A 56296-nucleotide genomic window follows, 5' to 3' on the forward strand; every position below is an offset into this window, starting at 1 on the left:
ATCCGCCATGGCGGATCGTGGGCCCCCACTCACCAGCATCCACACCCCGCCGCTTCGCGGCCGCCCCTGACTCCGGGGCTTGCCTTCCAGAAGCCCAGCGGTAGCCATTTGACCGGTGATCAGTCGCCAGGTCGCCAAGGCTACGTACGGTCCTTCCCCAGCCAGTGAGCCCGCATGAGCGATAGCCCGCACCTCCCCGAAGCCTGCGACCTGCTCATCGAAGCCGGTCATGTCGTTCCGATCGAGCCGCATGCGGTGGTGCTGGAAGACCATGCCGTGGCCATCCGTGGCAGCGAGATCGTGGCCATCCTGCCGCGCGCCGAAGCGCGTGCGCGGTTCCGCGCCACCCAGGTTGTCAGCCGCCCAGAGGCGGCGCTGATGCCGGGCTTGGTCAACGCACATACGCACAACCCGATGACCCTGCTGCGCGGCGTCGCTGACGACCTGCCGCTGATGACCTGGCTGCAGCAGCACATCTGGCCGGTGGAAGCGGCGGTGATCGGTCCCGAATTCGTGGCCGACGGCACCACCCTTGCCATCGCCGAGATGCTGCGTGGCGGCACCACCTGCGCCAACGAGAACTATTTCTTCGGCGACGTGCAGGCCGCCGTCTACAAGAAGCACGGTTTCCGCGCGCTGGTCGGCGCGGTCATCATCGATTTCCCCACCGCCTGGGCCAAGACCGACGACGAGTACTTCGCCAAGGCCGGTGAACTGCATGACCAGTGGCGCACCGACCCGCTGATCGGCACCGCATTCGCGCCGCATGCGCCGTACACGGTCAACGATGCCAATTTCGAGCGGGTGCGGATGCTGTCCGACCAGCTGGACATGCTGGTGCATCTGCATACCCATGAAACCGCGCAGGAAATCACCGATTCGATCAAGCTGCACGGCCAGCGTCCGCTGGCGCGGCTGGATCGCCTCGGCCTGGTCAACGACCGCCTGATCGCGGTGCACATGACCCAGCTGACCGAGGCCGAGATCCACCTGTGTGCCGAGCGTGGCGTCAGCGTGGTGCATTGCCCGGAATCGAACCTGAAGCTGGCCTCTGGTTTCTGCCCCGCCTGCGCCCTGCAGCGCGCAGGCGTGAACCTGGCCATTGGCACCGACGGCTGCGCCAGCAACAACGACCTGGACATGTTCAGCGAGAACCGCACCGCGGCGATCCTGGCCAAGGCCGTGGCCGACGATGCCACCGCGCTGGACGCGGCGACCACGTTGCGCGCCTCCACCCTGGGTGGCGCCCGCGCATTGGGCTTCGGCGAGCGCATCGGCTCGATCGAGGTCGGCAAGCAGGCCGACCTGGTCTGCGTTGATCTGTCCGCGCTGGAGACCCAGCCGCTGCACAACGTGCTGTCGCAGCTGGTGTACGCCACCGGCCGTCAGCAGGTCAGCGACGTCTGGATCGCCGGCAAGCCCAAGCTGGTGCAGCGCGAGCTGGTCGGCATGGACCTGCCGGGCATCATCGCCAACGCGCGCCAGTGGCGCGAGCGCATCCGTCATATCCGCGCCTGAGTGCAGGCGCCGCAAGGACAACCGTCATGACTGCCCCCCACGCTTCTTCCAATTTCGATCAGGCCGAGCTGGACAAGTTTGCTGCGCTGGCCAACCGCTGGTGGGACGCCGACGGCCCGCAGAAGCCGCTGCACGCACTGAATCCGGTGCGCCTGCAGTACGTTGCCGACCGCGCGCCGCTGCGAGGTGCGCGTGTGCTCGACATCGGTTGCGGTGGCGGGCTGCTGAGTGAAGCGCTGGCCCAAGCCGGTGCCGAAGTGACCGCCATCGACCTGGCGCCGGAGCTGGTCAAGGTTGCGCGTCTGCATGCCCTGGAAAGCGGCGTCAGCGTCGACTACCGGGTGCAGGCCGCCGAGGACCTGGCCGCCGAACAACCGGGCAGCTTCGATGTGGTGACCTGCATGGAAATGCTCGAGCACGTGCCCGATCCGGGCGCGATCATCGAGGCCTGCAAGCGTCTGCTGAAGCCGGGTGGCCATCTGTTCCTGTCCACCATCAACCGCACCGCAGCCGCATTCGCCGTGGCCATCGTCGGTGCCGAGTACGTGGCACGGCTGCTGCCCAAGGGCACCCACCACTACCAGGAATTCATCAAGCCGGCCGAGCTGGCGCGCTGGCTGCGCGAGGCCGACCTGCAGCTGGCCGATGTCAGCGGCATGGCCTATGAGCCGTGGCGCAACCGCGCCCGCCTGAGCAGCCGCACCGACATCAACTACCTGGCCCACGCGGTCAAGGCGCCGTGACCGCTGCCGTGTTCCCGCGTGCGGTGCTGTTCGACCTGGACGGTACGCTGCTGGACAGTGCCCCGGATTTCGTCGCCACCCTTGATGCGATGCTGGCTGAGCGCGGTCGCGCACCGATCGATCCGGCGCAGTTGCGGCCGGTGGTGTCCAAGGGCTCACGGGCGATGGTGTCGGTCGCGTTTCCAGAGCTGGAAGCGGCCGAGCGCGATGCATTGATTCCCGAGTTCCTGCAGCGCTACGAAGCTTCGATCGGCCAGCACGCCGTGCTGTTCGACGGCGTCGCCGGCATGCTCGGTGCGCTGGACGAAGCGGGCACCGTGTGGGGCATCGTCACCAACAAGCCCGAATACCTGGCGCGGCTGATCGTGCCGCAGTACGGCTGGCAGCAGCGCTGCGCGGTGCTGGTCGGTGGTGACACCCTGGCCGAGCGCAAGCCGCATCCGTTGCCGCTGCTGCACGCCGCGCAGCGGATCGGCATCGCAGCGGAAGACTGCGTGTACGTCGGCGACGATGAGCGCGACATCATCGCCGCGCGTGCTGCCGGCATGCCGTCGGTGGCGGCGCTGTGGGGCTACCGCCTGCACAGCGATGACCCGTTGGCCTGGCAGGCCGATGTGCTGGTCGAGAACGCCGGACTTCTGCAACTGGCCAGTCTCTGGCCGAACCGGCCGGCGACCCCGGCCCAGCCGTAAGGAACAATGTAGTGAGCAGTACCGCGCTGGATAGTTTCCTCGACAAGTGGCGCAGCCGTTGGCCGGAATGGTCGGTGGCCGAGCCGTTCGTGGCCGAACCACAGCGCCGCGTGGCGCTGGCATGGTTCGCGCTGCTGCAGGAATTCGACGACATGCTCAATACCGCTGGCGACCCGCTGCCGGCGGACGCCAAGCTGGCGTGGTGGGGCGAGGAACTGCGCAGCTGGGCCGCGCAGCGTTCGCGGCATCCGCTGGGACGCGTGCTGGAGCCGGTGCGGGCACCATGGGTGCAGCTGGCCGAGGCGCTGCCGGATCTGGTCGAGGCGCGCACCGTAGCGCTGGACGCTGCCGGCGCCGAACGCGCACTGGGCAACTATGCCGACGCGGTGGCTGCGGTCGAGGCCGTGATGTTTGCCGACAAGCCGCGCAAGGGGGCTGGCCATGCCGTGCTGCTGCAGACATTGGCGCAGCGCCTGCAGGACGCTGGCGTGGCCGGGGTGCCGCGCAGCCTGATGGACGAAGATGCCGGCAACGCTGCACAGCGTTGGGCGCAGCAGTTGCTGAAAGGCTGGGGCACCCGCGTGCCCGGTCCACGTGCCCGCCGGGTGTGGTCGAGCCTGGCGCGTGCACGCCTGGCGGCGCAGGCCGCCGGCAAACCGATTGAAGCCACGCCCGTGCGCACGTTGCTGCGCGTGTGGTGGGCCGCGCGCGGCTGAGCCATCGGCCGCTGCGCCCGCCGGGCACGGCCCGGCGCTACCGTGCATGTGATCGGGGTAGCGCCGGGCCATGCCCGGCGGGGAACCTTGCGTGCGTTACTTGCGCTCCAGCACCAGCAGCGGATCGATGCGGGTGTCGAACCAGTTCATGCCCCAGTGCAGGTGCGGCCCGGTGGCACGGCCGGTGGCGCCGACGGCGGCGATCACCTGGCCCTGTTCGACGCGATCACCGACCTTCACGTCGATGCGCGACAGGTGCAGGAAGTTCGAACTGACCCCGAAGCCGTGGTCGAGCAGCAGGGTGCCACCGGTCAGGTACAGGTCCGGCCCAGCGAACGTCACCACACCGGCCGCCGGTGCCTTCACCGGGGTGCCGGTGGGTACGGCGATGTCCATGCCGGAGTGGCCGGCACCGGGCTGGCCGTTGTACACGCGGGCGTTGCCGAAGCGGCCGCTGATGCGGCCCTGCACCGGCCAGATGAAGGTCTGGGTGAAATCGGTGCGGTTGTCGTCGCGCGCACGCGCAGCGGTGACCTGCGCCTGTTCGCGCTTGATCCGCTCGGCAATGGCTGGGGGCGGATTGACCGTCTTCGGCGGTACGCCGTTCACCCGCTCGGTCGGCCAGTCGCGTGGGGTCACGGCGATGGCGGCCGTCTCGCTGCTGCCATCCGGTCGGCGGATCTGCACCTGCAGCGGGCCCTTCTCATCGCGACCGATGCCGAACACCACGCTGCCGTAGCTGCTCACGCGCAGGTCGCGGCCTGCATAGCGCACGCTGCTGCCGGCGGGAACCTTGCCGATCACCAGCGCGCCCTGCGACGCGCTGGCCGGGAACACCACGCGGCTGTCGATCAGGTCGCCGATGCCGTCCTGTGCCTGGGCTGCGGGTGCGGAGAGCAGGGGCGCTGCCAGCAGCAGCGCCGCGAACATGAGTGCCGGACGCATCAGCGGTCGTAGGTCATGCGCTGGCCGGCGGGCTCGCCCACCAGCGTGCTGCCGTCCCACACCAGCTGGCCGTTGACCCAGGTGGAGGCCACGCGCGAACGGAACGTGGTGCCCTCGAACGGCGACCAACCGCACTTGGACAGCACGTCCTCGCGCTTGACCGTGAACGGCACATCCTCCACCAGCACCAGGTCGGCAAAGTAGCCTTCGCGCAGGAAGCCACGCTCTTCCACATCGAACAACTGGGCCGGGGCATGGGCGAATTTCTGCACGACCTGCTCGCGGGTCAGCTTGCCTTCGTGCACGCGTTCCAGTGCGGCGACCAGGGCGTACTGCACCAGCGGCAGGCCGGACGGCGCCTGCGCATAGGGCTTCTGCTTCTCTTCCCAGGTATGCGGGGCGTGGTCGGTGGCCAGCACGTCCAGCACGTCGTCAGCCAACGCGGCGGTGATCGCCTCGCGATCGGCCACGTCCTTGATCGCCGGATTGCACTTGATCAGGTTGCCCTTGGTCGCATAATCCGGGCGGGCGAAGTGCAGGAAGTGCACGCAGGTCTCGGCGGTGATCTGCTTGCGGCTGCCGTCGGCGCGGATCAGCGGGCCCTTCTCGAACAGGGCCAGTTCGTCGGCGGTGGAGATGTGCAGCACGTGCAGGCGGGTGCCATGCTTGCGCGCCAGCGACATGGCCAGCCGCGTCGACTTGATGCAGGCCTCGCGCGAACGGATGTCCGGGTGCATCTCCGGGGTCAGTGCGTCGCCGTACTTCTCCTGGAACGCTTTCAGGTTGGCATCGATCATCGGCGTGTCTTCGCAGTGCGTGATGATCGGGGTGGGGCACTCGCGGAAGATCGCGTCCAGGGTTTCGGGGTTGTCGACCAGCATGTTGCCGGTGGACGCGCCCATGAACACCTTCACACCCGGCGCCTTCTTCGGATCGAGCGCACGGATGGCGTCGAGGTTGTCGTTGCTGGCGCCGTGGTAGAAACCGTAGTTGGCCCAGGCACGGCCGCGCGCCAGCTCGTACTTGGCTTCCAGGATGGTCGAATCCAGGGTCGGCGGGTTGGTGTTGGGCATGTCCATGAAGCTGGTCAGGCCACCGGCCACGGCCGCAGCCGATTCGCTGGCGATGTCACCCTTGTGGGTCAGGCCGGGTTCGCGGAAATGCACTTGGTCGTCGATCATCCCGGGCAGCAGCCAGCGCCCGGCCGCATCCACCACCTGTTCGCCGTCACGCGGAGTCAGACCCTTGCCGATCTGCGCGATGCGGTCGTTCTCGATGCGCAGGTCGCCTTCGAAGGTCCGGCCTTCGTTGACCAGGCGGGCATTGGTGATGAGCGTGGAGGACATGTCAGTGTTTTCCTGTGCAACGGCAAGAGGGGGCGTTGGGAGATTCGGGCACTGGATCGAAGCCGCCGGGATGGAACGGATGGCAGCGGCCCAGCCGTCGCGCCGCCAGCCAGCTGCCGCGCAGCGGGCCGTGCCGGGAGATGGCATCCATGGCGTATTCAGAGCAGCTCGGTACGAAACGGCAGCGCGGCCCCAGCAGGGGGCTGATGAAGCGCTTGTAGAAGCGCAGCAGGGCGATGAGCAGGCGCGAGATCACGCAGTCATCTTAAGCCAGTTGGCATGAAGGCCGCATTTGTGCAGGATGGGCCGTTGGTCGCATGTCGTAGATGGCCTGCGACCGCTAGCGGCACCCTTCCAGGTGCCGGACAGGTTCCGTACCGCGCAAGGCGGTCCGTGTTGGTCGGACCGCGCCTTGGGCCCGTTGACTCCTGGACTGAATGGAGCGGGCCCCCGAGGTTGCTGCTGCGGGTCGGGTAGGCTATAAAGGCCCGCTTTCCCGGGCCCCGGGGAATCCAAGGAAGAGCGTTTCGTGGCTGCTAAAAAAACTGCAAAGAAGGCCGTCAAGGCCGCCAAGAAAACCGCCAAGCCTGTTGTGAAGAAGTTGGCGGCCAAGCCCGTTGCCAAGAAGCCGGCCAGCAAGCCGGCGACCAAGGCGGCATCCTCACAGCCGGCGGCCAGGAAGGCCACCGCAAAGAAAGCGCCGGTGAAATCCGGCAAGCCGGCAGTGGCGAAACCCGCTGCGCCGGTCAAGGCCAAACCTGCCGCTGCCAGCAAGAAGGCGCCGGCGGTGAAGAAGGTTGCCAGCAAGGCTGCGCCGGTGAAGAAGGCCGCTGCCAAGCCGGCACCGAAGAAAGCAGCAGCCAAGCCGGCGCCGAAGGCGGTGGTGAAGAAGGTTGCCGCCGCGCCTGCTGCCAAGCCGGCAGCAAAGAAGGTGGCGCCTGCCAAGCCGGCACCGGCCAAGAAGGTTGCCAAGAATGTCGCCCCGCCGGCTGCCAAGCCGACGCCGGCCCCTGTAGTGAAGTCCGCACCGAAGCCAGCTGCGAAGCCGGCCCCGGCCAAGTCTGTCCCGGCCAAGACCGCGGCAGTGGCAGCAGCCAAACCGGCCCCCAAGCCGGCCCCGGCCGCCGCTTCTGCAGCATCGACCGCCCCGCAATCCAAGAATCCCGTGCCCGTTTCGAAATCGCCTGCTAAAACCGCCGTGAAATCCGATTCCGCTCCGAAGACCGTGACCCGCCCAGTGGGCAAGGTCGCCGTGGCCGTTGCCGCCCGTTCGACGGCACCTGCGCCGCGCAGCAAGTACAAGGTCGTCGAATACAAGACCGACGAGGCCACTGGCCGCCCGATCCTGCCGGCAGGCTACAAGCCGGCCTCGGACGAGGAGTACATGAGCCCGCTGCAGCAGGAGTACTTCCGTCAGCGCCTGCAGAACTGGCGCGCCGACCTGGTGGAAGAGTCCAAGCAGACCATCGAGAACCTGCGTGAGGAAGTGCGTGACATCGGCGATGAAGCCGAGCGCGCGACCCGCGAAACCGAGAACTCGCTGGAGCTGCGCACCCGTGACCGTTACCGCAAGCTGATCGGCAAGATCGACAGCACCCTCAAGCGCCTGGAAGCAGGCGATTACGGGTACTGCGTGGACACCGGTGAAGAGATCGGTCTGGAGCGCCTTGAAGCGCGCTTGACCGCCGAGCGCACCATCGACGCCCAGGAGCGCTGGGAGCACCTGCAGAAGCAGCAGGGCGACTGATTCCGGTTCGTTGTGATGTCATGCAGAAAAGCCCGGCTTCGGCCGGGTTTTTTGTTGGGTTCGAGTTGGCTGCGTAGAGCGGCGCCTTCCGGGTATCGGGGGGGTCCTGCCCGGACCCACCCGCAGGCTCTCGACGGTTTCCGGCGTGCGCGGTTGCTGTAAAACCGAGCCCATGCTCGGCTCAGGCCGAAGCCGGAGGGTGGGGAGGACAAAAGCAATAGCAAGAGCAGCCAAGCACGGCTTGGCTCTACCAGAGGCAGCAATGCGTGCGCTCGCGGCTGTCGGGGCCGCCTTGTAGCGAGCCGAGTACCGCAGGGGAATCAGGGGCGAAGAGGCGCCGCTGTTTGAGCGCAGCGAGTTCGGCGCCGTCCCCTGATTCACCGAGGAGCGCAGGGCACCGGTGCGCAGCACCGGCTCGCGGATGGCGGCGCGTTTCTTTGGTTACTTTCTTTGCGCGCGCAAAGAAAGTGACACCCCGCCGCGGTCGCGGAAAGAGCCCGCCGGGCATGGCCCGGCGCTACCGGCGCGTGTGCGCACGGAAATCCGCTCTACTGCAGATCGCGCAGATTCAATTTCCGCAGCGTCGGGTTCTTCCACGCGGTGATCCCGGCCACGCTCAGCACCGCGAATCCGCCCAGTACCACCGCCGGTACCAGCCCCAGTACCTTGGCCATGGTGCCGGCATAGAACGCGCCCAGTTCGTTGGACGAACTGATGAAGATGCCGTTGATCGACGATACCCGGCCGCGCATCTCTTCCGGCGTGGCCAGCTGCAGGATGGTGGAGCGGATCACCACCGACACGCCGTCGAAGGCGCCGTAGAACAGCAGGATCAACGCCGACAGCCAGAAGTGCTGGGACAGGCCGAAGCCGATCACGCACAGGCCGAAGCCGGCGACCGCGAACAGCAGCACCCGACCGGCATTACGGTGCAGGGGGTGGCGCGCCAGCCACAGGCCCACGCACACCGAACCCAGTGCCGGCGCCGCGCGCAGGATGCCCAGGCCCTCCGGGCCGTGATGCAGGATCTCGTGCAGGAACGCCGGCAGCATCGCCACCACACCGCCCAGCAGTACCGAGAACATGTCCAGCGCCATGGCGCCGACCATGATCCGGTTGCCGACCACGAAGCGCGCGCCTTCGGCAATGCTCTTGAAGATCGGGGCGGCCGGGCCGGCATGCACCGGCTCTTCCACCTTCAGCGTGGCCAGGCAGCCCATCGCCACCAGCGCGAAGGCCGTGGCCACCGCATAGGACAGGCCCTTGCCACCGAAGCCGACCAGCACGCCACCCAGTGCCGGGCCGGCGATCATGCCAGCCTGGAACACCACGGCGCCAAGGCCGGCGCCACGGGCGAAGTGCTCGCGTGCCAGCACGCGGGCGAACAACGCGTTGTAGATCGGCGACAGGAAGGCGCGGACCATGCCGGTCAGCGCGATGGCCGCATAGATCGGCCACACGCCCTCAACCGGCAGCCAGCCCTTGGCCACGCTGGTCAGCACCAGCGCGGTGGCGACCAGGCCGGAACAGGCGACCATGCCCAGCTTGCGGCGCGGCAGATGATCCACCAGGTACCCGGCGAACGGGGCCACGCAGAAGAACGGCAGCACCTCGGCCAGGCCGATCAGGCCCAGCGAGAACGGATTGCGGGTGACTTCGTAGATGTGCCAACCGACGGTGACCGCGACCACCTGGTAGGACAGCATCGCGAAGATGCGATACGCCAGCAGCCTGGCGAAACCGGGCCGGGACAACAGGCCCAGCGCGGTGCCTTCGGCCGTGGCGGGCTCGCTCACGACGGATCGCGCTGCAGCTGGGCCTGCGCGGTCTCGCGGATGAACGCCAGCATCGCCGCCACGCCGTTGCTGCGGGTCGGCGACAGGTGGCGGGCCAGGCCGATATCCTGGATATAGCTGGGCTCGGTGGCCAGGATCTCCTGCGCGCTGCGCCCGGAGTACACGCGCAGCGCCAGGAAGATCAGGCCGGAAACGATGGCCGAATCGCTGATGGCGTGGAAGCGCAGCGACTGCGCGTTGCCTTCCGGCACGATCCAAACCATCGACTGGCAACCGAGCAGGCGGTGCTCTTCGGTCTTCCACGCGTCCGGGAAGGCGGGAAGCTTGCGGCCGAGGTCGATCAGGTACTGGTAGCGCTCGGACCAGTCGCCGAAGAAACCGAATTCCTCGGCGATGGCCGTCTGCGCCTCGGCGGCGGTGGGTTCAAGCGGGAACGGGGAGTCGATCACAACAGTCTCTACAGTAGGGAGCGTGGCCGGCGGACCGGCCACGGGGCAGGGCAGGTCAGCCGCGCTTGCGCGACCAGCGCACGCCCTGCGGGGTGTCTTCCAGCACGATGCCTTCGGCGGCCAGCTGGTCGCGGATGGCGTCGGAACGGGCGAAGTCGCGCGCCTGCTTGGCCGCCGCGCGTTCGTCGATCAAGCCCTGGATGCGCGCGTCGTCGTCGCTGTCGCCGGCGGCGTTGCCGAACCATTGCGCCGGATCGGCCTGCAGCAGGCCCAGGGCGAGGCCGGCGCCAAGCAGTTCACTCTTCAGGCGTGCGCGTTCGGCAGGATCGGTGGCGCGGCGCGCTTCACCGGCGATACGGGCCACTTCGGCCAGCGCCTGCGGCGTATTGAGATCGTCATCCAACGCCGCTTCGATCTCTGCCGGGATCACCGCGGTGGCGGCAACGTCGGCCAGCTCGCGCAGGGTGCCGTACAGGCGGTCGAGGGTGCGGCCGGACTGTTCGATCAGCGCATCGGACCAGTCCAGCGGCTGCCGGTAGTGGGCCGACAGCAACGCCAGGCGCAGCGCCTCGGGGGCATGCCTGCGCACCAGGTCGTGGACGCGCTCGATGTTGCCGATCGACTTGCTCATCTTCGCGCCGCCGAAGTTGAGCATGCCGTTGTGCAGCCAGAAGCGCGCGAACACCTTGCCGCCGTGCGCGCACTCACTCTGTGCGATCTCGTTTTCGTGGTGCGGGAACTGCAGGTCGACGCCGCCGGCATGGATGTCGATGGTCTCGCCCAGGTGCGCGGCGGCCATCGCCGAGCATTCGATGTGCCAGCCCGGACGGCCGCGGCCCCAGGGCGATTCCCAGCCCGGCAGATCGTCGCTGGACGGCTTCCACAGCACGAAGTCGCCGGGCGCGCGCTTGTAGGGAGCGACCTCGACCCGGGCACCGGCCAGCATCTCTTCCGGGTCGCGGCGCGACAGCTTGCCGTAGCCCTCGAAACTGCCGACGGCGAACAGCACGTGGCCCTCGGCGGCGTAGGCATGCCCGCTGCCGACCAGCTGCTCGATCATGGTGATGATCTGCGCCATGTGCGCGGTCACTTCCGGCTCGATGTCCGGCGGCACCACGCCCAGCGCGGCCATGTCTTCACGGTAGGCAGCAGCGAAACGGTCGGTGATGGTGCTGATCGGCACGCCCTGCTCGCGCGCGGCGGTGTTGATCTTGTCGTCCACGTCGGTGATGTTGCGGGCGTAGCGCAGCGCACCGAAGCGCCGCCGCAGCAGGTCGGCCAGCACCCCGAACACCACCGGCCCGCGGGCGTTGCCGATGTGCACGTAGTTGTAGACCGTCGGGCCGCACACATACAGGGTCGGACAGGCCGGATCGAGCGGGGTGAACGGTTCGAGCTGGCGAGTCAGGTTGTTGTGCAGGCGCAGGGTCATGGGTCTGTGACTGGGGGACAAGCCTGTGATTTTAGAACGTGTCGGGGTCCTTTGGGGGGCCGTTGCCACCGGTGGACGCCAGCGCCGGCCGGGGTGGGGTGGGCAGGAACGGCGCGGACGGGTAATGTTCAGCCCCTTGCGGTCACCACTGCCTACACTATTGCCGTGTCCCTGCGCCCTTCGCCAATGAAAACCACCGCGTTGCTGACCCTGGCCTGCCTGTCGGCGCTGCCCGCCGTGGTCCTGGCCCAGGAGGCCGAGCCCCGCAACCGGGTGGTGATCGTGGAGAACGTGAAGTTCGACTACGCGCAGGTGCTCAACGTGGAGCCCGTGTTCCAGACCCTGCGTGCCACCCGCACCGAAGAGCACTGCGAGCCGGTCTCGACCCGGACCCTGGCCCCGGTCAACGTCACCGGCGAGGAGCCGGTGGAGGACAAGGGCCGCATCGGCCGCCTCTGGGATTCGGTTCGCTCGATGTTCAAGCGCAGCGACGAGGAGGTGCTGGAGGAACTGCCGGCCGAAACCCCCGCCCCGGCGCCGGCCAACACGGGCCCGATGCTGACCCGGGACTGTCGTATCGTGCCCGTCGGACGCGAGTTCCGCCGTCCCATCGCCTATGACGTGGACTATGTCTACAAGGGCACCAAGTACCGTTCACGGCTGCCGGAGGACCCGGGCAACCGGCTCAAGATCCGGGTTTCTATCACCCCCTGGGTGGGCCCGGAGCAGGCTGCCGCCGGCACCCCCTGATTCTGCGACGCCGGCCACTTGCGCCGGCCCCGGCCGCATGTAAAGATTGCCGACCAATGAAGCTCACCGACTTCCAGCACGACAGCAGCGCCGCCCGCCAGGCCACTGGCATGACGTCGCGTGCCCGTCGACCGGAACCCCACATTCTCGCTGGGTAATCCGGAGCTTTCTGCTGTTCGTCCGAAAAAAACCCAGCCCGCCGGCTGGGTTTTTTCGTTTCCGCGTTCTGAAAGCTTCATCTGCAACCTTTTCGTACCACCCTGGTTCCCGGTTTTCCCTTCCACCTTCCACCGCGTCGACCCTCGGCGCCGCTCATGCAAGGAATGATGATGTCCCCCAAGCACTTCCTGAACACCCAGGACTGGAGCCGCAGCGAACTTGACGCGCTGCTGACCCAGGCTGCGCTGTTCAAGCGCAACAAGCTCGGCGACCAGCTCAAGGGCAAGTCGATCGCGCTGGTGTTCTTCAATCCGTCCATGCGCACCCGCACCAGTTTCGAGCTGGGCGCGTTCCAGCTCGGTGCCCACGCAGTGGTGCTGCAGCCGGGCAAGGATGCATGGCCGATCGAGTTCAACCTCGGCACGGTGATGGACGGCGATACCGAAGAGCACATCGCTGAAGTAGCCAAGGTGCTCGGCCGCTACTGCGACATCATTGCCGTGCGCGCGTTCCCGAAGTTCGTCGACTGGGCCTACGACCGCCAGGACGTCGTGCTCGAGAGTTTCGCCAGATACTCGCCGGTGCCGGTGATCAACATGGAGACCATCACCCATCCGTGCCAGGAGCTGGCGCACGTGATGGCCCTGCAGGAGCATTTCGGCACCCAGGACCTGCGCGGCAAGAAGTACGTGCTGACCTGGACCTACCACCCCAAGCCGCTGAACACCGCAGTGGCCAACTCGGCGCTGACCATCGCCACCCGCATGGGCATGGACGTGACGCTGCTGTGCCCGACCGCCGACTACATCCTCGACGAGCGCTACATGGGCTGGGCCGAGCAGAACGTGGCAGAGAGTGGTGGTTCGCTGAAGATCAGCCATGACATCGACAGTGCCTATGCCGGTGCCGACGTGGTCTACGCCAAGAGCTGGGGCGCGCTGCCGTTCTTCGGCAACTGGGAGCCGGAGAAGCCGATCCGCGACCAGTTCAAGCACTTCATCGTCGACGAGCGGAAGATGGCCCTGACCAACAACGGCGTGTTCAGCCACTGCCTGCCGCTGCGCCGCAACGTCAAGGCGACCGACGGCGTGATGGATTCGCCGCAGTGCATCGCCATCAACGAAGCCGAGAATCGCCTGCATGTGCAGAAGGCGATCATGGCTGCTGTTGCCGGCCGCTGATTTCCGTACGTCGTTCACGCATTCCAGACACTCCGCCGGGCATGGCCCGGCGCTACCAGGACATATCCCCCCATGAGCAACAAAGACGTCGTTCTCGCCTTCTCCGGCGGCCTTGATACCAGCTTCTGCGTGCCGTACCTGCAGGAGCGCGGCTACAACGTGCACACCGTGTTCGCCGATACCGGCGGCGTGGATGACGAAGAGCGCGATTTCATCGAGAAGCGTGCCGCCGAGCTGGGTGTCACCAGCCACCAGACCGTCGATGGCGGTCCGGCCATCTGGTCCGGCTTCGTCAAGCCGTTCGTGTGGGCCGGCGAGGGCTACCAGGGCCAGTACCCGCTGCTGGTGTCGGACCGTTACCTGATCGTCGATGCCGCGCTCAAGCGCGCTGCCGAACTGGGCACCAACATCATCGCCCACGGCTGCACCGGCATGGGCAACGACCAGGTGCGCTTCGACCTGGCCGTGAAGGCCCTGGGTGACTACCAGATCATCGCGCCGATCCGCGAGATCCAGAAGGAACACACCCAGACCCGCGCCTACGAGCAGAAGTACCTGGAAGAGCGTGGCTTCGGCGTGCGCGCCAAGCAGCAGGCCTACACCATCAACGAGAACCTGCTGGGCCTGACCATGTCCGGCGGCGAGATCGATCGTTGGGAAGCACCGGGCGAGGGCGCCCGTGGCTGGTGCGCACCGCGCGCCGAGTGGCCGGAACAGGCGCTGACCGTCACCCTGAAGTTCGTCGAAGGCGAAGCCGTCGAGCTCAACGGCAAGGCACTGCCGGGCGAGCAGATCCTGGCCCAGCTCAACAAGCTGTTTGCCCCCTACGGCGTCGGCCGTGGCGTGTACACCGGCGACACCGTGATCGGCCTGAAGGGCCGCATCGTGTTCGAGGCACCGGGCCTGGTCTCGCTGCTGGCCGCGCACCGCGCGCTGGAAGATGCGGTGCTGACCAAGCAGCAGAACCGCTTCAAGCCGGACGTAGCGCGCAAGTGGGTGGAGCTGGTCTACGAAGGCTTCTACCACGACCCGCTGAAGACCGACATCGAAGCCTTCCTGAAGTCCTCGCAGGCCAAGGTCAATGGCGAAGTGGTGCTGGAAACCCGTGGCGGCCGCGTCGACGCCGTTGCGGTGAAGTCGTCGCACCTGCTCAACACCAAGGGCGCTACCTATGCGCAGTCGGCCGACTGGGGCGTGGAAGAGGCCGAAGGCTTCATCAAGCTGTTCGGCATGAGCTCGACGCTTTACGCGCAAGTCAATCGCTGAGCGGTTGACCACGCATTCCACCTCAACCCTGCGCCGTTGGCGCGCCCCCTTCAACAAGAAGGGGGCTCTCCACCAGACGCATTCCGGTAGCGCCGGGCCATGCCCGGCGGAATTCCACAGGAACTGTTGATTCATGCTTGAACAGACGATCTCGCATCTGCAGGCACTGGTGTCCTTCGACACCCGCAACCCGCCGCGTGCGATCACCACCGGTGGCATCTTCGATTACCTGCGCGACAACCTGCCCGGGTTCAATGTGGAGGTGATCGACCATGGCGCCGGCGCGGTCAGCCTGTATGCCGTGCGCGGCACGCCGAAGTACCTGTTCAACGTGCATCTGGACACCGTGCCGGACTCGCCGCACTGGAGTGCCGACCCGCACGTGATGCGCCGCTTGGACGACCGCGTGGTCGGCCTCGGCGTGTGCGACATCAAGGGCGCGGCCGCGGCGCTGGTGGCGGCCGCCAATGCCAGTGATGGCGACGCGGCCTTCCTGTTCTCCAGCGATGAAGAAGCCAACGATCCGCGCTGCATCGCGGCGTTCCTCGCCCGGGGCATTGCGTACGAAGCGGTGCTGGTGGCCGAACCGACCATGAGCGAGGCGGTGCTCGCCCATCGTGGCATCAGCTCGGTACTGATGCAGTTCGCCGGCCGTGCCGGCCATGCGTCGGGCAAGCAGGATGCAGCCGCCAGTGCGCTGCACCAGGCGATGCGCTGGGGCAACCGCGCGCTGGACCATGTGCAATCGCTGGCCTCGGCTCGCTTCGGTGGATTGACCGGCCTGCGCTTCAACATCGGGCGCGTGGAAGGCGGCATCAAGGCCAACATGATCGCGCCGGCGGCGGAAGTGCGCTTCGGTTTCCGGCCGCTGCCGTCGATGGATATCGATGCGCTGCTGGCGACCTTCGCCGGCTTCGCCGAACCGGAAGCGGCGCTGTTCACCGAGACCTTCCGTGGCCCCAGCCTGCCGGCAGGGGATATCGCCGAAGCCGAACACCGCCGCCTGCTGGCGCGCGACGTGGCCGACGCGCTGGACCTGCCGATCGGCAACGCGGTGGACTTCTGGACCGAGGCGTCGCTGTTCTCGGCCGGTGGCTACACCACGATGGTGTTCGGTCCGGGCGACATCGCCCAGGCCCACACCGCCGATGAGTTCGTGACGCTGGAGCAGCTGCAGCGCTACACCGACGCCGTACACCGGATCATCGCCGCCGGCGCCTGATCGACCCACAACGCCGCTGCGCTTCTGCGCAGCGGAACTGCAACGCGGCGACCGCCGCCTGTGACGAAACCGAAATGTCTCCTGCCCTCCAGCCCCACCGCCAGACCCGCCAGACCATCGTGCGCCTGCTCTCGAGCATGGCCAGCGCGAAGGAGATCAGCCAGTACCTCAAGCGCTTTTCGCAGCTGGACGCCAAGCGCTTCGCCGTGGTCAAGGTCGGCGGCGCGGTGCTGCGCGACGATCTGGACGCGCTGACCTCCTCGCTGTCGTTCCTGCAGGAAGTCGGCCTGACCCCGATCGTGCTGCACGGCGCCGGCCCGCAGCTGGATGCGGAACTGTCGGCCGCCGGCATTGAAAAGCAGACGGTCAACGGCCTGCGGGTGACCTCGCCGGAAGCGCTGGCGATCGTGCGCCGGGTGTTCCAGCAATCCAACCTGCGCCTGGTCGAAGCGCTGCAGCAGAACGGCGCGCGCGCCACCTCCATCACCGGCGGCGTGTTCGAGGCGGAGTACCTGGGCCTGGATACCTACGGCCTGGTCGGCGAGGTGAAGAAGGTCAACCTGGCGCCGATCGAGGCCAGCCTGCGTGCCGGCTCGATCCCGGTCATCACCAGCCTGGGCGAGACCGCCGGTGGGCAGATCCTCAACGTCAATGCCGACTTCGCCGCCAACGAACTGGTGCAGGAGCTGCAGCCGTACAAGATCATCTTCCTGACCGGTACCGGTGGCCTGCTGGACGAGCAGGGCAGCGTGATCGATTCGATCAACCTGTCCACCGAGTACGACCACCTGATCGCACAACCGTGGATCCATGGTGGCATGAAGGTGAAGATCGAACAGATCAAGTCCCTGCTGGACCGGTTGCCGCTGGAATCGTCGGTGTCGATCACCCGGCCGGCCGACCTGGCCAAGGAACTGTTCACCCACAAGGGCTCGGGAACGCTGGTGCGCAAGGGCGAGAAGGTGCTGCGTGCAACCGCCTGGAGCGAGCTGGACCTGCCGCGCCTGAAGGGCCTGATCGAATCCAGTTTCGGCCGCACCCTGGTGCCGGACTATTTCGAGAGGACCACGCTGCTGCGCGCGTACGTCAGCGAGAACTACCGCACGGCGGTGATCCTCACCGATGAGGCCGAGGGCGTGTACCTGGACAAGTTCGCCGTGCTCGATGACGCGCAGGGCGAAGGCCTTGGCCGCGCGGTCTGGAACGTGATGCGCGAGGAAACCCCGCAGCTGTTCTGGCGCTCGCGCAACGGCAACCCGATCAACCACTTCTACTACGCCGAGTCCGATGGCTGCTACAAGCAGGGCCATTGGAAGGTGTTCTGGTACGGTGCCGATGGCATCGACCGGATCAGGACCTATGTCGACCACTGCGCGGTGCGTGCGCCGAGCCTGGAGGGCTGAGCGCGATGAACCACGCAGACTGGACCCGGGTACCCACGTTGACCGGCACGCATGCGCGGCTGGAACCGCTGCAGATGAGCCACATCGACGGCCTGCGCGGCGCGTTGGGCGAAGGCGCGCTGTCCAGGCTCTGGTACACCCAGGTGCCCGATGCGAAGGCCATGACCGGCTATGTGCAGGCCGCGCTGCAGGCACAGGCCGAAGGCAAGGTGCTGCCGTTCGTGGTGTTCGATGCCAACGACCAGATCGTCGGCACCACCCGTTACTACGATCTGCAGCCGGACGTACCGCGGCTGAGCATCGGCTACACCTGGTATGGCGAGTCGGTGCAGCGCACCGGGGTCAACTCCGAAACCAAGCTGATGCTGCTCAGCCATGCCTTCGAGCGGCTGGAATGCCTGAGCGTGGTGTTTGAAACCAGCTGGTTCAACTTCACCTCGCGCACCGCGATCGCACGTCTGGGCGCCAAGCAGGATGGCGTGCTGCGCAATCACCGCCGGCATCCCGACGGCACGCCGCGCGACACCGTCATCTTCTCCATCATCGATGCGGAATGGCAGGGCGTGAAACGCCACCTGCAGCACCGCCTCGATTCGCACGCATGAGCACGCACGCATGAGCACTTCCTCCTCGTTCACCGTCGGCATCGTCGGCGCCCGCGGCCATACCGGCGCCGAGCTGATCCGCCTGGTGGCAGCGCATCCGAACCTGCAGCTGGGTTTCGTGTCCTCGCGCGAACTGGCCGGGCAGCGCGTGTCCGACCACTACCCGCAATGGCAGGGCGAACTGCAGTTCGAGAATCTCGACGCCGACGCCGTTGCCACCAAGGGCGTGGACGCGGTGGTCCTGGCCCTGCCCAACGGCCTGGCCGCGCCGTTCGTGGCGGCGCTGGAAACGGCGAAGCCGGACACGGTGATCGTCGACCTGTCGGCCGACTACCGTTTCGACAACACCTGGTACTACGGCCTGCCTGAGCTTACCCGCAGCCGTTACCGCGGACAGAAGCACATCAGCAACCCCGGCTGCTATGCCACCGCGATGCAGCTGGCGATCCATCCGCTGCTGGATCTGCTGGCTGGTCCGCCGCAGTGCTTCGGCGTGTCCGGCTACTCGGGTGCGGGCACCTCGCCGTCGGACAAGAACAACGTTGAACTGCTGGCCGACAACCTGATGCCGTACGCGCTGACCAACCACGTGCATGAGCGCGAGGTTTCCGTGCAGCTGGGCGTGGCGGTCGAATTCATGCCGCACGTCGCGCCGCATTTCCGTGGCATCACCCTCACCGCCAACCTGTGGTTGAACCGCGTGCAGACCCGCGAGCAGATCGTCGAGCGCTTCCAGCAGGCCTACGCCGGTGAAGCACTCATCGAGGTCGTGGACGAGGCGCCGTGGGTGAGCCGCATCGCTGGCCGCCACGGTGCCCAGGTCGGCGGCTTCACGCTCGCCCCGGGCGGCAAGCGGGTGGTGGTGGTGGCGACCCTGGACAACCTGCTCAAGGGCGCGGCCACCCAGGCCATGCAGAACCTCAATCTTGCGCTGGGCATCGACGAACTGACGTCGATCCCGCACTGAAACCGTACAGGAGCTCCCCATGGCAGACCTTCTTTGGCAGAAGCCCGGCGTCGCTGTCGATGCCCAGATCCAGACCTTCCTCGCCGGCGACGACGTGATCCTCGATCGCGAGTTCTTCCTGCATGACATTGCTGCCAGCGCCGCGCATGCGCAGGGCCTGCAGCACATCGGCATCCTCAGCGCCGACGAACTGGCCGGGTTGCTGCGTGAACTTGAGGTGCTGGCACAGGACTTCCGCGAAGGCCACTTCGTGCTGGATACGCAGTATGAGGATGGCCATTCGGCGATCGAGGCACGGTTGACCGAGCGCCTTGGCGATGCCGGCCGCAAGATCCACACCGGCCGCAGCCGCAACGACCAGATCCTGGTCGCCACCCGGTTGTGGTTGAAGGAAAAGCTGCAGCGCGTGGCGCAGGTCAGCGCCGAGGTGGCAAAGGTTGCACTTGACCGTGCGCAGGCCGAGCAGCATCTGCCGATTCCCGGTTACACGCACATCCAGCGTGCCGTGGTGTCCTCGGCCGGCATGTGGTGGGCCGGTTGGGCCGAAGCCTTCATCGACAACGCCGTGCGTGCCCGCGATACCCATGCCTTGGTCGATACCAATCCGCTTGGCACCGCCGCCGGTTACGGCGTGAACCTGCCGCTGGATCGCGAGCACACCACCGCCGCGCTCGGCTTTGCGCGCATGCAGATTTCGCCGATCTACGCGCAGCTGTCGCGTGGCAAGTTCGAACTGGCTGCGCTGGAAGCGCTGGGCGGCGCGACCCTGGACCTGCGCCGCATTGCCTGGGACCTGTCGCTGTTCACCAGCGCCGAATTCGGTTTCGTCGCGTTGCCGGCGCAGTACACCACCGGCAGTTCGATCATGCCCAACAAGCGCAATCCGGACGTGATCGAGCTGATGCGGGCGACCCATGCCAGCGTCGCCGCTGCACGCACCGAAATCGAGCAGCTGCTGTCGCTGCCGTCGGGCTACCACCGCGACCTGCAGTCGTCCAAGGGCGCCATCTTCCACGGCTTCGGGCGCGGCCTGGCCGCGCTGGAGCTGCTGCCGGCGCTGCTGGCCAACCTGGAATGGCGCGATGACAAGCTGCGTGCAGCGATCGATTCGGGCATGTACGCCACCGATGTCGCAGTGGAAGCTGCGGTAGCGGGCGTACCGTTCCGCGAGGCCTACAAGGCTGCTGCTGCCGGTGCCGACAGTGCAGGGCAGGGGCGCACGCCGGAAGGAAGCCTGGCGGCGCGCGTATCGCCGGGTTCGGCGTCGGACCTGCGCCTGGATGAACTGCGTGCGCGCTGGCAGGCGCTGTCCTGATGGCCGGCACCGTCTACCTGGTGCTGGCGATGCGCCTGCCGGGCTTCACCGATGCCGTGGTGCAGCCGCACCGCGACTTCCTCGATGCGTTGCAGGCCGAGGGCCGGCTGCAGCTGACCGGCGGCTTTGCCGACGGCAGTGGTGGCGCCTATGTGCTGTGCAACCTCGACAGCCTCGCGCAGGCGCAGGCCATCGTCGCCACCGATCCGCTGGTGACGATGCAGGCGTCCGCGTTGAGCGTCCACGAATGGAATACCCGCTGAGGCGCCCCTGATGACCGTCCACGCCGCCCACGTTGCATCGCCGTTCCCCGAACAAGCGCTGCCGTCGTGGCGGCGCGCCGTGCTCAAGGTCGGCAGCAGCCTGCTGGCCGCCGACGGTGGTGGCCTGTCGCCGCGCCACGCGCTGGGCCTGGCCCAGTTCGTTTCGGCCAACGTGCTGGCCGGGCGCGAGGTCGTCATCGTCTCCTCCGGCGCGGTCGCTGCCGGCCGCGCGATCCTGCCCCGGGCTGATGAACCCGGTGCGGCGATGGCGGCGCGGCAGGCGTTGGCGGCGCTGGGCCAGGCGCAGCTGATCGGTCTGTGGCAGCGCTTCTTCGAGCGCCCGGTGGCGCAGGTGCTGCTGACCCATGACGATCTGCGCAACCGCCGCCGCTATCTCAATGCGCGGGCAACCCTCAACGAGCTGCTGCGGCTGGGTGCGCTGCCGGTGGTCAACGAGAACGACACCGTTTCGGTGGATGAGCTCAAGCTCGGTGACAACGACAACCTGGCCGCGACGGTGGCAGCGCTGGTCGATGCCGATGCACTGTTCATCGCCACCGACATCGACGGTCTCTACAGTGCAGATCCGCGCACGCATGCCGATTCCCGGCCACTGCATGAAGTGGCCGAGTTGAACGATGCCGTGCTGGCGATGGCTGGCGGCGCCGGTTCGGTCGCCGGTACCGGCGGCATGCGCACCAAGCTTGAGGCCGCAGCCAAGGCCGGCCGTGTCGGCATCGAAACCTACCTGTTCAACGGCCGCAGCGGCGAGGTGGTGCGCGCGCTGGCGCAGGATCGCCTGTTCGGCACCCGTATCCATGCAGCACGCAGCCGCGAGGCGGCCCGCAAGCACTGGCTGCGCCATGCTCCGCTCGCCGAAGGCGCGATCCTGATCGATGCCGGCGCCGCCCAGGCAATGCGCGAGAAGGGGGCATCGCTGCTGCCCGGTGGCATCACCGGTGCCGACGGCGCGTTCCGGCGCGGTGACATGGTGCAGGTATGCTGGAACAGCGACGCCGGCCGGGTGTGCGTGGCCCGTGGCGTCAGCCAGTACGCCGCCGATGACGTGCGCCGCATTGCCGGCCGCCACACCCGCGACATCCAGACCGTGCTCGGCTACAACTACGGCGGTACCGTCGTTCATCGCGACGATCTGGTGCTGCCATGAATCCATTGCAGGATATGCCGATGAGTGAGATCGAATCGCAGGCGCGTGCCTGCCGCGACGCGGCCCAGGTGGTTGCCGGCCTGGACAGCGATGCACGCAGGACACTGCTGCAGGCGATGGCGCAGGCGCTGGAGGTCAATGCCGGACAGATTCTTGCAGGCAATGCACGCGACCTGGCCGCCGCCCGCGACAAAGGCGTGGGCAGCGCGATGCTCGACCGCCTGGCACTTGACCCGGCGCGCCTGCTGGCGATGGCCGACGCCGTGCGCGAGGTGGCCGGCCTGCCGGACCCGGTCGGGCAGGTGACCCGCGACGAGGTGCGTCCGAACGGCATCCGCGTCCAGAAGGTGCGCGTCCCGCTGGGAGTGATCGCGATGATCTACGAAGCACGCCCGAACGTGACCGCCGAAGCCGCCGCGCTGTGCCTGAAGGCGGGCAACGGCGTGATCCTGCGTGGCGGCTCGGAGGCGATCCATTCCAATACCGCCATCGCCCAGGCGTTGGCGGGGGCATTGAAGGCCAACGGCGTGCCCCCTGCCGCTGTGACGGTGCTGACCGACCTGCGCCGCGAAGCCATGCTGGAACTGCTGCAGCTGCACGAACTGATCGACCTGGCCATTCCGCGTGGTGGCGAAGGCCTGATCCGCTTCGTCGCCGAGCACGCGCGCGTGCCGGTCATCAAGCACTACAAGGGCGTCTGCCACCTGTTCGTCGATGCCAGTGCCGATGCAGCCAAAGCGCTCGATCTGCTGGTGGATGGCAAGTGCAGTCGCCCGTCCGCGTGCAATTCACTGGAAACCCTGCTGGTGCACCGGGACATTGCCGCAGCGTTCCTGCCGCGCGCTGCACAGGCGCTGGCCGAACGTGGCGTGCAGCTGCGCGCAGACGAGCGCGCGCAGCCATTGCTGCCGGGGAGCACCGCGGCCAGCGAAGACGACTATGCCGCCGAATTCCTTGATCTGGTACTGGCGGTCCGCGTGGTCGACGATCTTGATGCAGCGATCGCGCACATCCGTCGCTATACCTCCGACCACACCGAAGTGATCGCCACTGAAGACGCAGCCAGTGCCGAGCGTTTCGTCGGCGCATTGCGCTCGGCGGTGGTGATGGTCAACGCGTCTTCGCGTTTTTCCGATGGTGGCCAGCTTGGCCTCGGCAGCGAGATCGGCATCTCCACCACGCGCCTGCACGCCTATGGCCCGATGGGGCTGGAAGCGCTGACGGTCGAACGTTTCGTGGTGCGCGGCGAAGGCCAGGTCCGAAGGTAGGTTCATGGCCGGGCTGCGCCCGGCACCCGCAGAGGCTGCGGCAACAGCCGAAGCAACAGCCGAAGCAACAGCAACCGCAAATGCAACGGCAACAGCGGGGTTCCTGCGGGAGGCCGGGGTGGGTCCGGTTGCGGGGCACGCTGCAAGTACGTCCATGTAAGCTCGGTCGCGCCATCCATGGCGCTCACGCCCCCNCAACCGGACCCACCCCGCCTTCGACAGATATCCGCAATCTGTCGGGATGGCATGGCTTGCTCTTGGTGGGTGGCGACCTTGGTCGACACGTAGATNCACGCCATGCGTGGATGCTNTTCGNTCAATTGTCGAAATATTCGATTTCGATTTCGATTTCGATTTCGATTGAGATGGACCTACCGTCACCGGGAANCTGTCGANGGTGGGGCGGTGTCGGATTGCGGGGTGTCCGCGGCATGGATGCCGCGGCCAAGCCTACAGGGACGTACTTGCGGCGTCCCCGCAATCCGACACCGCACCGCCAAACCACGGATCCACCCCAGAGCCGGCTGTTGCTGTTGCTGTTGCAGTTGCCAGGTTGCCGGCCAGCGGCCGGCACCACAGCAGGTGCCGGGTGCAACCCGGCCGAACCCCCGCCGGGGTAAACTAGCCGGATGGCTTCCCGTCCCGCGCACGACCTGCTCCGCCGCGTCTTTGGTTACGACGATTTCCGTGGTCCGCAGCAGGACATCGTGGAGCATGTGGCTGCCGGTCACGATGCCCTGGTGCTGATGCCTACCGGTGGCGGCAAGTCGCTGTGCTACCAGGTGCCCGCCCTGCTGCGTGACGGTTGCGGCATCGTCATCTCGCCGCTGATCGCGCTGATGCAGGACCAGGTCGAAGCCCTGCGCCAGCTCGGCGTGCGCGCCGAATTCCTGAACTCGACCCTGGACGCCGAAACGGCCGGCCGGGTCGAACGCGAACTGCTCGCCGGTGAGCTCGACATGCTCTATGTCGCTCCCGAGCGCCTGCTGACCGGCCGCTTCCTGTCGCTGCTGTCGCGCAGCCGGATCGCCCTGTTCGCCATCGACGAAGCCCATTGCGTGTCGCAATGGGGCCACGACTTCCGCCCCGAATACCGGCAGCTGACCGTCCTGCACGAGCGCTGGCCGGAGATTCCGCGGATCGCTTTGACCGCCACCGCCGACCCGCCAACCCAGCGCGAGATCGCCGAGCGCCTGGACCTGGCCGAAGCACGTCACTTCGTCAGCTCCTTCGATCGCCCCAACATCCGCTACACCGTGGTGCAGAAGGACAACGCCCGCAAGCAGCTGAGCGATTTCCTGCGCAGCCATCGCAGCGAGGCCGGCATCGTCTACTGCATGTCACGGCGCAAGGTGGAGGAAACCGCTGAGTTCCTGTGCACGCAGGGGTTCAACGCCCTGCCCTACCACGCCGGCCTGCCCGCGGAAGTGCGTGCCAACAACCAGCGCCGTTTCCTGCGCGAGGACGGCATCGTCATGTGCGCGACCATCGCCTTCGGCATGGGCATCGACAAGCCGGACGTACGCTTCGTCGCCCATACCGACCTGCCCAAGTCGATGGAAGGCTACTACCAGGAAACCGGCCGCGCCGGTCGCGATGGCGAGGCCGCCGAGGCCTGGCTCTGCTACGGCCTGGGCGATGTGGTGCTGCTCAAGCAGATGATCGAGCAGTCCGAGGCCAGCGAGGAGCGCAAGCAGCTGGAGCGGTCCAAGCTCGACCACCTGCTGGGGTACTGCGAATCGATGCAGTGCCGCCGGCAGGTGCTGCTGGCCGGTTTCGGCGAGACCTATCCCAAGCCTTGCGGCAACTGCGACAACTGCCTGACACCGCCGGCGGCCTGGGATGCCACCATCCCTGCACAGAAGGCGTTGAGTTGTGTTTACCGCAGCGGCCAGCGCTTCGGCGTCGGCCACCTGATCGACGTCCTGCGCGGCAGCGAGAACGAGAAGGTCAAGCAGCAAGGCCACGACAAGCTGAGCACCTACGCCATCGGCCGCGACCTGGATGCACGCACCTGGCGCAGCGTGTTCCGCCAGCTGGTGGCCGCCAGCCTGCTGGAAGTGGACAGCGAGGGCCACGGTGGCCTGCGCCTGACCGATGCCAGCCGCGATGTGCTGACCGGTCGCCGCCAGATCAGCATGCGCCGCGATGCGGTCAGTGCCAGCGCCGGGCGCGAACGCAGCGCGCAGCGCACCGGCCTGTCGGTGCTGCCGCAGGACCTGGCCCTGTTCAACGCGCTGCGCGGCCTGCGCGCCGAGCTGGCGCGCGAGCAGAACGTGCCGGCCTTCGTGATCTTCCACGACAGCACCCTGCGCAACATCGCCGAACAGCGCCCGACCTCGCTGGACGAGCTGGCCCGGGTCGGTGGCATCGGCGGCACCAAGCTCAGCCGCTATGGCCCGAGGTTGGTCGAGATCGTGCGCGAAGAGGGATGACCCGGTAGCGCCGGGCCATGCCCGGCGGCCCGCATATCGACCGCGCTTCACGCTCGCCGGGCATGGCCCGGCGCTACCAGGCTGCGCGATTGCGCACCCTCGCCCGGCTCAAACCTTGAACCACCCGTTCAGCCGGATGTGCATGTCCGCCCACTTGCCGCTAGATTAGCGCCATGTCCGTCGCCTCGACCCTGCTCCGTGTCGTGCTCATGCTCAGCCTGTTGCTCAACGGGCTGAACGCGGCCATGGCCAGCGGACACGAGGACATGGGCCGCATGGCCCATGCGATGGCCTCGGCGATGACCGATGAAGGCGACGCCGACTGCCACCACCACGCCGGCATGACGGCCGACGAGGCGCCGCAGGCCAAGGCCCCCGCCGACGACGCACACTGCCAGATCAAGGACTGCGTGCGCAGCTGTGCCCAGCACCCGCTGCTGGCCGTGCAAGCGCTGCCGTTCCTGGCGGGGCCCGGTCTTTCCCTGGCCCCGCAGCCGATGCCTGCCAATGGCCGCCCGGCACCGCCGCTGCCGCCGATCTCACGCCCTCCCATCGGCTGATCCAACACGCCTCGTGCGCGCTGCGCACTGAAGCCAGCCCTGCGCTGGCGTCTTTCCGTGTTTGGAGTCACCACCATGAGCACCCGTATTCCTCCCGGCCCGGGCGCTGTGCCCATGCCGTCGCGCCGTCTGTTCGTGCAAGGCATCGCTGCTGGCGGCGTGGTTGCCGGCATCGCCGCGGCCGGCATCCCGCAGCGCGCGCTCGCCGCCGCTTCTGCTGCACCCCGCCTGGCCAGCGCTCCGGCAGTCATCAGCGATACCCGCGTCGAACTGGCGATCGGCGAGTCGCTGGCCAACTTCACCGGCCGTAGCCGCCCGGCGATCACCGTCAACGGATCGCTGCCGGCACCGATCCTGCGCTGGCGCGAAGGCCAGACCGTGGACCTGTTCGTGCGCAACACGCTCGGCCGGCACCCTACTTCGATCCACTGGCACGGCATCCTGCTGCCGGCCAGCATGGATGGCGTGCCCGGCCTGAGCTTCAACGGCATCGGCCCCGGCGAGACCTACCACTACCACTTCGACCTCAAGCAGTCCGGCACCTACTGGTATCACAGCCATTCGCTGTTCCAGGAACAGGCCGGGCTGTACGGCGCGCTGATCATCGACCCGGCCGAACCGGCGCCGTACCGGCATGACCGCGAGCACGTGATCATGCTGTCCGACTGGACCGACATGGATCCCGGCGCGTTGTTCCGGCGCATGAAGAAGCTCGCCGAGCACGACAACTACTACAAGCGCACCCTGCCGGACTTCCTGCGCGACGCCCGTCGCGATGGCTGGTCGGCCGCGCTGTCCGACCGCGGCATGTGGGGCCGGATGCGGATGACGCCCAGCGACATCTCCGACATCAACGCGCACACCTACACCTACCTGATGAACGGGACCGCGCCGGCCGGCAACTGGACCGGGCTGTTCCGCAGTGGCGAAAAGGTGCTGCTGCGTTTCATCAACGGTGCGTCGATGACCTACTTCGACGTGCGCATTCCCGGCCTGAAGATGACCGTGGTCGCCGCCGACGGCCAGTACATCCATCCGGTCAGCATCGACGAGTTCCGCATCGCCCCGGCCGAAACCTACGACGTACTGGTGGAACCCAGCGGCCAGGACGCCTTCACCCTCTTCTGCCAGGACATGGGCCGCACTGGTTATGCCGCCGGCACCCTCGCCGTGCGGCATGGGCTGCAGGCACCGATTCCCGCGCGCGATCCGCGCCCGTTGCTGACGATGGGCGACATGGGTCGCGACATGGGCGGCGGCGGCCACGGCGGCCACGACATGGCAGCAATGAAGGGGATGGAAGGCGGCTGCGGTGCCAGCATGGGCCACGGCGCACATGGCGGCGGCGATACCGCCAGCAAAGCGCCAAAGCATCCGGCCAGCGAGCGCAACAATCCGCTGGTGGACATGCAGAGTTCGGCCACCGAGCCGAAGCTGGACGACCCCGGCATCGGCCTGCGCGACAACGGCCGCCAGGTGCTGACCTATGGTGCGATGCGCAGCCTGTTCGAAGACCCCGATGGCCGCGAGCCCGGCCGCGAGATCGAGCTGCACCTGACCGGCCACATGGAAAAGTTCTCCTGGTCGTTCGACGGCATTCCCTTCGCCGGCGCCGAACCGCTGCGCCTGAACTACGGCGAGCGCATGCGCATCGTGCTGGTCAACGACACCATGATGCAGCATCCGATCCACCTGCATGGCGTGTGGAGCGACCTGGAAAACGCACAGGGTGAATTCCAGCTGCGCAAGCACACCATCGACATGCCGCCCGGTACACGCCGCACCTATCGCGTACGCGCCGATGCACTCGGCCGATGGGCCTACCACTGCCATCTGCTGTACCACATGGAAGCAGGCATGATGCGCGAAGTGAGGATCGAAGAATGAGCCGTTCCCTGCTTGCCCCAAGCCTGTTGACCCTCGGCCTGTTGGCCGCACTGCCGGCATTCGCGCAGTCCCGTGCCGGCCATGACATGACCGCACACGCGCCTCCTGCCGATGCCACGCCAGCGGCCGACGTGGATCATTCGGCGATGGACCATTCGAAGATGGATCACGGTGCGATGGACCATTCGACGATGGACCATGGCGCGATGGATCACGCGACAATGGGCCACGGCACACCCGCGCCGACGCAGCCGCGCGAGCCGATACCTGTCCCCACCGATGCTGATCGTGCGGCCGCGTTCCCCCCCATCGCGCATGGTGCGATGGAGCACGCCCCGGAGATCCACAGCCTGCTGCTGATCGATCGCCTGGAGCACTGGGATGGAAAGAACGGCAACGGCCAAGCCTGGGAGGCCAGCGGCTGGATCGGCGGCAACATCAACCGCCTGTGGCTGCGCACCGATGGCGAACGCAGTGAAGGCCGCACGGAATCATCAGGCGTGGAAGCGCTGTACGGGCGTGCAATTTCGCCGTGGTGGGACGTGCTGGTCGGTGTACGCCAGGACTTCCGCCCCGCCGATTCACGCACCTGGGCGGCCATCGGCATCCAGGGCTTGGCGCCGTACAAGTTCGAAAGCTCGGCCACGCTGTATGCCGGTTCCGGTGGTCAGCTGATGGCCAAGGCCGAGATCGAATACGACGTGCTGTTGACCAACCGGTTGATCCTGCAGCCCCTGCTGGAAGCGACCGTGGCCAGCAAGGACGAACCGGAGCACGGCATCGGCCGCGGCCTCAACAAGGTCGAAGCCGGCCTGCGCCTTCGCTACGAGTTCAATCGCCGCTTCGCCCCGTACATCGGCATCAGCCACGAACGGGCTTTCGGTGATACCGCCGACCATGCCGGCGACCATGCACGCGACACGCGCTGGGTCGCCGGCATCCGCATGTGGTTCTGAGCAGCGGATCATGAGCAGCAGCCAGCCCCGGCAACCGCCGGGGCCGGCTACACTGCCGCACGTTCCATTGCAGGCTGCACCATGTCGTTGCATATCCGCCGCGCCACCCTGGCCGACGTCGACGCGTTGTCGGCGATCGCCATCGCGACCTATACCGAAACCTGGGGCGATTCCTATCCGCCGCAGGATCTGCACGCGTTCCTGCAGGATCACTACGGCACCGAGCCGCAGCGAGCGGAGCTGTCCGACCCGCGCAGCGCGGTGTGGCTGCTGCTGGAGGGTGAGACGGTGGTGGGCTATCTGGCCGCCGGTGCCAACACCCTGCCGCATGCCGAAGCACGCGAAGGCGACATCGAACTGAAGCGGCTGTACATGCTGGCCAGCCACCAGAACGGCGGCCACGGCGCGCGCCTGATGGACACGTTCATGGCCTGGCTGGACCAGCCACAGCGCCGCACCCTGTGGGTGGGCGTGTGGGAAGAGAACTTCGGCGCGCAGCGCTTCTACGCGCGCTACGGCTGCAGCAAGGCCGGCGAGTATGACTTCATCGTCGGCGACAGCCGCGACCGCGAGTTCATCCTGCGCCGGCCCTGAGCCGCGTCAGAAATCGAACAGCTCGGAGAGGAAGCTCTCCTTCTTCTTTTTCTTGTAACCCTGGCTGTACTGGCCCCGGTTGTCATCATGGCGCTGGCCGAGATGACGGGTATCGCGATGCATCACCGGCGGCGGAGCGGCCTGCGGTTGCACCGGCGCGGGCCCTGGGGGCGGCATGGCGGCACCTGCACCGTCGGTGGCGCGCTCGATGATCTTGTCGAGTTCGCCACGATCCAGCCATACGCCACGGCAGCTCGGGCAGTAGTCGATCTCGATGCCATGGCGCTCGGCCATCTGCAGGGTCTGGGTCTTGCACACGGGGCACAGCATTCGCATTGCTCCTGTCGGTCTGGCCTCGACTGTACCTGCGTGCGGATGACTGGGCGGCAACGCATGACCGATGGCACAGAGACTTCCGGCGCGTGCCACCACGTCCGCCGCCCTGCAGACTGCCTCGCGACCTCGCTGCAAGGAATGCATGTGACTGCCCGTGACTCGATTCCCACAGGCGTCCGCCTGTTGCTGGTGCTGCTTGGCGTTGGCCTCGGCCTGAACGTGCGCGACATCAGTGCCGCGCTGGGCGCGCCGATTCCCGCCCTGCCCATGCCCTACGGTGGCAGCCTGCTGGACAACGCGCTGGCGGTGCTGGTCGCACTGCTGCTGGCCACGCTGCTGCGCCCTCGCGGTGTGGGCCTGCTGGCGAGCCTCGGCCTGCGCGGGAACGGCATGCGTGGCCTGTTGTGGGTGCTGCTGGCCAGCGTGCCGTGCTGGCTGGGGCTGGCCCTGCTGGGGACGCACAACACGGCCCTGACGACGCTGGACGCCACGATGCTGGCCGTGCTGTTCCCGCTGGCCGAAGAAGTGCTGTTCCGCGGCCTCGGCTTCGTGCTGCTGGTGAAGATCGTACGCGGCCCGTGGCCGTTGCTCGCACTGCCACAGGCGCTGCTGTTCGGCATGGTGCACTGGCTGGGCTTCGGCGGCTTCGACGGCGGCGGCATGGCCCTGTTCGTCGGCGTAGTGATCGCCTTCGGCGGTTTCATCTTCGCCTGGCTCGACCACCTCGACGGCAATACCTTGTGGTGCGGTCTGGCCCTGCACGTGTCGATGAACCTGGCGTGGAATGTGTTCAGCCTCGACGACGCCGTTGCGCTCGGCTGGCAGGTCACCAGCCTGCGCATCGGCACCGCGCTGCTGGCGGTGGCGGCGCTGGCTTGGCATGTGCGGCGCCAGCGCAACCGCACGCTGTAACGCCGGCTTAGCCGATCCTGCACACGGGGATCACTGGGGGCTTGCGCATACTTGCGCGCCTTTCATGCCCTGCCGTCCGGAGTTGTTGCGTCATGCTGCTGTCCAAGCGCCACGTTGAACCACGCGTCCTGCTGATCGAAGACGCCGAGGAAACCCGTGAACTGAGCCGGATGGCGCTGGAGAGCCAGGCCTGCCACGTCGCAGGCGTCAGCAGCGCCGAAGCCGCGCTGGGCCTGCTGGCCGCTGGAGAGCGCTTCGACCTGATGTTCACCGACGTCAATCTCGGCCTGGTCAGCGGCATCGAGGCCGCCAACCGCGTGCGCAGCCTGTATCCGCAGCTGCCGATCCTGGTGACCTCCGGCATGGACCAGCATGCCGTGCTGCCGCAACTGCACGAAGGCATCCATTTCCTGCCCAAGCCCTACAACATGAGCGAGCTGCTGGATGCGATCCGGCTGTGCTTCCGCCATGCCGCCGATGCCGCGCTGATGCCGGCGCCGCAGGCGAGCGCGGCCTGAGGCTGCCATCCACGCATGGCGTGGATCTACTGGTGCAGCCACGCATGGCGTGGATCTGCCGTTGTATCCACGCTTGGCGTGGATCTATTGGTGCATCCACGCTTGGCGTGGATCTACTGCGATGCGCACCGTTGCGTGAACGGAAAATCCTGCCAGTAGATCCACGCCATGCGTGGATGGAACCGGCCGTCAACCGCCGGTATACGGCCCTTCACCCGGAAGTACCTGCAACAGCGCGTGGGTCGCGCCAAACCTCTCAAGGCGATGCCGGCGGCGGTACCGGGAACAACGTACGCAGGCCCTGCAGCGCCGCCGGGTGGTAGATCGTGGCGTGGGTCTCTTCCGGCAGCGGCTGGTACTTCACCAGCGTTGCCGGCGATGCCTGCTGCAGCACCGCCGCCAAGCGTGCGCTCGACGCAGCCAGTTCCGGTTGGCCACTGCTGGCCAGGAACAGCCGCGCACCGCTGCGCGCGACGGACGGCACCTGCTTGCCTGCGCCAGACAGCAAGGCGCCGCCGTTCCACCACAGGCTGGGGTCCAGCGCGATATAGCTGTTGAACAAGGCCGGTTCCTGCAGCAGCGTCTCGACCACGAACAACCCGGCCAGCGATTCACCGATCAGTGCTCGCTCGTCGGTAGTCGCATAGCGCTGGCGCACCTGCGGCATCAGTTCACCGCGCAGGAAATCACGGTACGCCGCCGAGCCACCGATGCGCGGCGCGATCTTCCGATCCTCCGCCACGTTGCTGGGGCCGGTCATGTCGCGGCGGCGCTCGGTGTTCTCGATTCCAACCAGCAGGAACGGGCGCATGCTGCCGTTGCCGGTCAGCACCTGCACCAGCCCGGCCACGTGCAGGAAGTCCTCGCCGATGCCGCCGTCGGGCATGTACAGCACCGGCAGCGGCGTCTTCGGGTCCAGGCCCCACGGCTGCGGGCGGTAGACGTTGATGCGGCGGGTCTCGCCCAGCGCCTTGGACTGGAGGGTGAAGGTCTCGCCGATGACCAATGGGGAGGCGACCGTCGGCTGAGGCGCCGGTTCGGCGGCCATCAGCGGCGCGGCGGAGACACAGGACAACAACAGCGACAGCACGATCAAGCGCATGGGCATCCCATCCAGCGAAAGAAGCCGAGCATAGCGCCAGGACGCCCGCATTGGCGCATTCCAGATGCGTAGATCCACGCCATGCCTGGATGACTTGCCGTGACTCGCGCCCGGGTACGCCCCCATACCGCGCGTGCACCGTCACGTGTCGCGTTTGAACCGCCGAGGACGCCGCTACCGTCGCACCTGCACCGAAATGCGGGGGGTACAACTGGAACGCACAGAAGACATTGATAGCGAAAGTGAAGCCAGCTTTACACGCGCTGGTTCACGGCAGATGCATCGTAATGCGCGGTTTGCGGCATCTTCCAGCGCGATCAACCAGCCGCGGAAACGAATGCGTCGTGTACTGACGCTTGCTGCGCGAGACAGGCCTGCGCCACCATCGTCGCGCGTCTGGATTCCGCATGCCCTTGCGGAAATTTCTGATTGAAATCCAGGCGCAGGCGTAAACACCATGCTGCGCCGCCGACAACGGGTGGCACCGGGCCTGCAAGCCTGGGAAGACAAAAAGCATGTTGTTTGCGCTCACCCGTCGGCACTGTCTCCGGACCGTGCCGGCGGGTGATCCGTCGGCCTTTATGGCGGGCGGTGCGTGGGGGTCTTCGGATCCGCCGGTTAACTGCTTCCCGTCTTCCCGGCTTGCAGCCATGCACCGTCCGCCACCCGTCCTGCGCGGTGGCATTCCCACCCCAGAGCCGAGGAAGCCGAGATGACCGAAGGTCCGCCCTATGCCTCATATGCCGCCAGCGTCAACGACGACGATGACAACCCTGCGCCCGAACTGAGCACGTTCCTGGGCTGCCTCGAGCGCATCCGCGCGGGTGAAGGTGCAGACGGCCAGCCCTGGCCTGATACCGGCCTTCCCGCAGGGCGCAGGCTGGCACTGTCACGCGTGGAGCGGGCGGCCGTCGGCATGCTGACCGTGGCAGAGATGCTGCACGCCGCCGATCGCTGCCGATCAATCGCAACGCCGGACCGGCATCTGGATGACGGCGTGGTCGAAGGGCTGTTCTTCGCCTTCCGCGGGCTGGCGGAACTGGTATGCCGGGATATCCGGCCTGAGTAGGAACACTGCACCATAATCCTGCCCATAATCGGACCGGGCCCGTCCCGTGTTCCATCGACACTGACACAAGGAGGTTCGCATGTTGAATGCCATGATCATTGCCGCGCTGGCCGCAAGCCCCGCCGCGCCCGTGCCGTACGCCGACTGCCTGCTCGGCAACATCCAACCCGGGTTATCCGACCGCGCCGTGCAATTGGTGCAGCAGGCGTGCGCCGCAAAGCACCCCGACAGCTTCACTGCCTCGCTGGAACTGGAGCGCAATTACAGCGCCCAGCGGCAGGCCCGGTTCGACGCTGAACGCGCCGCAGTGGAGCGTGCTGCGAACGCGGCCGCGATTGCCGCACAGGTAGCGGCAGACCGCGAGGCAGCCCGTTCCCAGGGCGCAAAGTCCAGGTAGGCCCTCACCGTTCTGCAACAAAAAAGGCACCGCTTGGCGGTGCCTTTCTGGATGACCGGAGTCATTGCCTGCAATGGTGGGCCGTGATGGATTCGAACCGTCTACCAGAACACTGGAAAGAACCTGCTTCTTCCTTTCGGACAGCAGGTTGCACCGCTTTATTCTTCCACCCACCGCGCGTGGGGCCTTCCTTGCCCGATGCTCACTCGACAGTTTTTCCGGCATTTCAGGGGATAGGCATGCGATCCGCGACCGAGGCTCCATCGTCTGACTCCGACTACCGGGCCATTCGGGAACTGCTGTGCCGCGACGCGCGGCCGAAGTGATCGCACTGACGGTGACGGCAATGAAATAGGCGTCCGGCGGGCGCCTCTTCACAATGCAGCGGCAAATCAGGAGCGCTGCACGTTGCAATCCAGCCACGCCTGTACGCCTTGCAGCGCGGCCCCGATCTTCGCATTGAACGTGCGCTCCACATCCCACGCAACGCCCCTGCCTTGGGCAAAGGCCGCGCGATACTTCTTGATCATGTTGGCCGGGTCGTCAGCCAGTTCCTGCATGAGCTGGGGTACGCCCCAGATCACCAGCTCGAAAGGTTCGCCGAACGCCTTCTGCAGGATATCCGGAAGGTCACCGTAACGGATGGTGTCGCCTGCCAGATACACGATCTCATTGCGGATCGCAGGTGTGTGGAACACGATGCGCGCTGTCATTTCGCCGATGTCATCCGGCGTGGTCAGGGTGACCGCGTTGCTCGCCGAGCCCAGCGCGTTCACTTTATGCCCAATCAGGTCGACCACGCCGAAATCGGGTTCGAAGAGGTAGCTGGTGAACATCCCAGTGGAAATGATCACCCAGTCCATCGCGGTCTGCGAACGCAGATACTCGCGCACGTCCAACTGCGCGTCGAACAGGTCCTGCGGGCCACCGCGTCCGATGGCATCAAAGTCGACACCGAACTGCCACGGGAAGTACCGGGGGATGCCGGACTTCACCGCCGCGCGCGCCACTTTCATCGGCGTATTGCGACCTGCGGCGTAGCCGGTGCATCCAATCACGGTATCGAACTGCGCGAAGGTGGCCGCCAGCGCGTCCACCGTTTCTGTCACCAGATCACCGGCGACGATGTCCACCCCCAGCGAGTGGAGTTCATCAACGATCCGCTGCTTTTCAGGCAGAGCTGAGTCGATCGACGCCGCCCGCAGCATCACGCTGATCTGTGTCCCGGCATGGTTTGCGGCCAGACGTGCAAGGTTGCGGATGACAGGCATTCCAAGCTCGCCTGCGCCGAGCACCAGGATCGAACGTGACGGGATGGCGCTGATATGGGATGACATTGAATTCGCCTTGTGTGTGTACGATGGCGGCGATTCTGCTCGCCTCATGGCCCACACGTAAGAAGGCACATCGATGATACCGACCGCACCGTTCATGAGTCCGCAAGAGCTCCTGCGGCATTCTCAAGCCATATGCGACGGCATGAGCGAGGACGAAGACGGCCTGCGCCGCGAGGTTCTGGCGCACGCCGGCAGCCGCTGGTCGCTCGGCATCATCCATGCGCTTGGCGTGTATGGAACGCTGCGTCATGCCGAGGTCGCGCGCCGGATGAAGGGGATCACCCAGCGCATGCTCACGCGCACGCTCCGGCAACTGGAGCGGGACGGGTTGATCAGCCGACAGGATCACCACGAAGTGCCGCCGCGTGTGGAGTACAGCATCACGCCGCTGGGCAAAGACCTTCTTGTGCTGATGATTCCCATGTGGACATGGGTGGTCGCGCATGCAGAGGACTTCCGCCGATGCCGGCAGAAGTTTGATTCTTCGGACGCGGAATGATGGGGTGATCTGCGGCGGCGGCCTTTTCTGCGTGCGCACGAAAAAGGCGCCCAGCAGGCGCCTCAGTCATTGATGCATTGGTGGGCCGTGATGGATTCGAACCATCGACCAAAAGATTAAAAGTCTTCTGCTCTACCGACTGAGCTAACGGCCCATGCAAACGCCCCGGCCTTTCGGCGGGGTGGGCATTCTACCGTACTTTTTCGGGTTGGGTGAAGCCGGGGATCTACCAGGTTGCCCGCCAGCGGCCGGCACTACCCCCGCTGCGGGCCTCTAAACCTTTCCGCCACGCGCCGCATCTCACCTGCGACCCTGCCCCGGAGCGATGGATGCGCCTGCCACTGCCGCTGATGCTCGCCCTGCTGCTGCCGTTTGCCGCCGCTGCGGCATCGCCTGCACAGGTGCGGACCGACGACATCGGCCGCTTCTGGGCTACTTATGATGCGGTACTCGCCGAGCCCGATGCCGCGCAGCGGGTGGCCCTGGTGCAGCAGCGCTATATCGAGCCCGGCAGCCCTGGCTTGCATGCGCTGATGAAGGTGCGCAACTACACCGCCGCCGAATACGCACAAGCAATGCTCGCCTGGCCGCGCTTCTGGGCCTCGGTGCGGCCGCTGACTGCCAACGCCCGGCAGGCCAGCGCCACGCTCGAGCAGGATCTGGCTGTGTTCCACAGGCTCTACCCCGCCCTGCGCCCGGCCAGCATCACCTATGCGGTGGGCGTGCTGCGCACAGGAGGCACCACGCAGGGGGACCAGGTGCTGATCGGTGCGGAGATGGCACTCGGCGATGCAAGCGTGGATGTCAGTGAACTGCCGGAGCCGTTGCGCAGTCGCCTGCGGGCCTTCTACGACAGCGCGCCCGGCGCGAACAACGCGCAGAACAACCTGCATGAGTACGTGCACACCCAACAGCGCGAGACCACCGGATCGCTCGCGCAGTACGCGGTGCGCGAAGGCGTGGCCGAGTACATCGCCGAGCGGATCAGCGGTCGCCGCCCGGCACTGCCGCTGTACACCTATGGCCCGTTGCACGAATCGGAGATCCGCGCTCGCTTCAGTGCGGAGATGGATGGCGATGCGCTGGACAACTGGCTGTACAACAGCGCCCGTAATGCGTTCGGGGTGAGTGATGTGGGGTACTACGCGTGTTACCGCATCGCGCAGGAGTACATGCGGCAGCAGCCGGATGAGCAGGCGGCAATCGCACGGATGATCGAGCTGGATTACAGCGATCCGGTTGCGGTGCGCGGTTTCATCGAAGCATCGGGGTGGTTGCAGCCTCCGCGCACCAATGAGGCTGCCGGCCAGCGGCCGGCACTACCGGAATCCCAACATTGGTAGCGCCGGGCCGCGCCCGGCGGGTCAGGCGGTGCGAACCAACGGTTCGCACCCACCGGGGTAGCCCGGCAGCGGTAGCGCCGGGATAGTGAGTGCGAACCAACGGTTCGCACCCACCGGCCACCGGCCAGCGGCCGGCACTACCAGAGTCGGTCAGGCGTACAGCGTCGGGTCGGGCACGCCGGCATCGGCGAAGCCCTGCGCGCGCAGGCGGCAGGCATCGCACTGCCCGCAGGCCGCGCCGCTGGCATCGGCGTTGTAGCAGGACACGGTCAGGCCGAAGTCCACGCCCAGGCGCACGCCTTCGCTGACGATCTGGCCCTTGCTGAGGAACTGCAGCGGCGCATGCACGGTGATGCCCGCGCCTTCCACGCCCGACTTGGTCGCCAGGTTGGCCAGCGCCTGGAAGGCGGCGATGAATTCTGGGCGGCAATCCGGGTAGCCGGAGTAGTCCACGGCGTTGACGCCGCAGAAGATGTCGTTGGCGCCAAGCACTTCGGCCCAGCCCAGCGCCAGCGACAGCATGATGGTGTTGCGCGCCGGCACGTAGGTGACCGGGATGCCCTCGCCGCCCGCCTCGGGCACGTCGATGTCGTCGGTCAGCGCCGAGCCGCCGATGCTGCGCAGGTCCACGTCCACGGTCTTGTGCACGATCACGCCTTGGGCCTTGGCCACGCGCGCGGCAGCATCCAGCTCGGAGGTGTGGCGCTGGCCGTAACGCACGCTCAGGGCATGCACGGCGAAGCCCTGTTCCTGGGCCATGGCGATGACGGCGGCTGAATCCATGCCGCCGGAGAGAAGCACGACTGCCTTCTTCATGGGTAAATCATCCGGTTGGGGGGAGAAAGCCAGCACGCTGTCCCGCGCCGGAGCTACATCAGGAAACGCTGCGCCGGCTCATCGGCCCGGCTCGTCGTTCCACAGGATTTTATGCAACTGCATCTGGAAGCGCACCGGCAGCCGGTCTTCGACGATCCAGTCGGCCAGCTGGCGGGCAGTGATTTCGCCCTTGCTGGGTGAGAAGAACACCATCGTGCGCTGCACCAGCTGGTGTTCGGCGACCATGGCCTTGGCCCAGTTGTAGTCTTCGCGGTTGCAGATCACGAACTTGACCTGGTCACGCGTGGTCAGCAGCGGCAGGTTCTCCCAGCGGTTGCGCGCGACCTCGGCCGAGCCCGGGGTCTTGATGTCGACCACGCGCGACACGCGCGGATCAACAGCGCTGACGTCCAGCGCACCGGAGGTTTCCAACGATACGTCCAGGCCGGCATCGCACAGCTTCTGCAGCAGCATCAGGCAGCGCTTCTGCGCCAGCGGCTCGCCGCCGGTCACGCAAACGTGGCGCACGCCCTGCGCCTGCACGTGGGCCACGATATCGTCGATGTCCCACCAGGTGCCGCCGTGGAAGGCGTAGGCGGTGTCGCAGTACTGGCAGCGCAGCGGACAACCGGTCAGGCGCACGAACACGGTCGGCCAACCGGCGGTATCGGCTTCGCCCTGCAGCGAGGTGAAGATCTCGGTGATCTTCAGGCGCGGCAGGGGCGACTGCACGATCTCGCTGGGCGTGGCAACGGCGGCGGACGGGGGAACGGCGGTCATGGCGGGGACTTCTTGGTGGGACACGTGGCGGGTGGGCTACCGTGGCCGGTAACGAACGCAGCCGGGCATGGCCCGGCTCTACAACAGCAGCCGGTCGGGCATGGCCCGGCCGGTAATGCAAGCCGCCGGGCATGGCCCGGCGCTACCGGATCCGGACGGGTTTGCCGACCCGGAAACGAAAGCAGCCGAGCAAGGGCTCGGCGCTACGGGGAACACATTGTACGCCCGCTCAGCGGATCAGCGGATCTGATTGCCGAGGCGGATCGACTGCAGGCGGTCCTGCGCGGTACGCGCGGCATCCGAGCCCGGGTATTGCGCCACGACGGTCTCCAGCGTCTGCTGGGCCTGGTCGACTTTGCCCTCGCCGTACTGCGAGAGGCCGACCTTGAGCAGGCCGCCAGCGGCCTTGTCGTGGGTGGGATAGCGCGAGAGCAGTTCGCGGAACTGGGACTCGGCCATCGGGAAATTGCGGGTGGCGTAATAGCTTTCACCCAGCCAGTACAGCGCATTGGGGGCGTAGACGCCGTTCGGGTACAGCTCCAGGAAGCTCAGGAACAGCTGCGCCGAATCATCGTACTTGCCCGCCTTCAATGCGTCGAAGGCCACGTTGTAGGACGTACGTTCGTCACCGGTGACGGCCAGGCTGCCCGGGTCACCATGGACGGAAGGCGGCCGCTCGGAAGTGGCCGCCGCTGCGGGTTTTGCCGGGGCTGCAGGAGCCTTCGGTGCGCTCGCCGGAACCGCAGGCAGGGCCGGGGCGGCAGAGCCCCCTTCCAACCGGTTCAGGCGGCTGTCCAGATCCAGGTACTGGTCCTGGGCGGTCTGCTTGAGCTGGGCGTTGTCGTGCTGGAGTTGCTCGATCGAGGCCTGCAGGCTGGTGACCTGCTGCCGCAGCTGATTGATCTGGTTCAACAGGTCCTGGTTGGCACTGTTGTTGTACATCTGCTGCTCGAGCGAACCGACGCGGTCGGCCAGGCTCTGTCGTTGTGCATGCGCCGGTGCGGCAGCCACGAGGGCTGCCGCAACGACCAGCATCAGTTTGATGCCAAGGCGCATGGATTACTGCGCGGTGTAGACGATTTCGACGCGACGGTTCTGCGACCAGCAGGACTCGTTCGACTCGGTGCAGACCGGACGCTCTTCACCGTAGGACACGACGGTCAGCTGCGAAGCCGAGCCACCGTTGGCCTGCAGTGCCGAGTTGACGCCGTTGCCACGACGCTCGCCCAGGGCCTGGTTGTACGCACGCGAACCGCGCTCGTCGGTGTGGCCCTGCAGGGTGATGCGCGAGGACGGACGGTCACGCAGGTACTTGGCGTGGCAAGCCATGATGGCCTGGAATTCCGGCTTCACGTCTTCCTTGTCCAGGTCGAAGTAGACAACGCGCTGGCGCAGGCAAGCGTCGGTGTCCAGGTCGCCCGGGCCGTACAGGCCCGAGGTCGACGGACCGGTCGGGGTGGTGGTCGAGGTGCCGGTGTCAACCGGGGCTGCCGGCTCTTCCTTCACCTTCTTCGAGCAACCGGCCAGGACGGCCACAGACAGCAGGGAAACAAGCAGAACGCGGGTGGACTTGTTCATGGCGATACCTTTGTGGCTCCTAAGCCGATGAGGGGTTCAATACAGAGAAAATATTAACACTCTTTTAGCGCTGGGTACGGTATGGGGACCATGCCGGCTCGCGCACATCACCGTCTGCCAGAACCAGGCGCTGGCGCACGCGCGCATCGGCCGAGACGGCGTACAGCACACCACGACCACCCTCGCGGGCGGCATACAGCACCATGCTCGCGTTGGGCGCGAAGCTCGGCGATTCGTCCAGCGAACCCGGCGACAGCGTGCTCCAGCGGGGCGAACCCAACGAGCTGTCCATCACCGCGATCTTGTAGCTGTTGCCCGAACCCTGGGCAACGGCGATCTTCTTGCCGTCGTAGGACACCGAGGGCTTGGCATTGTAGTTGCCCTGGAAGGTCACGCGCTCGGCGCTGCCGCCACCGGCACCGACCTTGTAGACCTGCGGACGGCCGCCGCGGTCGGAGGTGAAGTACACCGCGCTGCCATCCGGTGCCCAGGTCGGCTCGGTATCGATGGCGAAGTGGTTGGTCAGCTGGGTCAGCTGCTTGCTGCCCAGATCCATCACGTAGATTTCCGGGTTGCCCGAACGCGACAGGGTCAGGGCCAGCTTGCGGCCGTCCGGCGAGAAGGCCGGGGCGCTGTTGATACCGCGGAAGCTGGTGACCAGCTCACGGGCGCCGGTGGAGATGTTCTGGATGTAGATGGCCGAGTTGCCACGCTCGAAGCTGACGTAGGCCAGCTTGTTGCCATCCGGGCTCCACGACGGCGACAGCAGCGGCTCGGCCGAACGCACGATGGTCTGCGGGTTGAAGCCATCCGAATCGGCCACCATCAGCGCGTAGCGCATGGCGTCGCCCTTGCCGCTGGCGGTCACGTAGGCGATGCGGGTCCAGAAGGCACCACGGACGCCGGTGATCTTCTCGTAGATGGCGTCGGCCATCTGGTGGGCAACGTCGCGCATGGCATTGCCACGTGCGGTCATTGCCAGGCCCAGCAGGCGCTCGCCCTTGGGCACGTCGAACAGCTCGTACTCGACGCGGTAGGCGCCGGCACCGGCGTCCATGACCCGGCCGACGACGATGTAGTTCTGCTTCAGCGCGCGCCAGGTCGGGAACTGGATCTCGCCGCCGCGGGTCGGCTTTTCCACGATCTGCGCTTCGGGCAGCGTGCGGAACTGGCCCGAACGTTCGAGGTCGGCACGGACCACGCCGGCGACGTCGGTCTGCGGAGCACCGGCTGCACCTTGGTAGGGCATCGGCACGATGGTGATCGGGAGGGCGGAGGCATTGCCGCCGATGATGTCGATATCCAGCCCCTTCTGCTGCGCGACGGCAGCAAAGGGCAGCAACAGGGCCGCAAACACGGCAAGCCAGCGAGGCATCTTCTTCATGGAGCGCTCAAATAGGGGGAACCGGAACGAGGGATAACAAAACGGCAGTGAACCGCTTCGCAATCATGAACCAAGGGTACGTGAATTCCTGGTCAGTGCCAGCCGGGTCTCTCACATGCCGTTAACGTCGCGGCCACCTTTCGTGCGGATGACGCGTCCCAAGCATGGCGTGGACGGCCCGTACGATCCAGAGCTGAAGGCGTCACTGGACGACGTGACAGCCCCAGAGGGCTGCCCTGCCCCGCGCCTCAGCGATCCTGGGCGGTGAACGTGAAGTTGATCGTGCGTGCGAATACCTGCTCGAAACCGCGGTACGGCAGCGGCTGGGCGTTGAGCACGGCGGCCTCGATCGAGCGCTTGCCGGCTTCATCGAACGGGCAGCCGGCGCTGACCGTGGCGCTGCGGACGGTACCGCCCGGCAACTGGTTGATGGTGATCTGGCAGCGTTGGCCCAGCGGCACGCTGTCCGGACGCACCCACTGCGCCAGCACCTTGGCCTGGATGGCCGCCGCGTACTTGGCAGACAGATCATCACTGCTGCCACCACCACCGGCCGCCGGCTGTGCGGCACCACTGGCACCGGCAGCGGCCGTGCCTGCAGCATTGCGCGCAGCGGCAACCTGGCGCAGCTTCTGCTCGGCCAGCTTGGCTTCCTTTTCGGCCTGCTCGCGGCGGGCACGGATGTCGGCGATCTTCTTCTGCTTCTCGGCCTCGGCCTTGTCAGCGGCCAGGCGCTCCTGCTCGGCCTGCTTCTTCTTGGCGTCCGCCTCCTGCTGCTTGGCCAGGCGCAGCTTCTGCTCGGCCTCTTCCTGGCGCTTGCGCTCGGTCAGGTCGATCTGCTCCTGGCGGCGCTTGGCTTCCTGCTCCTGCTTGGCCTTTTCCTGCGAGATCGCCAACGCGCTGACCGCGTCCTGGTCCTTGGTATCGGGCTGCGCCACGCGCTCCTGCGCCTGTTGCTGCTGCGGCGTCGGTGCGTCCTGCGGGCGCGGCTCTTCAATCGGCTGCGGCGGCGGGATGGTGTCTTCCGGCACCGGGATCGGTTCGGCCACCGGCGGCGGCAGGTCTTCCAGCTTTTCCGACTGGCGCAGGGCCTGGCGGGCGGCGGCGGCTTCGGACGCGGACAGCGCCAGGCTGGCCTCGACCGAGGGATCACCTGCGGCGGCATCGGTATTGCGCTGCGGTGACCACAGCCAGGCGCCGATGAAGATCAACGCGACCAGCAGGTGCACCAGCACGGCCAGCACCAGCGGCTGGCCCCAGCCGGGTTCCTGCTTGTGCGGTGGCGGCAGGGCGTCAGCGTGCATCGGTGGCCAGGCCTACCTTGTCCACGTTGGCGCGCTTGATCACATCCATCGCCGCGATGACCTTTTCATAGGCCACGGCACGGTCGGCGGCGACGATCACGCGCACTCCCTTGTCCTGCGCGGCGATGCCGGACAGGTGGCCCTGCAGTTCCTCGGCGGTGACGGCCGTGGGTTCCTTGGCGTCGGGCAGCTTCAGGCTGAGCTGGCCGTCCTGGCGCACCGAGACGATCACCGGGTCCTGCTTGCTTTCCAGCGCCTTGGCGTTGGAATTGGGCAGGTCGACATCGAAGCTCAGGGTGAGCAGTGGCGCGGTGACCATGAAGATGATCAACAGCACCAGCATGACGTCGATATAGGGAACGACGTTGATTTCCGATTTCAGCTTGCGGCGCTTGCGGCGACCGATGGCAGCGGACATGGCTTGGACTCCCGGGTCTGGCGCTTACTCGTCGCCAGCGCTCTGGCGCTGCAGGATCGAGCTGAACTCGTCGGCGAAGGTCTCGAAACGCACCGACATGCGCTCCACGCGGGTGGTGAAGCGGTTGTAGGCCCACACCGCCGGGATCGCCACGAACAGGCCGATGGCAGTGGCGAACAGCGCTTCGGAGATGCCCGGGGCGACGGCGGCGATGCCGGCCTGGGCGCCGCTGCTGATCATGTCGTGCATGGTCACCATGATGCCGAACACGGTACCGACCAGGCCTACGTACGGGGCGGTCGAGCCGATGTTGGCCAGCAGCTCCAGGTTGCGCTCGAGCTGGTCGACTTCGCGGGTGTAGGTGGTGCGCATGGCGCGCTGGGCACCTTCCAGCTGGGCGCGGCCATCCAGCCGGCGCTTGTCGCGCAGGCGGGTGTACTCGCGGAAACCGGCTTCGAAGATGGCTTCCAGGCCGCCGACATTGCGGCTGCGGTCGGTGGCCGAGCTGTACAGCTTGCCCAGGTCGGCACCGGACCAGAAGCGGTTCTCGAACTCGTCGGCTTCGCGGGTGGCCTGCTTGAAGATGCGGGCCTTGCGGAAAATGATGACCCAGCTGACGAACGAGCCGACCAGCAGCGCCAGCACGATGATCTTCACCGGCAGGCTGGCCTTGGCCATCAGTTCGAGGTAGTTGATGCCGCCGCCGGTGGTGGCCTGGGCAAGGGTCTGGGTCGCGGCATTGCTGACGTCAGCCGGCAAAGCCTCGGTGACCGTGGCCTGCAGGGCCAGGAGCGTTGCGATCATCCGTTGTTCCTCAAGAGTTCTGTTCGGATTCGGGGTGGAGGTGGGGTTGCAGCGCGACAAGGACGGCATCGTCCATGCCACGCGGGCGGAAACTGGCCGCGTCCAGTGCGGCGATGCGGACCTGTGCGGACAGCAGCAGCTGGCCGTCGCGCAGGACCTGCTGGTCGAAGACCATGCTGGCCTTCTTCAGCTGGACCAGGGTGGCGCTCACCTGCAGCTGGTCATCCAGCCGTGCCGGCTTGATGAAATCCATCTGCATGGAGCGCACCGCAAAGACCATGCCGTGCTCGGACCGCATGCGCTCCTGGCCGTAGCCCAGCGCGCGCATCCATTCGGTCCGGGCCCGTTCCATGAAGGCCACGTAGCGGGCGTGGTAGACCACGCCGCCAGCGTCGGTATCTTCCCAGTAAATGCGTGTCGGCCAACTGAATCGCGGTTCAACCGACATCGGGGACCTCGGCAAACAGGTCCTGCGGCGGGTTCTTCGGCTTCAGGCCCATGTGCCGGTAGGCCTTGTGGGTGGCCATGCGGCCGCGGGCGGTGCGCACCAGGAAGCCCTGCTGGATCAGGTACGGCTCGACCACGTCTTCCAGCGTGCCACGCTCTTCGGACAGCGCCGCGGCGAGCGACTCGATGCCCACCGGGCCACCGTCGAAGTAATCGACCATGGTCTTCAGCAGCCGGCGGTCAAGCTCGTCGAAGCCTTCCGGGTCGACCTTGAGCATCTGCATTGCGGCCTGGGCCACGGTCTGGTCGATATGACCACCGGCCTTGACCTGGGCGTAATCGCGCACGCGGCGCAGCAGGCGGTTGGCGATACGCGGGGTGCCGCGCGCGCGGCGCGCGATCTCCCCTGCCCCGTCGGCGGTGCAGTCGATGGCCAGGATCGCGGCCGAGCGGCGCACGATGCGGGTCAGTTCTTCGACGCTGTAGAACTCCAGGCGCTGGACGATGCCGAAGCGGTCGCGCAGCGGTGCGGTCAGCAGGCCGGCGCGGGTGGTGGCGCCGATCAGGGTGAACGGCGGCAGGTCGATCTTGATCGAGCGCGCCGCAGGGCCCTCGCCGATCATGATGTCGATCTGGAAATCTTCCATCGCCGGGTACAGCACTTCTTCCACCACCGGCGACAGGCGATGGATCTCGTCGATGAACAGCACATCGTGCGGCTGCAGGTTGGTCAGCAGCGCGGCCAGATCGCCGGCCTTCTCGATCACCGGGCCGGAGGTCACGCGCAGGGCCACGCCCAGTTCGTTGGCGATGACGTGGCTGAGGGTGGTCTTGCCCAGGCCGGGAGGACCGAAGATCAGGACGTGGTCCAGCGCGTCGCCACGCCCCTTGGCGGCCTGGATGTAGATCTCCATCTGCTCGCGCACCGGCACCTGGCCGAGATAGTCGGCAAGTCGCTTGGGTCGGATGCTGGCGTCGGCGGCGTCATCCTCGCGGGTGGCGCCGGCGGCGATGATGCGGTCGTCGGTCATGTGCTGATTATGCGGTAAAAGCGGGGAGATTCGGCCGGGCTTCGCCCGGCACCCGCAGAGGCAATTGCCGGAGCAGCTGCCGGAGCAACAGCCAAAGCTGGCTTCCTGGGGGATGCCGGGGTGGGTCCGGTTGCGGGGGACGCTGCAAGTACGTCCATGTAAGCTCGGTCGCCGCATCCATGCCAACGCCCGTATGCGTGACGCTCAGAGCGGACCGATCCCCGCCTGAGCGCACCAGAGGGCGTTGCTCCTGAGGCTGCCGGCCAGCGGCCGGCACTACCGTGCCCGTTTACCGGAAGGGCTGGCGCTCCTCCAGCAACACAGTTGCTACAAGGACGTACTTGCGGCGTCCCCGCAATCCGACACCGCCCCGCCATCCCACGGAATGCCAGCTGTTGCTTCGGCTGTTGCTGTTGCTTCGGCCTCTGCGGGTGCCGGGCGCCGCCCGGCCGAACCCCCGTTACCTCAACAGCTGTGCGGTCATGCCCAGCGGCCGTGCATGCTCATCCATGTGCAGGGTGATGGCCTTGGCACCGAACATCTGTTCGGCAAGCTGATCGCTGGCACCCAGCGAATGGGCGATCTCCGCACGACTTGCGTCCTCGTGCGGGCCGCGCCGTTCCTTGCCGGCAAAGCGGTAGCGGTTGTACTCGGCCCAGGCGATCAGCAGCAGCGCACAGCACGTCAGGATCACCGGCAGGGCGATGATCACGAACGGGTCCAGATGCTGCTTGCGCTCGTACAGCTGCAGCCACGCCAGCTGCCCACCGAGCAACCAGGACACCAGCGTGACCAGCGGTGCCCACAGGTAGAAGTAGAACCCCCAGAATGCCAGGGTCACAAAGCCCCAGGCAGTGCGCTGCAGGCGGGGCTGCTTGAGCGGCTTCTGGATCAGGCGCGAGTCGAAGCGGTTGGACGGCGTCCTGGCAGTCGTCTGGCGATGTGCGTTCATCGGATACCTCTGTCTGGGCTGACCCAGGTGGCACGCTTGCCACGCCGCCGGAGAAGGGTCTTCGGCAGCGCCACCAGCGTGGTGAACAGGCTGATCAACCAGTACGCCATCGGGTACCAGATGACCCAGAAATAGTTGCGGCCGATATGCGTTTCGTAACGCCTGTCGATGATCAGGCTGCTGGCGAACTGCAGCAGGCAGACCAGGGCCAGGATCACGCCATGCCATTGCGGCAGCAACGTGTCGATGTACAGCGATGGCGGCATCGGGATGAACTTGCCCACTGCCCACAGCAGGATGATCACCAGCATGGTGTAGGCCCACAGCACGCTGAGGATGTACTCCAGCAGCACGCCCCACATCCGCCGCTTGCGCCAGCTGAACAACGAAGTGCCGTGGCGCAGCAGCACCTCCACGCCGCCCTGTGCCCAGCGCAGACGCTGCCGCCACAGACCTTTCAGGGTTTCCGGCATCAGGATGAAGCACAGCGCGTTGGGCTCGTAGCGGATGTCCCAGTGATCCAGCTGCAGCCGCCAGCTGATGTCGATGTCCTCGGTGACCATGTCATCGGCCCAGTAGCCGATGCGATGCAGGGCGGTGCGACGGAACGCGGCAATGACCCCGGACACGGTGAAGATGCGGCCGTACACGCGTTGGGCGCGCTTGATCATGCCGATGATCGAGGAGAACTCCGCCACCTGCAGGCGGCCGAGCAGGGTGGAGCGGTTGCGGATGCGCGGGTTGCCGGTTACCGCACCCACGCGTGGGCCACTGGTCAGGTGCCAGACCATCCAGTGCATGGCGAACTCTTCCAGCATGGCATCACCATCGATGCACACCAGGTACTCCGATCTAGCGGCCAGCGCGCCCATGCGCAACGCGTTGGCCTTGCCCAGGTTGCGGTCCAGATGGACCACGCGCAGGCGCGGATGAAGCGCTGCAAGCGCGTCCAGGCGGGTGCCGGTGTCGTCGGTGCTGCCATCGTTGATGGCGATCACCTCAAAGTCCGGATAGCGCTGGGCCAATGCCGCGCCGAGGGTGTCGTCCAGGTTCGCCGATTCGTTGTGGCACGGGATCAGCAGGCTGGCGAACGGATACTCCGCCATCGGTGGTGGGTCGTTGCGCGGCCGCGACTTCCGCTCACGGCGGAAGAAATAGTACAGGCCCCCGGACATCCAGAAGAACGCCATCACCATGGGGTAGAAGAAGGCGAACTGGAACATGGCGTTGAGCCACGGATTCATGTCCACGTCACTTCTCCGGATACGGGAAGTTGCGCGCGGACATCGCCGCGCGTGCATCCTGGGTCGACGGCTTGTCGGCGATGAAATCGTCCGGGTACCACGCGAAATGGCGCACGCCCTGTGCCTGCAGGCGGCGGATCTGCGCGCGCAGCTGTTCGCCGCTGATCGGCCGCTGCGTGCGCCAGTCCACGGTCTGCAGCTCGAACATCGTGTGCTTCAGCTCGGGGTCGTGCGCACGCACGGCCACCACCAGCTTGTCCAGCCAGCGCTGCGGGCGGCGGCTGCCTTCCATCCATGGCATCGCCATCAGCGCGGTGCGGTCGTAGGCCTTGTTGAACAGGTCCAGGCGCTGGGCGAACCACGCCGCGCTCTGCGGCTCCAGCACCGGCTGCGCGTACAGGTTGCGCACGGTGCCCAGCTTGGGGCGCCAGCGTTGTGCGCTGTCACGCAGTTCCAGGGTGAAATCGATCAGCGCCTGCGTGCGGCCGCCGTCGCTGCCTTCCTGCGGCAGCTGGGCAAGTTCGGTATCGCGCACGTAGCCGTCATCGTGGAACAGCAGGCCTTCGAAATACGAATTGATCGCCAGGTCTTCGTAGATGTCCTTGATGATCTGCCGTGCCTGCGGCTTGGTGAAATCCAGGCGGTACATGCCATCGCGTTCCGGGCTCTGGATGCCCAGCGCCGCACGCTGCGCAGCGTCGGGCAGTTCATAGCCCAGCACCGGCAACCACGCATACACCTTCACCCCGGCACGGGTTTTCAGCTGCCAGGCGACGCGGTTGAACAGGTCCGCGCGCATCGGCAGGTGGCGGTTCGGGAAGTACAGGGCATCGGCGGTGTTGTTGCCGTCCGGATCGGCGAAGGCCTGCAGGTAGACGTGGGTCGGGCCGATCCGCTTCACCCGCTCGATCAGCGCATCCAGGTTGCGCGCCTGCTGTGCAGGGTCGCTGTCGTAGACCGAGTCCATATCGATCTGCAGTGCACGGGTGCCGTCCAGATTGACGTTGCGACGCAGCTCGAAGGCCAGCGAGGTGATGTTCGGATTGCTGGTCACCAGCAGGCGTGCCAGGCCATGCAGGTCGGCGGTCACCGGCGTGCTGCGTCCTTCCAGGTCGAAGGACACCGGCATGCCCAGCTGCTCGGCGATGTCGTTGCTCAACTGGTTGTAGGCGGCATACGGCCAGACGATCGCTTTCGGGCGTACACCCAGTTCCTTCTCGATGCGCTGCACGCTGCGGCCGAGATCGTCGCGCAGGCGCTTCTCGTACTCCTGCGCGCTTTCATAGCGCTGCGCCTTGGGGTCGTAGATGCGGGTGATCACCGCCGGGGTCTGGTTGCCCTGCGGGTTGGACTGCACGCCGTGGTGCAGGTTGTCGGTATGGCTGGCCAGTTCGATCAGACCGCTGGCCTGCATTTCGCGCAGCTGGTCCCAGGTCAGGAAGTCGTCATGGCCGAAGGGACGGTAGCCGTAGTCGATGGTGCGGCCCGGTGCCATGTCCACGTAGTCGGTGATCACCGCCACCAGGGCCGGATAGTTGTACGCGCGCAGCAGCGGATAGACGCGGCTGTATACGCTGCGCAGGCCATCGTCGAAGGTCAGCAGCACCGGCCGCGGCGGCAGCGTTGCTTCACCGCGCGAGGCCTTGATCAGCTGTGACAGCGACACCGGGTGATAGCCATGGGCGGACAGCCAGTCCAGGTGTGCGGCGAAGTTCTGCGTGCTGACCGCGTAGGCATCGCCGTCGGATTTTTCCAGCACATCATCGCGCACGTCGTGGTAGCTGAGGACCAGCAGGCCGTTGTCGGCCGCGTCCAGTTCCGCGGCCGAGCTGGCGCGCTGGGCTGCGGCAGGCAGCGCGAGGGCCAGCAGCGTCAGCAGCAGTACGGTCGTCAGGTTGCGAAGCATCCGTTCCATCTCATTCTCCCCAGCGCAGCGCGGCATCGAAGCCGATATGTCGTTCACGTTGGCCGTCGTAGACCGGCCGCGACCAACTCACGCCGTACTCGAGGATCCGCCCTTGATCGAACTGCCATTCGTGGCGATAGGCCACAGTCGGAATGATTGAACTGCCAAAACCTTCCTGCCAGTAGTTGCCCACCGACACCGTCAGGCGATGGCGGAAGTGGCGCTCGTAGTGGCGCCACAGCTGCTGGTCGATGCGCAGGCCCACCTCCACCGAGCGATCCCGCGAGGGGTTGAAGTAGGGCGCATCGTCGCGGCTGCCACGGCTGGTGTAGACGCTGCCCAGGCCATCGATCAACAGGCGCGGGCGGGTCAACAGCCGTTGTTCGATCGCACTGTTCAGCGTATCGCGGCGGTTGCCATCGTCGTAACGGAACTGGCTGCCACCGAAGCTCCAGTGGGTGCGCTCGTTGCGCGTGTAGTCCACTGCAACCGCAACGCTGTCGGCGGTGATGCCGGCTACGCGTGCCTGCATCGAGGCTTCCGGGTCATTGCGGGCAGCGGTTACGCCGGCATGCCAACGATCATTGAACTGCCAGCCGAAGCCGCCGCGCAGGCCGGTGTCGCCGATGCTGTCGTTGGGGCGCATCACCGCTGCCTCGGCGTCGAGGCGGTCGAAGCGGTAGCGCACGCCAGCACCGATCCACAGCGGATCGATGTCCTGGTCCTGGAAGCTGACCGAGCGGCGGTCGGCGAAGGCAAACAGGCGCCAGCGGTCGTTGAGAACCGGCGAGGCCACTTCCACGCCGTAGTGCAGGTCGTCGTTGCCCAGCGGCGAGGTGCCGCCACCGCCGGAACTGCGGCCACCCTCGACCTTGGCCAGCAGCTGCCAGCCGCGATGGGCGCGCCAGTCACGGTCCATGCGTTGCACCGCCGGCTGGCTTGGATAGCGTGCCAGCAGATCGTCATGCAGCGGCCGCGCCAGGTCGTCGCGTTGCAGCTGCACGTAGGATTCGTACATGCCCAGGCGCGGCGCGATGTCACGCGGGTCCAGGGTATAGGCCATCTGGTGGCGCTCCAGCGCCCGCCGCGGCCAGCCGCGCATCTGGTAGACGCTGCCCAGCGAGGTCTGCAGGCTGCCATTGCCCGGGCCGACCTCGACCAGGGCTTCCAGTTCGCGCTGGGCCGTGGGCAGGTCGCCGCTGTAGGCCCGCACCATCCCCAGGTTCAGGTCGGCCTCGTAACGCGCCCAGTTCTGGAAGGGAGTCTTGCCGCCGCCCCAGCGCCAGGCCGGTTCGTCCTTCTGCCAGGCCTGCAGGTAGCCCACCGCCTTCTCCGCCTGCTCTGTTTCCAGATAGGCATAGGCCAGCTCCGAGCGTGACTGGAAGCGTGAGGGATCGTTCTTTGCGGCGGCCTCCAGCAAGGGAATGGCCTCTTGCGGGTTCTGCGTGGCCATCAGCGAGTCGCCTAGGGCTGGCAGCACGTAATCGGGCAGGGCATGGCCTTCGCGCTGCAGCGCCCGCGCCTCGTCGCGCACCTGCGCGTGGCGGGCCAGGCGGTTGAGCAGGATCAGCCGGTCCATGCGGATACGCAGCGGCGCCTGCGCCTGCGTTGTGCCATCGCGCTCGACGTACTGCTCCATTTCCGCCAGCGAAGCCTCGGCCTCGTCCAGCCGGGTGTCTTCGCTTTCCCCGTAGGCCAGGCTCCAGTTGACCAGCTTGGCCACGTAGTTGGCCTCCAGCCGCGCTTTCTGGTCCTGGTCGAACAGGTTGGGCCGGGCCTGGTAAAGCCGCCAGGCGCGATGGGCGTTGCCGATGTCGCCCAGGGTCAGGACCTGCAGCTTGTACAGCAGGTCGTCGTTGGGCTCGCGCAGCTGCGCCCGCTCGATCGCTGCCAGTGCATCGACCCAGCGCGCCTGGTCACGGTAGTGCCCGATCTCGGCGAGCCGGTCGGCGCGCGTGATGACGGTGGGCGGCGAGGCCGCGTGGGCCCAGCACGCCAGAGTGGCGCAGGCCAAGCCGACGCACAGCGCCAGCGGACGATGAACAACCATGAGACCCCCTAAGCATCCATTGCTGAACGATGTGCTCAAAAGTGTGACGCACATCACATGCCAACTATAGCTGACACTCTGCCCAAGCGCCTACTTCCTATCCGTACCTTGTTGACGGAGAGTCCTTGGATGACCGGCCAGCCCTGTCGCAACGCGTTGTCGCGCATACACTTTTCTGCTGTCCACTGGAACGGCAGGGGGCAGCTTGGGGCCGCCCTGTGGGGGCGCACCCTGCGGGCAAGCCCAGTTCTGGACGCATAACGGGTCAGCTTTGGACACGCCACGTCACCCGCTGCGGTGGCGGTGTGTAGATCGCGGTAGTGGGGTACGTGGGTCGAGCTTCACGGCGGCGGACGTCGGCCCGCCGGTCCGGTCACCACAGGTCTTCAAGCTTGCGCGGCTTGCAGGCCACCCACGAGGCGCACAGCATCAGCAGCGCGCAGCCGAACAGGAAGGCGAAGGGCAGGGTCCAGCCCTCGCTGACGGTATGCAGCCAGCCGACCAGGAACGGGCCCAGGCAGCTGAAGCTGTAGCCCACGCCCTGCATGAAGCCGGACAGGGCCGCCGAACCGGTGGGGGTGCGCGTGCGCAGATTGATCAGGGTCAGCGCCAGCGGGAACGTGGACGGCCCGACGCCCAGCAGGCAGGCCCACAGCAACGGCGCCTTCATCGGGGCGAACAGCAGGCCGGCGAAGGCGATGACGAAGGCGGAGAAGCCGATCAGCACCAGCGGGAAGGGATTCTGCAGGCGCACCGCCAGCGATGGGATCACCAGCGAGGGCAGCAGGCCCAGTGCCGAAAACACCGCGACCATCACCCCGCCGAAGGCGGGCGTGGCGCCGGCTTCGACCACGATGCGCGGCAGCCAGGTGAACATCGAATAGGTCATCAGCGAGGTCATGCCGAACATCAGCGTCATGCTCCAGCCCAACGAGGTACGCCAGACCTTGCCGTGCGGCAGCGCGGTGGGATCACTGCTGTCCAGTACCGGCCTGGGCGCACTGCGAGCCAGCAGCATCCATGGCAGGGTCGCAGCCAGCGCCAGCAGCGCCCACATGCCCAGCGACACCCGCCAGCCTGCGGCGTTGGCCACCGGCACCGCCAGCAGCGCCGGCATCATCGTGCCCAGCTGCAGCACGCTGATGTACAGCGTGCTCATGGTGCCGACCTTGTTGGCGAAGTAGCGCTTCACCAACGGCGGCACCACCACGTTGCCGATGCCCATGCCCGCCAGTGCGATCACCGAGCCCAGCAGCAGGGTGCCGACATTGCCGGCGCTGGAGCGTAGCAGCAGGCCGGCAGCAGCCATCAGCATCGCCAGCAGGGTGGTGCGCTCAAGGCCCAGGCGTCGTGCCAGCGCCGGGGTGGCGACGCCGAACAGTGCGAACGAGGCGGTCGGCAGCATGCCCAGTACGCCGGTCATGGTGGTGCCGAAGCCGAACTGCTGGCCCAGCACGTCCAGCAACGGGGTGATGGAGGTGACGGCGGTACGCAGGTTGACCGCCGCCAGCAGGATCGCGGCGAACGCCAGCACGCGCCCGTGCAGCAGTGGTGGCGAAGAGGAGGTGGGCGAGGTCATGCGGTGTTCCTTGCAGGTGGCGCACGCCATGCAGAATGACGTGCAGCGCCCGCACCGGGCGCGGCCGGTGTGGCAGGTGGGGAGTGGCGGCCATTGTACGTGGCCGGGCCGGGTCAGGCCCCCGGCGGCATGTGCTGATGGCGGCGTAGCCGGGAGTGCCGGATTCCAGGTACAAAAAAACCCGGAGGACACTGATGTCTTCCAGGCTTCTTGGTGACCACCGGAGTGGTCGGGGAGACAGGATTCGAACCTGCGACCTCTACGTCCCGAACGTAGCGCTCTACCAGACTGAGCTACACCCCGAAGGGAGCCGCCTATTCTAGCCATTTCCCCCGATGGCGGCAAGGGGGAAGACCGTTCTGCTTCGCTGCCGTGGCAGCGACTCCTGCGGGAACAAAAAAGCCTGGAAGACTTCACCAGGCTTCAATGCGACCACCGAAGTGGTCGGGGAGACAGGATTCGAACCTGCGACCTCTACGTCCCGAACGTAGCGCTCTACCAGACTGAGCTACACCCCGAAGGAGCCGCCAAGAATACGGTGTGAAGGCCGTATCGGCAACCCTTTTTTACAGTTTCAGCGCACTTCCTTGTCGGCGCGGCCGCTTTCGCGCGCTTCGAACCACATCCCGTTGAGGATGGCCACGACCGAAGCCAGGCCGGCGCCGAGAATCCAAGCGAAATACCACATGGTCAATCTCCTGTGTGCGAGGGGGTGTGCCGACCCTGGGCCGGCACACGGGCAATCAGTACGCGTTGGGGTTGTCGTCCATGTCCTCGACCGTCGTCTTGCCCTTCAGCACGCGGTACACCCAGGTGGTGTAGGCGAGGATGATCGGCAGGAAGATGGCCGTGGCCAGCAGCATGATCCACAGCGTGAGGTGGCTGGACGAACTGTCCCAGACGGTCAGGCTGGAGGTGGGCTGGCTGGAGGACGGCAGCAGGAACGGGAAGATCGCAAAGCCGACGGTGAGGATGATGCCGGCAATGGACGCGCCCGAGGCGATGAAGGCCAGGCCGCCACGACGCGCGCGCAGCAGCACCGCGCTGGCAAGCGCACCCAGCAGGCCCAGCAGCGGGAATACCAGCGTTGCCGGCATGCTGCTGTAGTTGCGCAGCCAGCCACCTGCGGCGGACCCCAGTTCGGCGGTCTTCAGCAGCGGATTGGTCGGCCCGTCGGTCACCACCTGCGAAGTGATCTGGTAGCCCGGCAGGCCGAAGGCCACCCAGGCGCCGGCAGCGGCGAACAGCACGAAGCTGATGATCGCGGCGATGCTGCCAGAGCGCGCCGCACGTTCGGCCACCGGACCGTTGGTCTTCAGCACCAGCATGGCCGCACCGTGCGACACCAGCATGGCCACGCTGATCAGGCCGGCGATGAGCGCGAACGGCGTGAGCAGGCCGAAGAACGAACCGGTGTAGGTCACGCGCAGGGTGTCATCGAAGTGGAACGGCACACCCAGCAGTACGTTGCCTACGGCGACGCCGGCAATCAGGCCCGGCAGCAGGCCACCGACGAACAGCACGCGGTCCCAGTTGTCGCGCCAGCGCTTGGACGGCAGCTTGCTGCGGTACTTGAAGCCGACCGGGCGCAGGATCAGCCCGAACAGCATCGCAAACACCGCCAGGTAGAAGCCGGAGAAGCTGACCGCGTACAGCGGCGGCCATGCGGCGAAGATCGCGCCGCCACCCAGCACCAACCAGACCTGGTTGCCTTCCCAGACCGGGCCGACGGTGTTGATCACCAGCCGGCGTTCTTCATCGGTCTTTGCCACGAACGGCAGCAGCGTGCCGACGCCAAGGTCGAAACCATCCATGACGGCCCAGCCGACCAGCAGGATGCCGAGCAGCAGCCACCAGATCACGCGGAGCGTGGTGTAATCAAGTGCAATGAATTCCATCTGGATTCTCCTGCCTCAGGCCTGGCCGGGGGCAACGGCATTGGGGGAAACAGGGCGGATGTCGGCCTGCAGCGTCGGCAGGATGTCGTCCGGGCCCTTGCGGACCGCCTTCAGCATCAGCTTGATTTCGATGATCAGGAGCACCGTGTACAGGCTGGTGAACACCGCCAGCGTGGTCAGGATTTCATGCAGTGCCAGGCCCGATGCCGCGTAGAAAGTCGGCAGCACGCCATCCACCGCCCACGGCTGGCGGCCGTACTCGGCCACGAACCAACCGCATTCGATCGCGATCCACGGCGCCGGCAGGCTCCACACGGCCAGCTTCAGGAACCAGCGCTTGTCCTGGAAGTTGTTGCGGCACGAGAAGTAGAAGGCCAGCGCGAAGAAGGCGATCAGGTAGAAGCCCAGCCCGGCCATGATGCGGAAGGTCCAGAACAGCGGCGCCACGCGCGGTACGGTATCCATCGCCGCCTTGGAGATTTCCTCCGGCGTCGCGTTGAGGATGTCCTCGCGGTAACGCTTCAGCAGCAGGCCGTGGCCGAGGTCCTGCCAATGGCGATCGAACATTTCACGCGCTGCAAGATCGTTCTTGTCCTTCTTCACCCGTTCCAGCGCACCGTATGCGATCTGGCCACCGCGGATGCGGTGCTCGGCGCGCTCCACCAGTTCCAGGATGCCCGGAATCGGCTGGTCCAGCGAACGGGTGGCGATCAGGCCCATCAGGTACGGGATCTTGATCGCGTAGTCGTTGGTGTGGGTGTCCTGGTTGGGAATGCCGAAGGCGGTGAAGTCGGCCGGCGCACGCTCGGTCTCCCACATCGCTTCGATCGCCGCCAGCTTCATCTTCTGGTGCTCGCTGGCGGCATAGCCGCTCTCGTCACCCAGCACCACCACCGACAGCGAGGACAGCAGGCCGAAGGCTGCGGCGACCGCGAACGAACGGCGTGCCATGTCCCTGTGCTTGTTGCGCAGCAGGTACAGGGCGCTGATGGACATCACGAAGATCGCACCGGTCACGTAACCGGCACTGACGGTGTGCACGAACTTGGCCTGCGCCACCGGGTTCAGCAGCACCGCGGCGAAGTCGACCACTTCCATGCGCATGGTTTCGGGGTTGAACACCGCACCGGTCGGGTTCTGCATCCAGCCGTTGGCGATCAGGATCCACACCGCCGACAGGTTGGTGCCCAGCGCCATCAGCCAGGTCAC

The 56296-nt window shown here is 66.6% G+C and carries 54 protein-coding genes and 3 tRNA genes (1 of these 57 only partly in view); 27 read left to right on the forward strand and 30 right to left on the reverse strand.

Features of this window, described 5'->3' with window-relative positions:
- Positions 1 to 174 precede the first annotated feature (174 nt).
- Genes TEP_RS06095 through TEP_RS06110 form a run of 4 tightly spaced genes read left to right on the forward strand, consistent with a single transcriptional unit; the run spans position 175 to position 3669 of the window.
- A complete protein-coding gene (locus TEP_RS06095; protein WP_132824633.1) occupies positions 175 to 1518 on the forward strand; it encodes a TRZ/ATZ family hydrolase in 1344 nt (447 codons plus the stop codon).
- A 26-nt stretch (positions 1519 to 1544) separates the two neighbouring features.
- Positions 1545 to 2261 carry a bifunctional 2-polyprenyl-6-hydroxyphenol methylase/3-demethylubiquinol 3-O-methyltransferase UbiG gene (ubiG, locus tag TEP_RS06100; RefSeq protein WP_033831579.1) on the forward strand — a complete coding sequence of 239 codons (717 nt, stop codon included), beginning with the start codon at positions 1545 to 1547 and terminating at the stop codon, positions 2259 to 2261.
- A complete protein-coding gene (locus TEP_RS06105; protein WP_132824634.1) occupies positions 2258 to 2953 on the forward strand; it encodes a phosphoglycolate phosphatase in 696 nt (231 codons plus the stop codon). The genes ubiG and TEP_RS06105 overlap by 4 nt, the downstream gene beginning before the upstream one ends.
- A gap of 11 nt (positions 2954 to 2964) precedes the next feature.
- Positions 2965 to 3669: a squalene/phytoene synthase family protein gene (locus TEP_RS06110; protein WP_132824635.1), complete on the forward strand. Its 705-nt coding sequence runs from the start codon at positions 2965 to 2967 to the stop codon at positions 3667 to 3669.
- Positions 3670 to 3765: 96 nt separating this feature from the next.
- On the opposite strand, the gene TEP_RS06115 is transcribed toward TEP_RS06110, so the two are convergent.
- From TEP_RS06115 to yidD, 3 genes are read right to left on the reverse strand one after another with little or no spacing between them, the layout of a single operon-like run.
- Positions 3766 to 4614 (reverse strand): M23 family metallopeptidase, encoded by an 849-nt coding sequence (locus TEP_RS06115; RefSeq protein ID WP_025876406.1) that lies wholly within the window; start codon positions 4612 to 4614, stop codon positions 3766 to 3768.
- Entirely contained in the window at positions 4614 to 5960 is a 1347-nt protein-coding gene (locus tag TEP_RS06120) for a dihydroorotase (protein WP_032978714.1), read from the reverse strand. The genes TEP_RS06115 and TEP_RS06120 overlap by 1 nt, the downstream gene beginning before the upstream one ends.
- A gap of 1 nt (position 5961) precedes the next feature.
- Positions 5962 to 6216, reverse strand: a complete 255-nt coding sequence (gene yidD / locus TEP_RS06125; RefSeq protein WP_014037867.1) for a membrane protein insertion efficiency factor YidD — start codon at positions 6214 to 6216, stop codon at positions 5962 to 5964.
- Between the two features lie 273 nt (positions 6217 to 6489).
- On the opposite strand from yidD, the gene dksA reads away from it, so the two are divergent.
- Positions 6490 to 7707 carry an RNA polymerase-binding protein DksA gene (gene dksA / locus TEP_RS06130; protein ID WP_132824637.1) on the forward strand — a complete coding sequence of 406 codons (1218 nt, stop codon included), beginning with the start codon at positions 6490 to 6492 and terminating at the stop codon, positions 7705 to 7707.
- Positions 7708 to 8255: 548 nt separating this feature from the next.
- Here the strand turns inward: dksA and TEP_RS06135 are convergent.
- From TEP_RS06135 to cysS, 3 genes are read right to left on the reverse strand one after another with little or no spacing between them, the layout of a single operon-like run.
- Entirely contained in the window at positions 8256 to 9503 is a 1248-nt protein-coding gene (locus TEP_RS06135) for an MFS transporter (RefSeq protein WP_132824638.1), read from the reverse strand.
- Positions 9500 to 9952: a SufE family protein gene (locus tag TEP_RS06140; RefSeq protein WP_093820487.1), complete on the reverse strand. Its 453-nt coding sequence runs from the start codon at positions 9950 to 9952 to the stop codon at positions 9500 to 9502. Before TEP_RS06140 ends, TEP_RS06135 begins: the two co-directional genes overlap by 4 nt.
- A 55-nt stretch (positions 9953 to 10007) precedes the next feature.
- On the reverse strand, positions 10008 to 11384 hold the full coding sequence (cysS, locus tag TEP_RS06145) for a cysteine--tRNA ligase (protein ID WP_132824639.1): 1377 nt from the start codon (positions 11382 to 11384) through the stop codon (positions 10008 to 10010).
- Positions 11385 to 11570: 186 nt separating this feature from the next.
- Here cysS and TEP_RS06150 point away from each other — a divergent pair, with 186 nt between their 5' ends.
- The 16 genes from TEP_RS06150 (at position 11571) to TEP_RS06230 (ending at position 29383) form a co-directional block, all read left to right on the forward strand.
- Complete coding sequence (locus tag TEP_RS06150; RefSeq protein WP_099821204.1) at positions 11571 to 12134, forward strand: hypothetical protein; 564 nt, start codon at positions 11571 to 11573, stop codon at positions 12132 to 12134.
- Positions 12135 to 12463: 329 nt separating this feature from the next.
- Complete coding sequence (locus TEP_RS06155) at positions 12464 to 13474, forward strand: N-acetylornithine carbamoyltransferase (RefSeq protein ID WP_025876421.1); 1011 nt, start codon at positions 12464 to 12466, stop codon at positions 13472 to 13474.
- Positions 13475 to 13546: 72 nt separating this feature from the next.
- Positions 13547 to 14740 carry an argininosuccinate synthase gene (locus TEP_RS06160; protein ID WP_132824640.1) on the forward strand — a complete coding sequence of 398 codons (1194 nt, stop codon included), beginning with the start codon at positions 13547 to 13549 and terminating at the stop codon, positions 14738 to 14740.
- 133 nt (positions 14741 to 14873) lie between these two features.
- The gene (locus tag TEP_RS06165) at positions 14874 to 15962 is read left to right on the forward strand and encodes an acetylornithine deacetylase (RefSeq protein WP_132824641.1); all 1089 of its coding nucleotides are present in this window, start codon (positions 14874 to 14876) and stop codon (positions 15960 to 15962) included.
- 74 nt (positions 15963 to 16036) lie between these two features.
- Entirely contained in the window at positions 16037 to 17365 is a 1329-nt protein-coding gene (locus TEP_RS06170) for an acetylglutamate kinase (RefSeq protein ID WP_025876427.1), read from the forward strand.
- A 5-nt stretch (positions 17366 to 17370) separates the two neighbouring features.
- Complete coding sequence (locus TEP_RS06175; RefSeq protein ID WP_025876429.1) at positions 17371 to 17970, forward strand: GNAT family protein; 600 nt, start codon at positions 17371 to 17373, stop codon at positions 17968 to 17970.
- A 10-nt stretch (positions 17971 to 17980) separates the two neighbouring features.
- Positions 17981 to 18937, forward strand: coding sequence for an N-acetyl-gamma-glutamyl-phosphate reductase (gene argC / locus TEP_RS06180; protein ID WP_132824642.1), 957 nt, complete (start codon positions 17981 to 17983; stop codon positions 18935 to 18937).
- 19 nt (positions 18938 to 18956) lie between these two features.
- Positions 18957 to 20252, forward strand: coding sequence for an argininosuccinate lyase (gene argH / locus TEP_RS06185; RefSeq protein WP_132824643.1), 1296 nt, complete (start codon positions 18957 to 18959; stop codon positions 20250 to 20252).
- Complete coding sequence (locus TEP_RS06190; RefSeq protein WP_025876435.1) at positions 20252 to 20515, forward strand: YciI family protein; 264 nt, start codon at positions 20252 to 20254, stop codon at positions 20513 to 20515. Before argH ends, TEP_RS06190 begins: the two co-directional genes overlap by 1 nt.
- A gap of 10 nt (positions 20516 to 20525) precedes the next feature.
- Positions 20526 to 21683, forward strand: a complete 1158-nt coding sequence (proB, locus tag TEP_RS06195) for a glutamate 5-kinase (RefSeq protein ID WP_132824644.1) — start codon at positions 20526 to 20528, stop codon at positions 21681 to 21683.
- Positions 21680 to 22951, forward strand: a complete 1272-nt coding sequence (locus TEP_RS06200) for a glutamate-5-semialdehyde dehydrogenase (protein WP_132824645.1) — start codon at positions 21680 to 21682, stop codon at positions 22949 to 22951. Before proB ends, TEP_RS06200 begins: the two co-directional genes overlap by 4 nt.
- Positions 22952 to 23580: 629 nt before the next feature.
- The gene (gene recQ, locus TEP_RS06210; protein WP_025874645.1) at positions 23581 to 25386 is read left to right on the forward strand and encodes a DNA helicase RecQ; all 1806 of its coding nucleotides are present in this window, start codon (positions 23581 to 23583) and stop codon (positions 25384 to 25386) included.
- A gap of 173 nt (positions 25387 to 25559) precedes the next feature.
- Positions 25560 to 25946 carry a CopL family metal-binding regulatory protein gene (locus TEP_RS06215; RefSeq protein ID WP_132824646.1) on the forward strand — a complete coding sequence of 129 codons (387 nt, stop codon included), beginning with the start codon at positions 25560 to 25562 and terminating at the stop codon, positions 25944 to 25946.
- A 75-nt stretch (positions 25947 to 26021) separates the two neighbouring features.
- A complete protein-coding gene (locus TEP_RS06220) occupies positions 26022 to 27833 on the forward strand; it encodes a copper resistance system multicopper oxidase (protein WP_132824647.1) in 1812 nt (603 codons plus the stop codon).
- Complete coding sequence (locus TEP_RS06225) at positions 27830 to 28789, forward strand: copper resistance protein B (RefSeq protein ID WP_132824648.1); 960 nt, start codon at positions 27830 to 27832, stop codon at positions 28787 to 28789. The genes TEP_RS06220 and TEP_RS06225 overlap by 4 nt, the downstream gene beginning before the upstream one ends.
- 81 nt (positions 28790 to 28870) lie before the next feature.
- Positions 28871 to 29383, forward strand: a complete 513-nt coding sequence (locus TEP_RS06230; RefSeq protein ID WP_132824649.1) for a GNAT family N-acetyltransferase — start codon at positions 28871 to 28873, stop codon at positions 29381 to 29383.
- Positions 29384 to 29389: 6 nt separating this feature from the next.
- Here the strand turns inward: TEP_RS06230 and TEP_RS06235 are convergent, their stop codons facing one another.
- Positions 29390 to 29713, reverse strand: coding sequence for a zf-TFIIB domain-containing protein (locus TEP_RS06235; RefSeq protein ID WP_025874650.1), 324 nt, complete (start codon positions 29711 to 29713; stop codon positions 29390 to 29392).
- Positions 29714 to 29863: 150 nt separating this feature from the next.
- Between TEP_RS06235 and TEP_RS06240 the strand changes: the two genes are divergently transcribed.
- A complete protein-coding gene (locus TEP_RS06240) occupies positions 29864 to 30631 on the forward strand; it encodes a CPBP family glutamic-type intramembrane protease (RefSeq protein WP_240790637.1) in 768 nt (255 codons plus the stop codon).
- Positions 30632 to 30723: 92 nt separating this feature from the next.
- Positions 30724 to 31149, forward strand: a complete 426-nt coding sequence (locus tag TEP_RS06245; RefSeq protein ID WP_132824651.1) for a response regulator — start codon at positions 30724 to 30726, stop codon at positions 31147 to 31149.
- Between the two features lie 256 nt (positions 31150 to 31405).
- Here TEP_RS06245 and TEP_RS06250 read toward each other — a convergent pair whose 3' ends face one another.
- Positions 31406 to 32251, reverse strand: a complete 846-nt coding sequence (locus TEP_RS06250; protein ID WP_132824652.1) for an alpha/beta hydrolase-fold protein — start codon at positions 32249 to 32251, stop codon at positions 31406 to 31408.
- 712 nt (positions 32252 to 32963) lie between these two features.
- Here TEP_RS06250 and TEP_RS06255 point away from each other — a divergent pair.
- Positions 32964 to 33320: a hypothetical protein gene (locus TEP_RS06255; RefSeq protein ID WP_132824653.1), complete on the forward strand. Its 357-nt coding sequence runs from the start codon at positions 32964 to 32966 to the stop codon at positions 33318 to 33320.
- Positions 33321 to 33399: 79 nt separating this feature from the next.
- Entirely contained in the window at positions 33400 to 33717 is a 318-nt protein-coding gene (locus TEP_RS06260) for a hypothetical protein (RefSeq protein WP_132824654.1), read from the forward strand.
- 392 nt (positions 33718 to 34109) lie between these two features.
- Here the strand turns inward: TEP_RS06260 and TEP_RS06265 are convergent, their stop codons facing one another.
- On the reverse strand, positions 34110 to 35054 hold the full coding sequence (locus tag TEP_RS06265; protein WP_132824655.1) for an aromatic alcohol reductase: 945 nt from the start codon (positions 35052 to 35054) through the stop codon (positions 34110 to 34112).
- A gap of 142 nt (positions 35055 to 35196) precedes the next feature.
- Between TEP_RS06265 and TEP_RS06270 the strand changes: the two genes are divergently transcribed.
- Positions 35197 to 35553: a helix-turn-helix domain-containing protein gene (locus TEP_RS06270; RefSeq protein WP_240790638.1), complete on the forward strand. Its 357-nt coding sequence runs from the start codon at positions 35197 to 35199 to the stop codon at positions 35551 to 35553.
- A gap of 78 nt (positions 35554 to 35631) precedes the next feature.
- Here TEP_RS06270 and TEP_RS06275 read toward each other — a convergent pair.
- Positions 35632 to 35707 (reverse strand) — tRNA-Lys (locus TEP_RS06275).
- A 175-nt stretch (positions 35708 to 35882) separates the two neighbouring features.
- On the opposite strand from TEP_RS06275, the gene TEP_RS06280 reads away from it, so the two are divergent.
- A complete protein-coding gene (locus TEP_RS06280) occupies positions 35883 to 36896 on the forward strand; it encodes a hypothetical protein (protein WP_132824656.1) in 1014 nt (337 codons plus the stop codon).
- Positions 36897 to 37046: 150 nt separating this feature from the next.
- Here the strand turns inward: TEP_RS06280 and queC are convergent, their stop codons facing one another.
- The 20 genes from queC to TEP_RS06385 all read right to left on the reverse strand — a co-directional run.
- Positions 37047 to 37712 (reverse strand): 7-cyano-7-deazaguanine synthase QueC, encoded by a 666-nt coding sequence (queC, locus tag TEP_RS06285; RefSeq protein ID WP_132824657.1) that lies wholly within the window; start codon positions 37710 to 37712, stop codon positions 37047 to 37049.
- 78 nt (positions 37713 to 37790) lie between these two features.
- Positions 37791 to 38492 (reverse strand): 7-carboxy-7-deazaguanine synthase QueE, encoded by a 702-nt coding sequence (gene queE / locus TEP_RS06290; protein ID WP_132824658.1) that lies wholly within the window; start codon positions 38490 to 38492, stop codon positions 37791 to 37793.
- Positions 38493 to 38729: 237 nt separating this feature from the next.
- Positions 38730 to 39548 (reverse strand): tol-pal system protein YbgF, encoded by an 819-nt coding sequence (gene ybgF, locus TEP_RS06295; protein ID WP_025874667.1) that lies wholly within the window; start codon positions 39546 to 39548, stop codon positions 38730 to 38732.
- Positions 39549 to 39551: 3 nt separating this feature from the next.
- On the reverse strand, positions 39552 to 40070 hold the full coding sequence (gene pal, locus TEP_RS06300) for a peptidoglycan-associated lipoprotein Pal (RefSeq protein ID WP_005410748.1): 519 nt from the start codon (positions 40068 to 40070) through the stop codon (positions 39552 to 39554).
- 64 nt (positions 40071 to 40134) lie between these two features.
- On the reverse strand, positions 40135 to 41454 hold the full coding sequence (tolB, locus tag TEP_RS06305; RefSeq protein ID WP_132824659.1) for a Tol-Pal system beta propeller repeat protein TolB: 1320 nt from the start codon (positions 41452 to 41454) through the stop codon (positions 40135 to 40137).
- Between the two features lie 248 nt (positions 41455 to 41702).
- The gene (tolA, locus tag TEP_RS06310; RefSeq protein WP_088100991.1) at positions 41703 to 42758 is read right to left on the reverse strand and encodes a cell envelope integrity protein TolA; all 1056 of its coding nucleotides are present in this window, start codon (positions 42756 to 42758) and stop codon (positions 41703 to 41705) included.
- Complete coding sequence (tolR, locus tag TEP_RS06315; protein WP_025874671.1) at positions 42748 to 43176, reverse strand: protein TolR; 429 nt, start codon at positions 43174 to 43176, stop codon at positions 42748 to 42750. Before tolR ends, tolA begins: the two co-directional genes overlap by 11 nt.
- Before the next feature lie 24 nt (positions 43177 to 43200).
- Positions 43201 to 43980, reverse strand: a complete 780-nt coding sequence (gene tolQ / locus TEP_RS06320; protein ID WP_025874672.1) for a protein TolQ — start codon at positions 43978 to 43980, stop codon at positions 43201 to 43203.
- A 10-nt stretch (positions 43981 to 43990) separates the two neighbouring features.
- Positions 43991 to 44428 (reverse strand): tol-pal system-associated acyl-CoA thioesterase, encoded by a 438-nt coding sequence (ybgC, locus tag TEP_RS06325; RefSeq protein ID WP_132824660.1) that lies wholly within the window; start codon positions 44426 to 44428, stop codon positions 43991 to 43993.
- Complete coding sequence (gene ruvB, locus TEP_RS06330) at positions 44418 to 45458, reverse strand: Holliday junction branch migration DNA helicase RuvB (RefSeq protein ID WP_025874674.1); 1041 nt, start codon at positions 45456 to 45458, stop codon at positions 44418 to 44420. Before ruvB ends, ybgC begins: the two co-directional genes overlap by 11 nt.
- 460 nt (positions 45459 to 45918) lie before the next feature.
- Positions 45919 to 46410: a poly-beta-1,6-N-acetyl-D-glucosamine biosynthesis protein PgaD gene (pgaD, locus tag TEP_RS06340; RefSeq protein WP_132824661.1), complete on the reverse strand. Its 492-nt coding sequence runs from the start codon at positions 46408 to 46410 to the stop codon at positions 45919 to 45921.
- The gene (pgaC, locus tag TEP_RS06345; RefSeq protein ID WP_117310856.1) at positions 46407 to 47660 is read right to left on the reverse strand and encodes a poly-beta-1,6-N-acetyl-D-glucosamine synthase; all 1254 of its coding nucleotides are present in this window, start codon (positions 47658 to 47660) and stop codon (positions 46407 to 46409) included. The genes pgaD and pgaC overlap by 4 nt, the downstream gene beginning before the upstream one ends.
- Before the next feature lies 1 nt (position 47661).
- On the reverse strand, positions 47662 to 49569 hold the full coding sequence (gene pgaB, locus TEP_RS06350; RefSeq protein ID WP_132824662.1) for a poly-beta-1,6-N-acetyl-D-glucosamine N-deacetylase PgaB: 1908 nt from the start codon (positions 49567 to 49569) through the stop codon (positions 47662 to 47664).
- Between the two features lies 1 nt (position 49570).
- Positions 49571 to 51610 carry a poly-beta-1,6 N-acetyl-D-glucosamine export porin PgaA gene (pgaA, locus tag TEP_RS06355; protein WP_132824663.1) on the reverse strand — a complete coding sequence of 680 codons (2040 nt, stop codon included), beginning with the start codon at positions 51608 to 51610 and terminating at the stop codon, positions 49571 to 49573.
- 373 nt (positions 51611 to 51983) lie between these two features.
- Complete coding sequence (locus TEP_RS06360) at positions 51984 to 53189, reverse strand: MFS transporter (RefSeq protein ID WP_165933895.1); 1206 nt, start codon at positions 53187 to 53189, stop codon at positions 51984 to 51986.
- A 226-nt stretch (positions 53190 to 53415) separates the two neighbouring features.
- Positions 53416 to 53492 (reverse strand) — tRNA-Pro (locus tag TEP_RS06365).
- 138 nt (positions 53493 to 53630) lie between these two features.
- Positions 53631 to 53707: transfer RNA gene (locus TEP_RS06370), tRNA-Pro, on the reverse strand.
- Between the two features lie 56 nt (positions 53708 to 53763).
- Positions 53764 to 53877, reverse strand: coding sequence for a cytochrome bd-I oxidase subunit CydX (cydX, locus tag TEP_RS06375; RefSeq protein ID WP_117310845.1), 114 nt, complete (start codon positions 53875 to 53877; stop codon positions 53764 to 53766).
- A gap of 55 nt (positions 53878 to 53932) precedes the next feature.
- The gene (gene cydB / locus TEP_RS06380; protein WP_132824665.1) at positions 53933 to 55087 is read right to left on the reverse strand and encodes a cytochrome d ubiquinol oxidase subunit II; all 1155 of its coding nucleotides are present in this window, start codon (positions 55085 to 55087) and stop codon (positions 53933 to 53935) included.
- Positions 55088 to 55102: 15 nt separating this feature from the next.
- Positions 55103 to 56296 carry the 3' portion of a cytochrome ubiquinol oxidase subunit I gene (locus TEP_RS06385; RefSeq protein WP_132824666.1) on the reverse strand. 390 nt of this gene lie beyond the right edge of the window, so the window shows 1194 of its 1584 coding nt (coding positions 391–1584); its start codon lies off the right edge, out of view — the gene reads right to left on this strand; the stop codon is at positions 55103 to 55105.

The organism is Stenotrophomonas sp. TEPEL (genome assembly GCF_004348785.1).
GTDB classification, from domain to species: domain Bacteria; phylum Pseudomonadota; class Gammaproteobacteria; order Xanthomonadales; family Xanthomonadaceae; genus Stenotrophomonas; species Stenotrophomonas indicatrix.

Coding starts and splice junctions, on each gene's coding strand:
- cydB (WP_132824665.1), bottom strand. CDS start 55,087: ATGGAATTCATTGCACTTGATTACACCACGCTCCGCGTGATCTGGTGG.
- TEP_RS06360 (WP_165933895.1), bottom strand. CDS start 53,189: ATGACCTCGCCCACCTCCTCTTCGCCACCACTGCTGCACGGGCGCGTG.
- pgaA (WP_132824663.1), bottom strand. CDS start 51,610: ATGGTTGTTCATCGTCCGCTGGCGCTGTGCGTCGGCTTGGCCTGCGCC.
- TEP_RS06255 (WP_132824653.1), top strand. CDS start 32,964: ATGACCGAAGGTCCGCCCTATGCCTCATATGCCGCCAGCGTCAACGAC.
- TEP_RS06245 (WP_132824651.1), top strand. CDS start 30,724: ATGCTGCTGTCCAAGCGCCACGTTGAACCACGCGTCCTGCTGATCGAA.
- TEP_RS06250 (WP_132824652.1), bottom strand. CDS start 32,251: ATGCGCTTGATCGTGCTGTCGCTGTTGTTGTCCTGTGTCTCCGCCGCG.
- TEP_RS06190 (WP_025876435.1), top strand. CDS start 20,252: ATGGCCGGCACCGTCTACCTGGTGCTGGCGATGCGCCTGCCGGGCTTC.
- queE (WP_132824658.1), bottom strand. CDS start 38,492: ATGACCGCCGTTCCCCCGTCCGCCGCCGTTGCCACGCCCAGCGAGATC.
- TEP_RS06270 (WP_240790638.1), top strand. CDS start 35,197: ATGAGCGAGGACGAAGACGGCCTGCGCCGCGAGGTTCTGGCGCACGCC.
- TEP_RS06200 (WP_132824645.1), top strand. CDS start 21,680: ATGAATCCATTGCAGGATATGCCGATGAGTGAGATCGAATCGCAGGCG.
- TEP_RS06265 (WP_132824655.1), bottom strand. CDS start 35,054: ATGTCATCCCATATCAGCGCCATCCCGTCACGTTCGATCCTGGTGCTC.
- tolA (WP_088100991.1), bottom strand. CDS start 42,758: ATGCACGCTGACGCCCTGCCGCCACCGCACAAGCAGGAACCCGGCTGG.
- TEP_RS06225 (WP_132824648.1), top strand. CDS start 27,830: ATGAGCCGTTCCCTGCTTGCCCCAAGCCTGTTGACCCTCGGCCTGTTG.
- cysS (WP_132824639.1), bottom strand. CDS start 11,384: ATGACCCTGCGCCTGCACAACAACCTGACTCGCCAGCTCGAACCGTTC.
- TEP_RS06155 (WP_025876421.1), top strand. CDS start 12,464: ATGTCCCCCAAGCACTTCCTGAACACCCAGGACTGGAGCCGCAGCGAA.
- TEP_RS06165 (WP_132824641.1), top strand. CDS start 14,874: ATGCTTGAACAGACGATCTCGCATCTGCAGGCACTGGTGTCCTTCGAC.
- pgaD (WP_132824661.1), bottom strand. CDS start 46,410: ATGAACGCACATCGCCAGACGACTGCCAGGACGCCGTCCAACCGCTTC.
- argC (WP_132824642.1), top strand. CDS start 17,981: ATGAGCACTTCCTCCTCGTTCACCGTCGGCATCGTCGGCGCCCGCGGC.
- ubiG (WP_033831579.1), top strand. CDS start 1,545: ATGACTGCCCCCCACGCTTCTTCCAATTTCGATCAGGCCGAGCTGGAC.
- argH (WP_132824643.1), top strand. CDS start 18,957: ATGGCAGACCTTCTTTGGCAGAAGCCCGGCGTCGCTGTCGATGCCCAG.
- TEP_RS06175 (WP_025876429.1), top strand. CDS start 17,371: ATGAACCACGCAGACTGGACCCGGGTACCCACGTTGACCGGCACGCAT.
- TEP_RS06215 (WP_132824646.1), top strand. CDS start 25,560: ATGTCCGTCGCCTCGACCCTGCTCCGTGTCGTGCTCATGCTCAGCCTG.
- queC (WP_132824657.1), bottom strand. CDS start 37,712: ATGAAGAAGGCAGTCGTGCTTCTCTCCGGCGGCATGGATTCAGCCGCC.
- recQ (WP_025874645.1), top strand. CDS start 23,581: ATGGCTTCCCGTCCCGCGCACGACCTGCTCCGCCGCGTCTTTGGTTAC.
- TEP_RS06260 (WP_132824654.1), top strand. CDS start 33,400: ATGTTGAATGCCATGATCATTGCCGCGCTGGCCGCAAGCCCCGCCGCG.
- TEP_RS06160 (WP_132824640.1), top strand. CDS start 13,547: ATGAGCAACAAAGACGTCGTTCTCGCCTTCTCCGGCGGCCTTGATACC.
- TEP_RS06095 (WP_132824633.1), top strand. CDS start 175: ATGAGCGATAGCCCGCACCTCCCCGAAGCCTGCGACCTGCTCATCGAA.
- tolB (WP_132824659.1), bottom strand. CDS start 41,454: ATGAAGAAGATGCCTCGCTGGCTTGCCGTGTTTGCGGCCCTGTTGCTG.
- TEP_RS06230 (WP_132824649.1), top strand. CDS start 28,871: ATGTCGTTGCATATCCGCCGCGCCACCCTGGCCGACGTCGACGCGTTG.
- pgaB (WP_132824662.1), bottom strand. CDS start 49,569: ATGGAACGGATGCTTCGCAACCTGACGACCGTACTGCTGCTGACGCTG.
- TEP_RS06280 (WP_132824656.1), top strand. CDS start 35,883: ATGCGCCTGCCACTGCCGCTGATGCTCGCCCTGCTGCTGCCGTTTGCC.
- TEP_RS06170 (WP_025876427.1), top strand. CDS start 16,037: ATGTCTCCTGCCCTCCAGCCCCACCGCCAGACCCGCCAGACCATCGTG.
- pal (WP_005410748.1), bottom strand. CDS start 40,070: ATGAACAAGTCCACCCGCGTTCTGCTTGTTTCCCTGCTGTCTGTGGCC.
- tolR (WP_025874671.1), bottom strand. CDS start 43,176: ATGTCCGCTGCCATCGGTCGCCGCAAGCGCCGCAAGCTGAAATCGGAA.
- cydX (WP_117310845.1), bottom strand. CDS start 53,877: ATGTGGTATTTCGCTTGGATTCTCGGCGCCGGCCTGGCTTCGGTCGTG.
- TEP_RS06115 (WP_025876406.1), bottom strand. CDS start 4,614: ATGCGTCCGGCACTCATGTTCGCGGCGCTGCTGCTGGCAGCGCCCCTG.
- TEP_RS06235 (WP_025874650.1), bottom strand. CDS start 29,713: ATGCTGTGCCCCGTGTGCAAGACCCAGACCCTGCAGATGGCCGAGCGC.
- TEP_RS06120 (WP_032978714.1), bottom strand. CDS start 5,960: ATGTCCTCCACGCTCATCACCAATGCCCGCCTGGTCAACGAAGGCCGG.
- ybgC (WP_132824660.1), bottom strand. CDS start 44,428: ATGTCGGTTGAACCGCGATTCAGTTGGCCGACACGCATTTACTGGGAA.
- ybgF (WP_025874667.1), bottom strand. CDS start 39,548: ATGCGCCTTGGCATCAAACTGATGCTGGTCGTTGCGGCAGCCCTCGTG.
- TEP_RS06220 (WP_132824647.1), top strand. CDS start 26,022: ATGAGCACCCGTATTCCTCCCGGCCCGGGCGCTGTGCCCATGCCGTCG.
- ruvB (WP_025874674.1), bottom strand. CDS start 45,458: ATGACCGACGACCGCATCATCGCCGCCGGCGCCACCCGCGAGGATGAC.
- tolQ (WP_025874672.1), bottom strand. CDS start 43,980: ATGATCGCAACGCTCCTGGCCCTGCAGGCCACGGTCACCGAGGCTTTG.
- TEP_RS06150 (WP_099821204.1), top strand. CDS start 11,571: ATGAAAACCACCGCGTTGCTGACCCTGGCCTGCCTGTCGGCGCTGCCC.
- proB (WP_132824644.1), top strand. CDS start 20,526: ATGACCGTCCACGCCGCCCACGTTGCATCGCCGTTCCCCGAACAAGCG.